Source organism: Streptomyces sp. NBC_00988 (genome assembly GCF_045162645.1).
Taxonomy (GTDB): Bacteria; Actinomycetota; Actinomycetes; order Streptomycetales; family Streptomycetaceae; genus Streptomyces.
Map to the genome: position 1 here is coordinate 6,347,790 of NZ_CP108730.1, position 56,460 is coordinate 6,404,249.

The 56,460-nt window shown below is 69.9% G+C and carries 55 protein-coding genes and 2 tRNA genes (2 of these 57 running past the window's edge); 32 read left to right on the forward strand and 25 right to left on the reverse strand.

What is annotated here, in order from left to right; translation table 11 throughout:
* Positions 1-502, reverse strand: the 5' portion of a protein-coding gene (locus tag OG496_RS29080; protein WP_019055167.1) for a DNA-binding protein. It extends 47 nt beyond the left edge of the window; only the first 502 of its 549 coding nucleotides appear in the window; the start codon lies at positions 500-502; the stop codon falls past the left edge of the window.
* 180 nt (positions 503-682) lie between these two features.
* On the opposite strand from OG496_RS29080, the gene OG496_RS29085 reads away from it, so the two are divergent.
* Positions 683-755, forward strand: a tRNA-Ala gene (locus tag OG496_RS29085).
* A gap of 426 nt (positions 756-1,181) precedes the next feature.
* Here OG496_RS29085 and OG496_RS29090 read toward each other — a convergent pair.
* On the reverse strand, positions 1,182-1,883 hold the full coding sequence (locus OG496_RS29090) for a DUF5324 family protein (RefSeq protein ID WP_405972979.1): 702 nt from the start codon (positions 1,881-1,883) through the stop codon (positions 1,182-1,184).
* 320 nt (positions 1,884-2,203) lie between these two features.
* On the opposite strand from OG496_RS29090, the gene OG496_RS29095 reads away from it, so the two are divergent.
* Both OG496_RS29095 and OG496_RS29100 read left to right on the forward strand, forming a co-directional pair.
* Entirely contained in the window at positions 2,204-2,731 is a 528-nt protein-coding gene (locus OG496_RS29095; protein WP_366494770.1) for a peptidylprolyl isomerase, read from the forward strand.
* 100 nt (positions 2,732-2,831) lie between these two features.
* On the forward strand, positions 2,832-3,743 hold the full coding sequence (locus OG496_RS29100) for a rhomboid family intramembrane serine protease (protein ID WP_405972980.1): 912 nt from the start codon (positions 2,832-2,834) through the stop codon (positions 3,741-3,743).
* A 294-nt stretch (positions 3,744-4,037) separates the two neighbouring features.
* Here OG496_RS29100 and crgA read toward each other — a convergent pair whose 3' ends face one another.
* Complete coding sequence (gene crgA, locus OG496_RS29105) at positions 4,038-4,292, reverse strand: cell division protein CrgA (protein ID WP_033285718.1); 255 nt, start codon at positions 4,290-4,292, stop codon at positions 4,038-4,040.
* 142 nt (positions 4,293-4,434) lie between these two features.
* Here crgA and OG496_RS29110 point away from each other — a divergent pair, with 142 nt between their 5' ends.
* From OG496_RS29110 to OG496_RS29135, 6 genes are read left to right on the forward strand one after another with little or no spacing between them, the layout of a single operon-like run.
* Positions 4,435-5,214, forward strand: coding sequence for a DUF881 domain-containing protein (locus tag OG496_RS29110; protein WP_405972981.1), 780 nt, complete (start codon positions 4,435-4,437; stop codon positions 5,212-5,214).
* A 19-nt stretch (positions 5,215-5,233) separates the two neighbouring features.
* Entirely contained in the window at positions 5,234-5,926 is a 693-nt protein-coding gene (locus OG496_RS29115) for a class E sortase (protein WP_405972982.1), read from the forward strand.
* A gap of 4 nt (positions 5,927-5,930) precedes the next feature.
* Positions 5,931-6,140 (forward strand): hypothetical protein, encoded by a 210-nt coding sequence (locus OG496_RS29120; RefSeq protein ID WP_019055174.1) that lies wholly within the window; start codon positions 5,931-5,933, stop codon positions 6,138-6,140.
* Positions 6,137-6,775, forward strand: a complete 639-nt coding sequence (locus OG496_RS29125) for an aminodeoxychorismate/anthranilate synthase component II (protein ID WP_405972983.1) — start codon at positions 6,137-6,139, stop codon at positions 6,773-6,775. Before OG496_RS29120 ends, OG496_RS29125 begins: the two co-directional genes overlap by 4 nt.
* Positions 6,772-7,872 (forward strand): class E sortase, encoded by a 1,101-nt coding sequence (locus tag OG496_RS29130; protein ID WP_405972984.1) that lies wholly within the window; start codon positions 6,772-6,774, stop codon positions 7,870-7,872. The genes OG496_RS29125 and OG496_RS29130 overlap by 4 nt, the downstream gene beginning before the upstream one ends.
* A 6-nt stretch (positions 7,873-7,878) precedes the next feature.
* Positions 7,879-8,634: a class E sortase gene (locus tag OG496_RS29135; RefSeq protein ID WP_366494764.1), complete on the forward strand. Its 756-nt coding sequence runs from the start codon at positions 7,879-7,881 to the stop codon at positions 8,632-8,634.
* A 103-nt stretch (positions 8,635-8,737) separates the two neighbouring features.
* Here OG496_RS29135 and pknB read toward each other — a convergent pair whose 3' ends face one another.
* From pknB to OG496_RS29165, 6 genes are all read right to left on the reverse strand, one after another.
* Positions 8,738-10,723, reverse strand: a complete 1,986-nt coding sequence (gene pknB, locus OG496_RS29140) for a Stk1 family PASTA domain-containing Ser/Thr kinase (RefSeq protein ID WP_399395190.1) — start codon at positions 10,721-10,723, stop codon at positions 8,738-8,740.
* 170 nt (positions 10,724-10,893) lie between these two features.
* A complete protein-coding gene (locus tag OG496_RS29145; RefSeq protein WP_366494762.1) occupies positions 10,894-12,381 on the reverse strand; it encodes a penicillin-binding protein 2 in 1,488 nt (495 codons plus the stop codon).
* Entirely contained in the window at positions 12,378-13,814 is a 1,437-nt protein-coding gene (locus tag OG496_RS29150) for an FtsW/RodA/SpoVE family cell cycle protein (RefSeq protein WP_366494761.1), read from the reverse strand. The genes OG496_RS29145 and OG496_RS29150 overlap by 4 nt, the downstream gene beginning before the upstream one ends.
* 30 nt (positions 13,815-13,844) lie before the next feature.
* Positions 13,845-15,383: a Stp1/IreP family PP2C-type Ser/Thr phosphatase gene (locus OG496_RS29155; RefSeq protein ID WP_366494921.1), complete on the reverse strand. Its 1,539-nt coding sequence runs from the start codon at positions 15,381-15,383 to the stop codon at positions 13,845-13,847.
* A gap of 90 nt (positions 15,384-15,473) precedes the next feature.
* Positions 15,474-15,995, reverse strand: coding sequence for an FHA domain-containing protein (locus OG496_RS29160; RefSeq protein WP_019055182.1), 522 nt, complete (start codon positions 15,993-15,995; stop codon positions 15,474-15,476).
* 10 nt (positions 15,996-16,005) lie between these two features.
* Entirely contained in the window at positions 16,006-16,854 is an 849-nt protein-coding gene (locus OG496_RS29165; RefSeq protein WP_365301246.1) for a DUF3662 and FHA domain-containing protein, read from the reverse strand.
* Between the two features lie 569 nt (positions 16,855-17,423).
* On the opposite strand from OG496_RS29165, the gene OG496_RS29170 reads away from it, so the two are divergent.
* A tRNA-Leu gene (locus OG496_RS29170) sits at positions 17,424-17,507 on the forward strand.
* A 139-nt stretch (positions 17,508-17,646) separates the two neighbouring features.
* Here OG496_RS29170 and OG496_RS29175 read toward each other — a convergent pair.
* Entirely contained in the window at positions 17,647-18,300 is a 654-nt protein-coding gene (locus OG496_RS29175) for an NAD(P)H-dependent oxidoreductase (RefSeq protein ID WP_366494759.1), read from the reverse strand.
* A gap of 179 nt (positions 18,301-18,479) precedes the next feature.
* On the opposite strand from OG496_RS29175, the gene OG496_RS29180 reads away from it, so the two are divergent.
* The 4 genes from OG496_RS29180 to OG496_RS29195 all read left to right on the forward strand — a co-directional run bounded on the left by OG496_RS29180 (position 18,480) and on the right by OG496_RS29195 (position 22,254).
* A complete protein-coding gene (locus OG496_RS29180) occupies positions 18,480-18,842 on the forward strand; it encodes a helix-turn-helix domain-containing protein (protein ID WP_365301254.1) in 363 nt (120 codons plus the stop codon).
* 269 nt (positions 18,843-19,111) lie between these two features.
* Positions 19,112-20,521: a DUF2252 domain-containing protein gene (locus OG496_RS29185; RefSeq protein ID WP_405972985.1), complete on the forward strand. Its 1,410-nt coding sequence runs from the start codon at positions 19,112-19,114 to the stop codon at positions 20,519-20,521.
* A gap of 357 nt (positions 20,522-20,878) precedes the next feature.
* Positions 20,879-21,910 (forward strand): hypothetical protein, encoded by a 1,032-nt coding sequence (locus tag OG496_RS29190; RefSeq protein ID WP_405972986.1) that lies wholly within the window; start codon positions 20,879-20,881, stop codon positions 21,908-21,910.
* A 14-nt stretch (positions 21,911-21,924) separates the two neighbouring features.
* Positions 21,925-22,254 (forward strand): rhodanese-like domain-containing protein, encoded by a 330-nt coding sequence (locus OG496_RS29195; RefSeq protein WP_019055193.1) that lies wholly within the window; start codon positions 21,925-21,927, stop codon positions 22,252-22,254.
* A gap of 34 nt (positions 22,255-22,288) precedes the next feature.
* Here the strand turns inward: OG496_RS29195 and OG496_RS29200 are convergent, their stop codons facing one another.
* The gene (locus OG496_RS29200; protein WP_405972987.1) at positions 22,289-23,422 is read right to left on the reverse strand and encodes an acyl-CoA dehydrogenase family protein; all 1,134 of its coding nucleotides are present in this window, start codon (positions 23,420-23,422) and stop codon (positions 22,289-22,291) included.
* A 439-nt stretch (positions 23,423-23,861) separates the two neighbouring features.
* On the opposite strand from OG496_RS29200, the gene OG496_RS29205 reads away from it, so the two are divergent.
* From OG496_RS29205 to OG496_RS29215, 3 genes are read left to right on the forward strand one after another with little or no spacing between them, the layout of a single operon-like run.
* The gene (locus OG496_RS29205) at positions 23,862-24,806 is read left to right on the forward strand and encodes a DUF5819 family protein (protein WP_405972988.1); all 945 of its coding nucleotides are present in this window, start codon (positions 23,862-23,864) and stop codon (positions 24,804-24,806) included.
* Complete coding sequence (locus tag OG496_RS29210) at positions 24,803-26,215, forward strand: HTTM domain-containing protein (RefSeq protein ID WP_405972989.1); 1,413 nt, start codon at positions 24,803-24,805, stop codon at positions 26,213-26,215. The genes OG496_RS29205 and OG496_RS29210 overlap by 4 nt, the downstream gene beginning before the upstream one ends.
* 39 nt (positions 26,216-26,254) lie before the next feature.
* Positions 26,255-27,007, forward strand: a complete 753-nt coding sequence (locus OG496_RS29215; RefSeq protein ID WP_405972990.1) for a TrmH family RNA methyltransferase — start codon at positions 26,255-26,257, stop codon at positions 27,005-27,007.
* 94 nt (positions 27,008-27,101) lie between these two features.
* Here the strand turns inward: OG496_RS29215 and paaN are convergent, their stop codons facing one another.
* On the reverse strand, positions 27,102-28,793 hold the full coding sequence (gene paaN, locus OG496_RS29220) for a phenylacetic acid degradation protein PaaN (protein WP_405972991.1): 1,692 nt from the start codon (positions 28,791-28,793) through the stop codon (positions 27,102-27,104).
* A gap of 160 nt (positions 28,794-28,953) precedes the next feature.
* On the opposite strand from paaN, the gene OG496_RS29225 reads away from it, so the two are divergent.
* A complete protein-coding gene (locus tag OG496_RS29225; protein ID WP_405972992.1) occupies positions 28,954-30,468 on the forward strand; it encodes a 3-hydroxyacyl-CoA dehydrogenase in 1,515 nt (504 codons plus the stop codon).
* Positions 30,465-31,055 carry a TetR/AcrR family transcriptional regulator gene (locus OG496_RS29230; RefSeq protein WP_366494749.1) on the forward strand — a complete coding sequence of 197 codons (591 nt, stop codon included), beginning with the start codon at positions 30,465-30,467 and terminating at the stop codon, positions 31,053-31,055. Before OG496_RS29225 ends, OG496_RS29230 begins: the two co-directional genes overlap by 4 nt.
* A gap of 17 nt (positions 31,056-31,072) precedes the next feature.
* Here OG496_RS29230 and OG496_RS29235 read toward each other — a convergent pair whose 3' ends face one another.
* Positions 31,073-31,573: an Lrp/AsnC family transcriptional regulator gene (locus tag OG496_RS29235; protein ID WP_384160329.1), complete on the reverse strand. Its 501-nt coding sequence runs from the start codon at positions 31,571-31,573 to the stop codon at positions 31,073-31,075.
* A 174-nt stretch (positions 31,574-31,747) separates the two neighbouring features.
* On the opposite strand from OG496_RS29235, the gene pdhA (OG496_RS29240) reads away from it, so the two are divergent.
* The 7 genes from pdhA (OG496_RS29240) to OG496_RS29270 all read left to right on the forward strand — a co-directional run bounded on the left by pdhA (OG496_RS29240) (position 31,748) and on the right by OG496_RS29270 (position 40,005).
* Entirely contained in the window at positions 31,748-32,881 is a 1,134-nt protein-coding gene (gene pdhA / locus OG496_RS29240) for a pyruvate dehydrogenase (acetyl-transferring) E1 component subunit alpha (RefSeq protein ID WP_405972993.1), read from the forward strand.
* Entirely contained in the window at positions 32,881-33,885 is a 1,005-nt protein-coding gene (locus tag OG496_RS29245; RefSeq protein ID WP_405972994.1) for an alpha-ketoacid dehydrogenase subunit beta, read from the forward strand. The genes pdhA (OG496_RS29240) and OG496_RS29245 overlap by 1 nt, the downstream gene beginning before the upstream one ends.
* Positions 33,885-35,237 carry a dihydrolipoamide acetyltransferase family protein gene (locus OG496_RS29250; protein ID WP_405972995.1) on the forward strand — a complete coding sequence of 451 codons (1,353 nt, stop codon included), beginning with the start codon at positions 33,885-33,887 and terminating at the stop codon, positions 35,235-35,237. Before OG496_RS29245 ends, OG496_RS29250 begins: the two co-directional genes overlap by 1 nt.
* A gap of 255 nt (positions 35,238-35,492) precedes the next feature.
* The gene (locus OG496_RS29255) at positions 35,493-36,479 is read left to right on the forward strand and encodes an NTP transferase domain-containing protein (protein WP_405976725.1); all 987 of its coding nucleotides are present in this window, start codon (positions 35,493-35,495) and stop codon (positions 36,477-36,479) included.
* Positions 36,476-37,861, forward strand: coding sequence for a molybdopterin molybdotransferase MoeA (locus OG496_RS29260; protein WP_405972996.1), 1,386 nt, complete (start codon positions 36,476-36,478; stop codon positions 37,859-37,861). The genes OG496_RS29255 and OG496_RS29260 overlap by 4 nt, the downstream gene beginning before the upstream one ends.
* Positions 37,858-38,952, forward strand: coding sequence for a potassium channel family protein (locus OG496_RS29265; RefSeq protein WP_405972997.1), 1,095 nt, complete (start codon positions 37,858-37,860; stop codon positions 38,950-38,952). Before OG496_RS29260 ends, OG496_RS29265 begins: the two co-directional genes overlap by 4 nt.
* Before the next feature lie 72 nt (positions 38,953-39,024).
* A complete protein-coding gene (locus OG496_RS29270) occupies positions 39,025-40,005 on the forward strand; it encodes an NAD(P)H-quinone oxidoreductase (protein WP_405972998.1) in 981 nt (326 codons plus the stop codon).
* A gap of 12 nt (positions 40,006-40,017) precedes the next feature.
* Here OG496_RS29270 and OG496_RS29275 read toward each other — a convergent pair whose 3' ends face one another.
* Positions 40,018-40,659: a hypothetical protein gene (locus OG496_RS29275; RefSeq protein ID WP_405972999.1), complete on the reverse strand. Its 642-nt coding sequence runs from the start codon at positions 40,657-40,659 to the stop codon at positions 40,018-40,020.
* A 163-nt stretch (positions 40,660-40,822) separates the two neighbouring features.
* On the opposite strand from OG496_RS29275, the gene OG496_RS29280 reads away from it, so the two are divergent.
* Positions 40,823-41,362 carry a bacterial proteasome activator family protein gene (locus OG496_RS29280; protein WP_366494740.1) on the forward strand — a complete coding sequence of 180 codons (540 nt, stop codon included), beginning with the start codon at positions 40,823-40,825 and terminating at the stop codon, positions 41,360-41,362.
* A gap of 109 nt (positions 41,363-41,471) precedes the next feature.
* Here OG496_RS29280 and OG496_RS29285 read toward each other — a convergent pair whose 3' ends face one another.
* Positions 41,472-43,094 carry a protein kinase domain-containing protein gene (locus OG496_RS29285; RefSeq protein ID WP_405973000.1) on the reverse strand — a complete coding sequence of 541 codons (1,623 nt, stop codon included), beginning with the start codon at positions 43,092-43,094 and terminating at the stop codon, positions 41,472-41,474.
* 321 nt (positions 43,095-43,415) lie between these two features.
* Here OG496_RS29285 and OG496_RS29290 point away from each other — a divergent pair, with 321 nt between their 5' ends.
* Positions 43,416-44,981 (forward strand): protein kinase domain-containing protein, encoded by a 1,566-nt coding sequence (locus OG496_RS29290; RefSeq protein ID WP_405973001.1) that lies wholly within the window; start codon positions 43,416-43,418, stop codon positions 44,979-44,981.
* A gap of 83 nt (positions 44,982-45,064) precedes the next feature.
* Here the strand turns inward: OG496_RS29290 and OG496_RS29295 are convergent, their stop codons facing one another.
* The 3 genes from OG496_RS29295 to OG496_RS29305 all read right to left on the reverse strand — a co-directional run bounded on the left by OG496_RS29295 (position 45,065) and on the right by OG496_RS29305 (position 47,327).
* Positions 45,065-46,069: a phosphotransferase gene (locus OG496_RS29295; protein ID WP_405973002.1), complete on the reverse strand. Its 1,005-nt coding sequence runs from the start codon at positions 46,067-46,069 to the stop codon at positions 45,065-45,067.
* Between the two features lie 113 nt (positions 46,070-46,182).
* The gene (locus OG496_RS29300; protein WP_405973003.1) at positions 46,183-46,584 is read right to left on the reverse strand and encodes a pyridoxamine 5'-phosphate oxidase family protein; all 402 of its coding nucleotides are present in this window, start codon (positions 46,582-46,584) and stop codon (positions 46,183-46,185) included.
* An 80-nt stretch (positions 46,585-46,664) separates the two neighbouring features.
* Positions 46,665-47,327, reverse strand: a complete 663-nt coding sequence (locus tag OG496_RS29305) for a response regulator (protein ID WP_405973004.1) — start codon at positions 47,325-47,327, stop codon at positions 46,665-46,667.
* Between the two features lie 321 nt (positions 47,328-47,648).
* On the opposite strand from OG496_RS29305, the gene pdhA (OG496_RS29310) reads away from it, so the two are divergent.
* The 3 genes from pdhA (OG496_RS29310) to OG496_RS29320 are packed head-to-tail and all read left to right on the forward strand — an operon-like array spanning position 47,649 to position 51,193.
* Positions 47,649-48,806, forward strand: coding sequence for a pyruvate dehydrogenase (acetyl-transferring) E1 component subunit alpha (gene pdhA, locus OG496_RS29310; protein WP_327402741.1), 1,158 nt, complete (start codon positions 47,649-47,651; stop codon positions 48,804-48,806).
* Position 48,807: 1 nt separating this feature from the next.
* Positions 48,808-49,815 (forward strand): alpha-ketoacid dehydrogenase subunit beta, encoded by a 1,008-nt coding sequence (locus tag OG496_RS29315; RefSeq protein WP_405973005.1) that lies wholly within the window; start codon positions 48,808-48,810, stop codon positions 49,813-49,815.
* Between the two features lie 10 nt (positions 49,816-49,825).
* Entirely contained in the window at positions 49,826-51,193 is a 1,368-nt protein-coding gene (locus OG496_RS29320) for a dihydrolipoamide acetyltransferase family protein (RefSeq protein ID WP_405973006.1), read from the forward strand.
* Between the two features lie 50 nt (positions 51,194-51,243).
* Here the strand turns inward: OG496_RS29320 and OG496_RS29325 are convergent, their stop codons facing one another.
* The 7 genes from OG496_RS29325 to OG496_RS29355 all read right to left on the reverse strand — a co-directional run bounded on the left by OG496_RS29325 (position 51,244) and on the right by OG496_RS29355 (position 55,955).
* The gene (locus tag OG496_RS29325) at positions 51,244-51,933 is read right to left on the reverse strand and encodes a contact-dependent growth inhibition system immunity protein (protein WP_405973007.1); all 690 of its coding nucleotides are present in this window, start codon (positions 51,931-51,933) and stop codon (positions 51,244-51,246) included.
* Between the two features lie 54 nt (positions 51,934-51,987).
* Entirely contained in the window at positions 51,988-52,287 is a 300-nt protein-coding gene (locus OG496_RS29330) for an RNase A-like domain-containing protein (protein WP_366494731.1), read from the reverse strand.
* 77 nt (positions 52,288-52,364) lie between these two features.
* Positions 52,365-52,865, reverse strand: a complete 501-nt coding sequence (locus OG496_RS29335) for a hypothetical protein (RefSeq protein WP_366494730.1) — start codon at positions 52,863-52,865, stop codon at positions 52,365-52,367.
* Between the two features lie 7 nt (positions 52,866-52,872).
* Complete coding sequence (locus tag OG496_RS29340) at positions 52,873-54,567, reverse strand: RNase A-like domain-containing protein (protein WP_405973008.1); 1,695 nt, start codon at positions 54,565-54,567, stop codon at positions 52,873-52,875.
* Positions 54,567-54,881: a WXG100 family type VII secretion target gene (locus OG496_RS29345; RefSeq protein WP_405973009.1), complete on the reverse strand. Its 315-nt coding sequence runs from the start codon at positions 54,879-54,881 to the stop codon at positions 54,567-54,569. Before OG496_RS29345 ends, OG496_RS29340 begins: the two co-directional genes overlap by 1 nt.
* Positions 54,882-54,950: 69 nt before the next feature.
* Positions 54,951-55,400, reverse strand: coding sequence for a WXG100 family type VII secretion target (locus OG496_RS29350; RefSeq protein ID WP_405973010.1), 450 nt, complete (start codon positions 55,398-55,400; stop codon positions 54,951-54,953).
* A 57-nt stretch (positions 55,401-55,457) separates the two neighbouring features.
* On the reverse strand, positions 55,458-55,955 hold the full coding sequence (locus OG496_RS29355; protein ID WP_405973011.1) for an ATP-binding protein: 498 nt from the start codon (positions 55,953-55,955) through the stop codon (positions 55,458-55,460).
* Positions 55,956-56,206: 251 nt separating this feature from the next.
* Here OG496_RS29355 and OG496_RS29360 point away from each other — a divergent pair, with 251 nt between their 5' ends.
* Positions 56,207-56,460, forward strand: the 5' end (the start) of a protein-coding gene (locus OG496_RS29360; protein WP_405976726.1) for a DUF5753 domain-containing protein. It continues 610 nt past the right edge of the window; only the first 254 of its 864 coding nucleotides appear in the window; its start codon is at positions 56,207-56,209; the stop codon falls past the right edge of the window.

A 56,460-nucleotide genomic window follows, 5' to 3' on the forward strand; every position in this document is an offset into this window, starting at 1 on the left:
CGGCGCCGTACACCCGGAGGAACTCTGCCAGTTCGGGGTGGGTCGGGGCGAGGGTGTCCGCCGCGTCGATGATGTCGCCCGCGGCGGCCACCGAGCGCAGCAGCGACTGGATCTCGCGGACCACCCGCTTGACCGTGGGCGCTCCCGAACTGCTCGTCGTGGTCGTGGTGTTGCTGAGCACCGAACCCCCCTGGGACTTCTTGATCTCGTCCATGCGCTCGGTCGCCTCGGCCGCGCTCACGCTGCCGTCCGCGACCTGTCCCGCCAGGTCCTGCAGCAACTGCACCCGCTGGACCACCGCGGGATTGCCGATCTTCGCCCGCTGACCGCTCATCAGCTGGGACAACATCGGCGCGGACAGTCCCAACACCCCCGCGAGACGAGCCTGGTTGAGCCCAAGATCGTCGATGAGCTTACGGAAGAGCGCCCCCAAAGGCTCCCCGTACCAATTCCGCTGCAGCTCCCGCGCTCTGGCGGTGGCTTCCTGCTGTGCGGCGTCCATTGCGTCTCCCCATCGCTTCCCCAAAACCGCGGTTCGCTCTAGCGAACCACGCCGAGCATCTTACGGAGAGTGGTCGTTCACCGGGACCCCCAAATTTTTGCGAGATACCCGGGGTGACCCGGTACGCTGGTCTCCGAAGCTCGCCGGTGTGTGGTTCTGCCGGTCGAACGCTTCTCTAGCGGGGCCTTAGCTCAGTTGGTAGAGCGCTGTCTTTGCATGGCAGATGTCAGGGGTTCGACTCCCCTAGGCTCCACATCCCGCACCGGCCGGTCGCCCTCAGTGGCGTCCGGCCGGTGTTTCTTTGTGCCCGGGAGGTGACGTGCGTCACGTAAAGGGTGACTCTTCGTTGCAGTTGTTTGCGCAAATATCGGTGACAGGTGGAGTCTGCGGGGCGCCATATCGGTCGTCGGGGCGATGTGGGGATGATGTGCCCGCTTGTGCGGGAGGTGTGTGAGCTGGTGTGAATACGGACGCGTAATCAGGGGTGTGCGGTCCGTTAAGGGAGTCTGTGCGCCGCTTGTACACCTAGGGCGTTGCAAACGTCATCGCGGCAACTTGCGTAAATCAAGAAGTCAAGGGCGTTCGTCCGGGCCCGGGACTGTTCCACGTGAAACATCGCCGCGGGGCAGGAGACCCTCAAGTCTCCTGCCCCGCGGCGATGTTGACAGTGCGTCGGACGTCAGCGGTGTTCGTCGCTCTCGGCGGCCTCGTCCTCGGCCTGCTTGGCCTCGACCTCGGGGTCGAGCAGGGCTTCGGGGCTGCCGTCCACCGAGGTGAGGTGTCCCGATTCGGGCACCTCGGTCGCGGCGGGCGGCTCGACCAGCCAGTCGGGGTTGGCCTGCTTGTCCCACCACTTCCAGGCGGCGAAAGCGCCGCCCGCCAGGATGCCCAGCACCGCCAGCCCCTTCGCGAGCCGGCCGGCCCTCGCCCGCCGCTCGTGCTTGCGGACCAGCTTCTGGATCTCCTTGGGCGAGACCTGGCCGCGCAGCGCGGCGAACGCGGCCGCACCGCGGGCGGCGGCCTCGTCCTTGACCGGGCCCGCGGCGGCGACCGCCTGCTCGATCCTCGGCCGTGAGTACTCGGCGGCCTGCTGGGCAGCCTTGCGTGTGCGGACGGCGGCCTCCTGGGCGGCCTGGTCGACCTTCGGCGGTACATGAGTGCGGGCCTGCTCCAGGCGCGGCACGACGTGGGCGCCGTACTGGACGCGGGCCTGGTCCGCGGCCAGCGACACCTTGGGCGCGAGTCGTACGCGTGCCTCATGGGCGTAGTACGAGGCCCTGTCCTTGGCCGTGTCGGCGTAGGGCGCCACCACTTCCGCGGCGTGCAGCACGCTGTCCTTCGCCGAGCCGGTCGCGGAGCGCACGCTGTCGATGCGGGTCACGGGGTTCCTCCTCCTCGGTGGCGGTACGGTATTTCGTCTATCCACCCATTTACGGATCATGCCTGCCAACGGGGGGCGGGGCATGTAGAGGGCGGGCATCCGGGTCACGATCACGTGTAATTACGGATGAATCCGGGGGAACGGGAGCTTGTCATCGACAATGTCACGGATCCCCGCCCTGTGCCCCTGTCCCGGACCCACTCGGCCGGTTTTCCGCAAGCGGATCCTGTGGAAATGCCCCGAGAGAAGGCCGTCGGGCGACGGGGCCCAGCGAGCGTGCGAGGATCTGGGAGTCACAGGAAGACAACGGAAGGCAGATCGTGGCCGAGCAGCTCTACGCCACCCTGAAGACCAACCTCGGCGACATCGAAGTCCGGCTGCTGCCGAACCACGCGCCCAAGACGGTCAAGAACTTCGTCGAGCTCGCCACGGGCGAGCGTGAGTGGACCAACCCCACGACCGGTGTGAAGTCCACGGACAAGCTCTACGACGGCACGGTCTTCCACCGGGTGATCAGCGGCTTCATGATTCAGGGCGGGGACCCGCTGGGCAACGGCACGGGTGGCCCCGGCTACCAGTTCGAGGACGAGTTCCACCCGGACCTGCGCTTCGACAAGCCCTACCTGCTGGCCATGGCCAACGCCGGGCCGGGCACCAACGGCTCGCAGTTCTTCGTCACCGTCTCCCCGACGGCCTGGCTGACCCGCAAGCACACCATCTTCGGCGAGGTCACCGACGCGGCGAGCCAGAAGGTCGTGGACGCCATCGCGGCCACCGACACCAACTCGCGCACCGACCGCCCGGTCAAGGACGTCGTCATCGAGTCGGTCGTCGTCGAGACCCGCTAGGGCCGTTGACACCAGTACTTACCGCCGGGAACCAAACGCCCCGCTCGTCCGTAAGGATGGGCGGGGCGGTGCATTGCGTACGAAGGATTGAGGGGACCCCATGGACCAGGCGCCAGGCAGCCCGCAGGGCCCGGAGGAACAGCGGCCCCAGGATGCCCAGAGTCTGCCGGTCTGTTACCGGCACCCGGACCGCGAGACCGGCGTCCGCTGCACCCGCTGCGAGCGCCCGATCTGCCCCGAGTGCATGGTCAGCGCCTCCGTCGGTTTCCAGTGCCCCGAGTGCGTCCGCGGCGGTTCCGGCACGGGTCACGCTCCGGCCGCGGCCCAGCCGCGCACGATCGCCGGCGGCACGGTGGCGGCGGACCCCCGGCTCGCGACCAAGATCCTGATCGGTCTCTGTGTCGCCGCGTATCTGGTGCAGCGGGTGGTGGGCGACCGCTTCACCGAGCACTTCGAACTCCTCGGCCAGGCGTACGTCCCGCTCTTCGGCTCCGTCGAGGGCGTCGCCGAGGGCCAGCCGTACCGGCTGCTGACCGCGATGTTCCTGCACGCCAGCCCGATCCACATCATCTTCAACATGATGAGCCTGTGGTGGATCGGCGGGCCTCTGGAGGCAGCCCTCGGCCGGGCCCGCTATCTCGCCCTGTACTTCGTCTCGGGCCTCGCGGGCAGCGCGCTCACCTATCTGATCGCCGCCCCGAACCAGCCCTCGCTCGGTGCCTCCGGCGCCATCTTCGGGCTCTTCGGCGCGACCGCGGTCCTGATGCGCCGGCTCAGGTACGACATGCGGCCGGTCATCGCCCTGCTGGTGATCAACCTCATCTTCACCTTCGGCTGGGCCAACATCGCCTGGCAGGCCCACATCGGCGGCCTGGTTGCCGGTGTGATCACCGGGTACGCGATGGTGCACGCCCCGCGGGAGCGGCGGGCCCTGATCCAGTACGGCACGTGTGCGGTCGTACTGGTCGTCGTCGTGGTGTTGACGCTGATCAGGACGGCTCAGCTCAGCTGATATCAAACCGTTGTCCACAGTGCGTGGCGGATCTTGTGCATACCGTGGAGAACAGCTGTGCCCCCTGTCGCTGACCCGTGTTTATGCAGGTCAGGCAGGGGGCGAACAGGCTTGCGGTTGCCGGTGTGTCAGTCACACCAGCGTCAACACCCGGTGGGTTATCCACAGATCTTCGTTCTTTTTCCCCAGGCCCGCTGTGGATACTTCTCTGGCCTGTGGATAACTCAGCGGAAAGTCGTGGGCAGAGCTGCGTTCACCGCGTGGTGGCCGCAGCTTCGACCGCTGCTTGTGCCGCTACTTCCACTGCGTGGAGACGCCGAACCCGGCGGCGATGAAGCCGAAGCCCACCACGATGTTCCAGTTGTCCAGGCTGTCGATGGGCATGGAGCCGTCGGTGACGTAGAACACGACGATCCACGCCAGCCCGATGACGAACATGGCCAGCATGACCGGTGCGACCCAGGCACGGCTGTTCAACTTGATGGCGGTCGCCGCTTTCGCCGGCGGCGGCGTGTAGTCGGCCTTCTTGCGGATACGTGACTTCGGCACGAGGGTCTCTCCTGTCGATGCGCTGCGTGGCCGCGCAGGGAACTGGGGCGGGCTCCGGGGCAGCGTACAAGGGGACACTGAGTGCTCCCCCGGGCGTCCGTTAGCGTAGTGCTTCCGCGGCGCCGAAGGAGATAAGGGTACGTTGAGCAATTCTGCCGACTCCCCCGGGACGGGTACCAGTCCCGCCCGTATCCGCCGTTTCCGTCCCGTGCGGATTCTCACGGTGGCCGTCTTCGCCCTCGCGGGGCTCATCTTCTTCACCAGTTTCAACACGGCCAAGGGCACCAACATCCGCACGGACGCCTCCTTGCTGAAGCTGTCCGACCTGATCCAGACCCGCAGCCAGAAGAACGGCCGGCTGAACGACGCCAACGGGGTCCTGCGCGACGAGGTCGACGCCCTCCGTAAGGAGGACGACGGCAGCACGGGTGCCGACGACAAGAAGCTCACGGCACTGGAGCGGACCGCGGGCGCGCAGCAGCTCAAGGGCAAGGCCGTCACCGTCACCCTCAACGACGCCCCGCCCAACGCCACCGCCAAGCTCCCCGGCTACCCCGAGCCGCAGCCCGACTACCTGGTCATCCACCAGCAGGACCTCCAGGCCGTGGTGAATGCCCTGTGGCAGGGCGGCGCCAAGGGCATCAAGGTCATGGACCAGCGGCTGATCGCGACCAGCGCCGTGCGCTGCGTGGGCAACACCCTGATCCTCCAGGGCCGGGTCTACTCACCGCCGTACAAGATCACGGCGGTCGGGGAGCCGGGGAAGCTGCAGGCGGCGCTGACGGCGTCGAAGGCGATCCAGAACTACAAGGTGTACGTCGATGTCTACGGGCTCGGCTGGAAAGTGACCGACGACGGGACGGTGACTCTTCCCGGGTACTCGGGCACAGTGGATCTGCACTACGCGAAGCCAGTGGAGTAAGCGGCCGTAGGAGCTGCCGGTGCGCGTGATCGTCAGGAGCGTCAGTGAACTCTGCATCACCGTAGGCACCCTGATCGTCCTCTTCGTGGTCTATGTGTTGTTCTGGACCGGGGTGAAGGCCGACCGCACGATGAGCGACCAGATCAACCAGCTGCAGAACCAGTGGTCGCAGCAGACCGTGCACCCGAAGGCATCCCCCGCGCCTGCCACCTCGGCCGCTCCGGCGAAACCGGCCGCGTACAAGGACGGCAGGCCTTTCGCGATCATGTACATCCCGCGGCTTGGTTTCACGTGGAACAAGCCGGTCCTTCAGGACACCGCCGTGAACACCCTGAAGAAGGGGCTCGGGCACTACGCCGGCACCGCGCAGCTGGGGCAGGTCGGCAACTTCGCGGTGGCCGGGCACCGGAGAACGTACGGCGACCCCTTCGTGAACTTCCCGGAACTGCGTGCGGGTGACGCGGTGGTGCTGACCGACGGGACCACCTGGTTCACGTATCGGATCGACAAAGGGCCTTACAAAACAGTGCCCACCGACATTGAGGTGATCGATCCTGTGCCACGTAAGTCCGGGTACACGGCCTCGGGCCGCTATCTCACGCTGACCACGTGCGATCCGGAGTGGGGGCACAGCCACCGGCTGATCGTCTGGGCCCATCTCGACTCCACACAGCCTGTGGAGGCCGGGAAGCCGGACGCGCTGCGCCGTTAGTCTGGTGACGTACGGCGTGAGTCTGGTGCCGTGGCGCGACGGAAGGGACGGCATGTACGGCTGGATCTGGCGGCATCTGCCGGGCAACGTGTGGGTCAAGGCGCTCATCTCGCTCGTCCTTGCCCTGGCCGTGGTCTACATCCTGTTCCAGTACGTCTTCCCGTGGGCCGAACCGCTGCTGCCCTTCAACGATGTGACGGTGGACAACCAGTGAGTGCACGGATTCTCGTCGTCGACAACTACGACAGCTTCGTCTTCAACCTGGTCCAGTACCTGTACCAGCTGGGCGCCGAGTGCGAGGTGCTGCGCAACGACGAGGTGTCGACGGCGCACGCCCAGGACGGCTTCGACGGTGTCCTCCTCTCGCCGGGCCCCGGCACCCCCGAGGAGGCCGGCGTCTGCATCGAGATGGTGCGGCACTGCGCCTCGACCGGGGTGCCCGTCTTCGGCGTCTGCCTCGGCATGCAGTCGATGCAGGTGGCCTACGGCGGCGTCGTGGACCGCGCTCCCGAACTGCTGCACGGCAAGACCTCGCTCGTCGAGCACGAGGGCAAGGGCGTCTTCGCCGGACTGCCCTCGCCCTTCACGGCGACCCGCTACCACTCGCTGGCGGCCGAGCCGGGGACGGTACCGGCCGAGCTGGACGTCACCGCCCGGACGCACGACGGCATCATCATGGGCCTGCGCCACCGCGAACTGCCCGTCGAGGGCGTCCAGTTCCACCCGGAGTCGGTGCTCACCGAGCACGGCCACCGGATGCTGGCCAACTGGCTGGTGGAGTGCGGCGACCAGGGTGCCGTGGCGAGGTCGGTGGGGCTCGCCCCGGTGGTGGGCAGGGCCACGGCGTGACCGCGCTGCGCCCCGAGCGCGAGTCCGAGGCCGCGTACGGGGAGCAGCCGTACGCGGAGCCGTCGTACGGGGAACAGGGCGGGTTCGACCAGTGGCACGGCACGCAGGCTCAGGGTGCGCCCGGGGTGCCGTACGGTCCGATCGACGAAGAGACCGTCGCGCTGCGGATAGCGGATCTCTCGCCGGAGCGGACGGGCCACGGCCGGTCCATATCGGCGTCTGACGCCTCATCCGCCTCCTCCGCCACAGGAACCCCCACGGGCGGGCGTGCGGCCCGCAGAAAGGCCGCCAAGGGGCGGCACGGGCGTCATGGGGGCGTAGGGGCGGCGGAGGAGACCACCGAGGCCCCGGAATCCGGTGCCGGCGCGCGTGCTGGTACCGGCCTCTCGCGGGTCGAGGCGCGGCGGCGGCAGCGGGCGAACAAGCCGGGTGCCGCGGTCATCGCGAGCCGGGCCATCGGCGAGGTGTTCATCACCACCGGCGTGCTGATGCTGCTGTTCGTCACCTACCAGTTGTGGTGGACGAACGTACGGGCGCACGCGCAGGCCGGCAGTGAGGCGAGCCAGCTGCAGAACGACTGGGCGAGCGGCAAGCGTGCCCCCGGAGAGTTCTCGCCGGGGCAGGGCTTCGCCATCCTGCACATCCCCAAGCTGGACGTGGTGGCGCCGATCGCCGAGGGCGTCAGCAACAAGAAGGTGCTCGACAAGGGGATGGTCGGGCACTACAGCGAGGGCACCCTCAAGACCGCGATGCCGGACGCGAAGACCGGCAACTTCGCGCTCGCCGCGCACCGCAACACCCATGGCGAACCGTTCCGGTACATCAACCAGCTCAAGCCGGGCGACGAGGTCGTGGTGGAGACCCAGGACACCTACTACGTCTACAAGATGACGAAGACGCTGCCCGTGACGTCGCCGAGCAACACCAGTGTCATCGACCCCATCCCCAAGGGCTCGGGCTTCACCACGCCCGGCCGCTACATCACGCTGACGACCTGTACGCCGGAGTTCACCAGCAAGTACCGGCTGATCGTCTGGGGCAAGATGGTCGAGGAACGGCCGCGCAGCAAGGGCAAGCCGGATGCGCTCATCGAGTAAGGGCAGATGAACGTGGCAGCGACCACCGACGACACCGAAGAGCAGACCGACACGCCCGCGTCCCCACCGGACCGCCCCCGCGGAACCGGCCCGGTTGCGACGGCGGTCAGCCTCTTCGGTGAACTCCTCATCACGGCGGGCCTGATCCTCGGCCTGTTCGTCGTCTACTCCCTGTGGTGGACGAACGTCGTCGCCGACCGCACGGCCGACAAGCAGGGCGACAAGGTCCGGAACAACTGGTCCAAGGACAAGGACACCGGTCCCGGCGCCCTCGACACCAAGGACGGCATCGGCTTCCTCCACGTGCCCGCCATGAAGAACGGCGAGGTGCTGGTCGAGAAGGGCACCGAGACGAGCGTCCTCAACGACGGCGTCGCCGGCTACTACACCGACCCGGTCAAGGCCGCCCTCCCCACCACCGGCAAGAACGGCAACTTCACCCTCGCCGCCCACCGCGACGGCCACGGCGCCAAGTTCCACAACATCGACAAGCTCAAGAAGGGCGACCCGATCGTCTTCGAGACGAAGGACGACTGGTACGTCTACAAGGTCTACGACATCCTTCCCGAGACCTCGAAGTACAACGTCAAGACCCTCGCCCAGATCCCCGCGGAGTCCGGCAAGAAGAAGGCCGGCCACTACATCACGCTGACGACCTGCACGCCGGTGTACACGTCCCGGTACCGGTACGTGGTGTGGGGCGAGCTGGTCCGCGTCGACAAGGTGGACAGCGCGCGGACACCGCCGAAAGAGCTTCGCTGACGGCAGGGCGTAGCGCACGGTCCGTGGCGCACCGCACGTACGAAAGAGCCCCGGCACCCTTCTCAGGGTGCCGGGGCTCCGTCGTGTCGTAACGGTGTGCCGCCTATCCGGAGTTGCCCCCGAAGAAGCCGCCGCCACCGTTGTTGTTGCCGTTGCCGGTGCCCACGCTGGTGAGGGTGATCTGCGTGTTGCCGGGGTCGTCCACCTGGTTGCCCGAGCCCGGGTCCTGCTGGGTCACGATCGCGTTGTCGCCCTGATCGCTGTTGTCGGCGAACTGGATGTTGGTGAAGCCGTTCTGCTGCAGGATCGTCTTGGCGTTCGCCACCGTCTGGCCGACGACGTTCGGGACCTGGGTCTGCGAGACCTTGCCGATCTGGATGTTGACCGACGAGTTCTTGTCGACCTGCGTCCCGGCCGTGGGCGAGGTCGCGACGACCTTGCCGTTCAGGTTCGTGTCGGTGGTCGCCACCTCGGTGCAGTTGCCGACGAGGTTGTTCTGCTGCATCTGCGCCTTGGCGTCGTCACAGCTCTTGCCGCTGACGTCCGGGACCGTGGACTTCTCCTCGGCCTTCGCGACGGTCAGGGTGATCGTGGTGCCCTTCTGGACCTCCGCGCCGAGGGCCGGGTCCTGCTCCAGGACCGTGCCGGGGTCCTCGCCGGACACCTTCTCCTTCTTCTCCACCTTGAACTGGTACTTGTCGCCGGTGAGCGTCGCGGAGGCGTCGTCGAAGCTCTGGCCCACGACACTCGGTACGACGACCTTCGGGGCGCCGGTCGAGACGACCAGGCTGACCGTGGAGTCCTTCTTGACCGAGGTGTTGGGATCCGGGTTCTGCGAGCAGATCTTGCCCTTGGGCTGGTCCGCGCAGGTCTTCGACGTGAACGACAGCTTCAGACCGATGTTGTCCGCCATGGTGTTGGCCGTGGACTGGGTCTGCCCGACGAAGTTCGGCGTATCGACGTTGTCGTTGGCCGAGTTGTTCCCGCTGAACGCCCACTTCCCGATCAGGATCGCGCCCACCAGGACCAGTACCGCCGCCACGACCAGCAGGATCGTCGAGGTGTTCGACTTCTTCTTCTGCTGGCGGCGCCGGTCCGGACGGTCGTCGTAGCCGAAGCCGCCGTCGTCCGGGTTCATGGGGGGCAGCATCGTCGTGGCGCCGGCGTCGGAGCGCAGGGCCGTCGTCGCCTGGTCGTCGCCGTAGCCGCCGTAGCCGACCGAACCCAACGCCGCCGTCGCCGCGACCGGCTGGCCGTCGAGGCAGGCCTCGATGTCCATGCGCATGTCGTCGGCGGACTGGTAGCGGTAGTTGGGGTCCTTGGTGAGCGCCTTCAGGACGATCGCGTCCATCTCCGGCGTGATCTCCGCGTCGAAGACACTCGGCGGCTGCGGCTCCTCGCGCACGTGCTGGTACGCCACCGCCACCGGGGAGTCGCCCACGAAGGGCGGCCGTACCGTCAGCAGCTCGTAGAGGAGGCAGCCCGTCGAGTAGAGGTCCGAGCGGGCGTCGACCTGCTCGCCCTTCGCCTGCTCCGGGGAGAGGTACTGGGCGGTGCCGATCACCGCGGACGTCTGCGTCATCGTCATGCCGGAGTCGCCCATCGCGCGGGCGATGCCGAAGTCCATCACCTTGACCTGGCCGGTGCGCGTCAGCATGACGTTCGCCGGCTTGATGTCGCGGTGGACGATGCCGTTGCGGTGCGAGTACTCCAGGGCCTGGAGGATGCCGATGGTCATCTCCATGGCCCGCTCCGGCAGCAGCTTGCGGCCGCTGTGGAGCAGCTCACGGAGCGTCGAGCCGTCGACGTACTCCATGACGATGTACGGGATCGAGACCCCGTCGACGTAGTCCTCGCCCGTGTCGTAGACCGCGACGATCGCGGGATGGTTGAGCGAGGCGGCCGACTGGGCCTCCCGGCGGAACCGGGCCTGGAAGGAAGGGTCGCGCGCAAGGTCGACGCGCAGCGTCTTCACCGCCACCGTGCGGCCGAGGCGTGTGTCATGGGCGAGGTAGACCTCCGCCATGCCACCACGGCCGAGCACCTGGCCCAGCTCGTACCGGCCGCCGAGGCGACGCGGCTCTTCCATAGTTCCCTACCAGCCCTCTCCGTCGGTCCCGACCCGCACGGATGTGCGGTCGGAGGCTAGCCGTCCGGGCCTACCGTACCCGGCTGGCTTTGTGTGACCTGGCCAAGCCCGTCACCCGATACAGGACCGGTATCGCAACGTGCACCGATGTGAAGGGGACGTGAGCGGAGTCACTTCTTGCTGTCGATGACCGCCTCCATGACACTCTTCGCGATCGGGGCCGCGAGACCGCCGCCGGAGATGTCGTCACGGTTGGCGCTGGAGTCCTCGATGACCACGGCCACGGCCACCGGCGAGCTGCCGTCGGGGAGCTTGGCGTAGGAGAGGAACCAGGCGTACGGGTTCTCGCTGTTGGCGACGCCGTGCTGGGCGGTACCGGTCTTGCCGCCGACGGTGACGCCGCTGATCTTCGCGTTCGTGCCGGTGCCCTTCTCGACGACCGTCTCCATCATCGACTGCAGGATCTGCGCGTTCTTCGAGGAGAGCGGCTGGCTCATCTCCTCCGGCTCGGTCTGCGCGATGGTGTCGAGGTTCGACGACTGGAGCTTGTCGACCATGTACGGCTTCATCAGCTTGCCGTCGTTGGCGACCGCGGAGGCGACCATGGCCATCTGCAGCGGGGTCGCGGCGGTGTTGTACTGGCCGATCGAGGACAGCGCGGTCTGCGACTGGTTCATGTTGTCCGAGAAGACCGAGGCGCTGGAGCGGATCGGCGTGAACTGCTCGGAGTCGAAGCCGAACTTCTTCGCCTCGGCCAGCATCTTGTCGTTGCCGAGGTCGGCGCCGACCTTGCCGAAGACCGTGTTGCAGGAGTACTGCAGCGCGACGCGCAGGGTCGCGTTCTTGCAGGGGATGCTGCCCTCGTTCTTCAGCTCGGTCGTGGTGCCCGGCATGACCCACGGCAGCGGCGAGTTCGTCGCCGTGTCGGCGGACGAGTACAGGTTGTTCTCCAGCGCCGCGGACGCGGTGACCACCTTGAAGGTCGAGCCCGGCGGGTAGGTCTCGCGCAGCGCCCGGTTCAGCATCGGGTCGTTCGGGTCGTACTTCTTCTGGAGCTTCTGCCAGGCCTTGGCGTCCGTGGAGGTGGAGTTGCCCGCGAACGACGAGGGGTCGTACGACGGGTAGGACGCCAGCGCCAGGATCTTGCCGGTGGACGGGTCGAGGGCGACGACCGCGCCCTTGCCGCCCTGCTTCTGCAGACCGTTCCACGCGGCCTTCTGCGCGGCCTGGTTGAGGGTGGTGACGACGTTGCCGCCCGACTTCGCCTTGCCCGTGATCATGTCGAGGGTGTTGCGGAAGAAGAGCCGGTCGTCGGTGCCGGAGAGGATGCCGTCCTCGATGGACTCCAGCTGGTTGGCGCCGAAGGCCTGCGAGGCGTATCCCGTGACCGGCGCCCACATCGCGCCGTTCTTGTAGGTGCGCTTGTACTTCAGGTCGTTCAGGCCGCTGGTGCTGGTCTCCGTGGAGCCGGTGATCGGGTTGCCGTCGACGATGATGTCGCCGCGTGGGGTCGCGTAACGGGCGATCGTGACACGTCGGTTGTTGTCGTCGTCCTTGAGGCTGTCGGCCTTGACGTACTGGAGCCAGTTGTCGCGCAGCAACAGCGTCAGGACCAGGAGGCCGCAGAAGAGCGCGATCCGGCGCAGGGGCTTGTTCATGACGGGCGGACCACCTGGGTCATCTCGGCGTCGGGGCTGGGGGCCGGCGCGGGCGCCGGGCGGCGGGCGGTGTCGCTGATGCGGATCAGGATGCCGATGAGCGCCCAGTTGGCGATGACGGAGGAACCGCCGTACGCCACGAAGGGCATCGTCATACCGGTCAGCGGGATCAGGCCCATCACGCCGCCTGCGACGACGAAGACCTGCAGGGCCATGCCGCCGGAGAGGCCGACGGCGAGGAGCTTGCCGAAGGGGTCGCGGGCGGCGAGGGCGGTGCGGACACCGCGCTCCACGATCAGGCCGTAGAGGAGCAGGATCGCCATGATGCCGGCGAGGCCCAGTTCCTCGCCGAAGGTGGCGAGGATGAAGTCGGAGTTGGCGGCGAACCGGATGAGGTCGGAGTGGCCCTGGCCGAGACCGGTGCCGAGCGTGCCGCCGGAGCCGAAGGCCCACAGGGCCTCCATCGACTGCGCGGAGTGGCCCGAGACGGTCTTGCTGAGCGTGTACTCCTTCATCGGGTTGAGCCAGGCCTGGACGCGCTGCTGGACGTGCGGTTCGAAGGTGGCCACTCCGACGGCGCCGGCCGCCGACATCAGCAGCCCGAAGACGATCCAGCTGGTCCGCTCGGTGGCGACGTACAGCATGATGATGAACATGCCGAAGAACAGCAGCGAGGTTCCGAGGTCGGTCTCGAAGACCAGGATCAGGATCGAGATGAACCAGACGACCAGGATCGGGCCGAGGTCACGGCCGCGCGGCAGGTACAGGCCCATGAAGCGGCGGCTGGCCAGCGCGAGCGCGTCGCGCTTCACCATCAGGTAGCCGGCGAAGAAGATCGCGAGGACGATCTTCGCGAACTCACCGGGCTGGATGGAGAATCCGCCGACCGAGATCCAGATCTTCGCGCCGTAGATGTTGGCCCCGAGGCCCGGTACCAGCGGCAGCAGCAGCAGGACGAGCGCGCCGACCATGGAGATGTACGTGTAGCGCTGCAGGGCGCGGTGGTCCTTGAGGAAGATCAGGACGACGGCGAACAGTCCGATGCCCATCGCGGTGTACAGCAGCTGCCGAGGCGCCGCGTTGCCCGCCTGGTTGATGGACTGCAGCAGCTTCGACTGGTCGAGCCGCCAGATGATGACGAGTCCCATGCCGTTCAGCAGCGTCGCCAGCGGCAGCAGCAACGGGTCCGCGTACGGCGCGAACTTGCGTACGGCCAGGTGCGCGACGCCGGCCAGCAGGCCGAGGCCCAGGCCGTAGCTCAGCAGCCCGGACGGCACCTGGTCGTTGATGGCCAGGCCCACGTTGGCGTAGGCGAACACCGGGATGACGACCGCGAACAGCAGCAGCGCCAGCTCGGTGTTGCGCCGGCTCGGTGCGCCGATGGAGCCGATCGTGGACGTGTGGTGCGACGGCGTGTTGGTAGAACTGCTCATCGTGTGACGGGGCCTCTCACGGCTTGCCTATTACTTGCTGCACTGCGAGACGACCTGCTGCTCTTCCTCCGAAAGGCTGGGACCGGGGCTGGGAGTCGCAGACGGGGTCGGGGACGGGGACGTCGAAGTCGTTGTCGAAGGAGACGGCTTCGGCGTGGCCTTGGACGTGAGCGAGGTGCTGGTGGTTCCCGTGGTGCCACTGGGCTTGGTCGCGGCAGTCTCGCGCTCGGACTCCTTCTTGCACGCGGAGGCCTGCACGGCGAGGTCGTCGATCTTCTTCTGGGCGTCCTGGAGACCGCCCTCGGCGATCGTCGCCTTGACCTGCTTCTGCTGGTAGGGCGGCAGGTACTTGAGTTCGATGTCCGGGTGGTCCTTCTCCACCTTCGACAGCGAGACCCAGGCGAGGTCCTGGCTGATGCCCCGGTACAGCGCGACGTGCTCGCCGTTGGCGCCGACGAAGTACTGCGTCTGCGTCCAGCGCCAGCCGCCGTAGAGGCCGCCGCCGATGACCGCGAGCGCGAGCACGGTGTAGAAGGATCTCTTGAACCACGTGCGGCCCTTGGAGGGCTTCACGAAGTCGTCGTCGGTGTAGTCGCCGAAGCTGCCCTCGGGGACGTAGCCGGTGGTGTCGCCGGAGCCGGGCGGGCCGAACTCGCCGCCCCCGCCGTTCTGTCCGGGCACCTGGCGGCCCAGCCCGGAGGCGCGGCCCGCCGGGGTCTGCATGATGGTGTTGTCGTGCTGGTGGAGCTGGTTCTCGGCGACCGCGCCGACGATGACCGGGGTGTCCGACAGCTGCGCGGCGAGGGTGTCGCCGGTGTCGAGGTCCAGGACGTCGGCGATGATCACCGTGATGTTGTCGGGGCCGCCGCCGCGCAGGGCGAGCTGGATCAGCTCCTGCACGGTCTCCTGGGGGCCCTGGTAGCTGGCCAGGGTGTCTTCCATCGTCTGGTGGGAGACGACTCCTGACAGCCCGTCGGAACAGATCAAGTACCGGTCGCCGGCGCGGACTTCACGGATCGACAGGTCCGGCTCGACGTGGTCGCCGCTGCCGAGCGCGCGCATGAGCAGGGCGCGCTGCGGGTGGGTGGTGGCCTCTTCCTCGGTGATCCGGCCCTCGTCGACCAGCCGCTGCACCCAGGTGTGGTCCTGGGTGATCTGGGTCAGCACGCCGTCGCGCAGCAGGTAGGCGCGCGAGTCGCCGACATGGACGAGGCCGAGCCGCTGCCCGGTCCACAGCAGGGCGGTGAGCGTGGTGCCCATGCCCTCCAGCTGGGGATCCTCCTCGACCATCATCCGCAACTGGTCGTTGGCCCGCTGCACGGCGGTGCCGAGCGAGGTGAGGATGTCGGAGCCCGGCACGTCGTCGTCGAGCGAGACGATGGTCGAGATCACCTCGGAGGAGGCGACCTCACCGGCGGCCTGGCCGCCCATTCCGTCGGCGATCGCGAGGAGACGGGGACCGGCGTAGCCGGAGTCCTCGTTGCCCTCGCGGATCATGCCTTTGTGCGATCCGGCGGCGAAGCGCAGTGACAGACTCATGCGCACCTCGCCCGTCGGCTCCGGGTACATCCGCACGGTGCCCACCCTCCGGTCGGGAGCGCGCCGGGGTCCGCCAGGCGGTCCGCCGCTGCGTGCTCGCTCCGCTCGCTCATTTTCGTACTACTTCCGCAGCTCGATGACGGTCTTGCCGATGCGGATCGGCGCGCCCAGCGGAATCGGTGTGGGGGTCGTCAGCCGGGACCGGTCCAGGTACGTGCCGTTCGTGGATCCGAGGTCCTCGACGATCCACTGGCCGTCGCGGTCCGGGTAGATCCTGGCATGGCGGCTGGACGCGTAGTCGTCGTCCAGCACGATCGTCGAATCGTGCGCCCGGCCCAGGGTGATGGTCTGGCCCTGGAGCGCGACGGTGGTGCCGGTGAGGATTCCCTCACTGACGACCAGTTTGGTGGGGGCGTTACGGCCCCGCCGGCCGCCCCCGCTCGGCTGCTGCTGGCGCTGCTGCGGAGGCGCCGCCTGCCGGGCGGCCTGCTGCTGCGGTCGTCCGGCTTCCCGTCGCGAGCCGCGCTGTGTGACACGCGTTCCGAACAGGTCGCTGCGGATGACCTGCACGGCCACGATCACGAACAGCCACAGTACGGCCAGGAAACCCAGCCGCATGACCGTGAGGGTCAGCTCTGACATTGCCCCCGCTTCACCCTTCGGCTTGCCGGTAAATGATGGTGGTGCTGCCCACGACGATCCGCGAGCCGTCGCGGAGCGTAGCGCGGGTGGTGTGCTGCCCGTCCACCACGATGCCGTTGGTGGACCCGAGATCCTGGATCACTGAGGGCGTTCCGGTCCGGATCTCACAGTGCCGGCGGGATACGCCAGGGTCGTCGATCCGCACGTCGGCCTCGGTGCTGCGGCCCATCACCAGCGTCGCGCGGGAGATCTGATGGCGGGCGCCGTTGATCTCCACCCAGTACCGCATCCGTGCGCCGGCCGCCGGAGCGGCGGGCGCGGGCTGGAGGTACGGCGCCGAGCCGCGGCCGCCGGGCGGCGGTGCGGCCGGCATGGGCGGCGGGGCGCTCGCGGGCGCGGCGGCGGGCGGGTAGCCGTAGCCGCCGGGCCGTCCCGCCGCCGGCGGTGCCGCCGGGGCGGGGGTGCCGGGAGCCTGCTGGTTGGTGGAGGAGGCGAGCGTACGGCTGCGCACCCGGTACAGACCGGTGTCGAGGTCGTCCGCCTTCTCCAGGTGGACCTTGATGGGTCCCATGAAGGTGTAGCGCTGCTGCTTGGCGTAGTCGCGCACCATGCCGGCGAGCTCGTCACCGAGCTGGCCGGAGTAGGGGCTGAGCCGCTCGAAGTCCGGCGTGCTCAGCTCCACGATGAAGTCGTTGGGTACGACGGTCCGGTCGCGGTTCCAGATCGTCGCGTTGTTGTCGCACTCCCGCTGGAGCGCGCCGGCGATCTCGACGGGCTGGACCTCGGACTTGAACACCTTGGCGAAGGTGCCGTTGACCAGACCTTCGAGGCGTTGCTCGAACTTCTTCAGGACTCCCATGGGGCACCTCCTCCGTCGTTGCCGCACTGGCTGTCGTACCGACCGCCGTGCCGGCTGCCGTGGTGATTGTCGGGCCGATTGTCGTGCTGACTGCCTTGGTACTGCTTACTGATCGTATCCACGCGCCGGTAAATCGGCTGGTTCCCCCTTGTCGGCCCGGTCGAACTCCTTCTGCCACTACTCCTGTCAGTACTCCTGCCCAGGATCGTAGAGGGGGCCGCAGACAAGTGTCCCGCACCTGACTGTGGACCTTGCCCGCCTCCTGGGGAGATGGCGGTTACCGGTACGAGGTTGATACGTGAACCGGTCCACGTTGATACGTGGCGGGGGGCGGGGGTGCTCGGTGGGGTGGGGGTGAGGGGTTCGGAGGGGTGGGAGAGGGGTGGGCGGGAGACGCAGGTGGGAACCGGTGACCGCTGATGGGGGCCTCGCGCGGGGCGTCGGGCTCGGGGGAACGGGGGGTCCTGCTCAGGGGAAAGGGATGTGAATCCACCCCGTGCACCGTGCTAATCTTCTGCATGTCGGAAGGCGCCAGCCCCCTAGGGGAAGGGCCCGAGGACACACCCAATGCGCGGGTGGCGGAATAGGCAGACGCGCTGGATTCAGGTTCCAGTGCCCGAAAGGGCGTGGGGGTTCAACTCCCCCCTCGCGCACAGACAGAAGCCCCTCAGGTCTCAGACCTGAGGGGCTTCTTCGTGTGCGGTACCAGCTCCGGTGATGCTTCGGTGATCCCCGCCTCAGGTGAGGACAATCACACGCTGTCCTTACCTGAGGCGGAGGCCGGGCGCGAGGTCAGGCCGCGAGGCGTTCCGCCAGGGTCTTGGCCTTGGTGGCCGCGTCGCCGAGGGCGCGCTCGCGGGACGCCTCGTAGAGCGGGACCAGGTCGGCCATCGCCGGGTTCTGCGGGGCCATGGTCAGCTCCGGGACGATGAACTCGGCGTCCAGGCCGAGGGCGTCGACGAGGACCGCCTTCAGGTAGTTCTGGACGTAGTCGTAGCCCTCGCGCGGGGTGCCCGGCCCGTAGGCGCCGCCGCGGCTGGCGATCACGACGGTCGGGATGCCCTTCACCTTCGAGTCCTCGGTCCCCGCGGTGCGGCCCATCAGGATCACGTTGTCCAGCCAGGCCTTCAGGGTCGAGGGGATCGTGGCGTTGTACATCGGGGCGCCGATCAGCACCGCGTCCGCCTGCTCCAGCTCCTCTATGAGCCGTACGCGCTCGGCGAAGGCCGCTGCCTGCTCGGGCGTGTGCGTGGCCGGGTCGGCGAAGCCGGCGGTGTGGGCGTCGACGGTGATGTGCGGGACGGGGTTCGCGGCGAGGTCGCGGTGGATCACCGTGCCCTCCGGGTGCTGTTCCTCCCAGGACGTGCGGAAGGCGTCGGCGACGGCGCGGGAGGCGGAGGCGCCGGCGGGGAACACGGACGAGTCGATGTGCAGGAGCGTGGCCATGGGGGTCTCCAAGAGGTGCCGAGCGAAGTGCTGAGTGAGGTGTCGAGCGGGTGCCGGGCGCTTGCTGGGCGCAGCAGTCCCGTCGCGTTGCTCAGTAGCTGAGTTTTCGTACTCGACTATGAATAACACAGGTACTTACTTTTTTTCATCCCCGCACGGGAGGGCAGTACCCTGAGGGCATGGCGGTCGAGCAGAGTCACGGCACGGATCAGTGCAAGAAGGTCGACGACGGCATCACCCGTGTCTTCCAGCTGTTCGGAAAGCGCTGGACCGGGCCGATCGTGGCCGTCCTGATGGCGCAGCCCGTCCACTTCGCCGACCTGCGCCGGGCGATCCCGGGCATCAGCGAACGCATGCTCTCCGACCGGCTCACGGAACTCGGCGCCGCCGGGCTGCTCGTTCGCGAGGTCGACGAGGGCCCGCCACTGCGCGTCTCGTACCGGCTGACGGAGTCGGGCAAGGCACTGGGACCGGCACTCCGGGAACTCGGCGCGTGGGCGCAGGTGCATCTGCGCGAGGGGTGGCAGTCGGGCGGGTGCTAGGCCGGGTCGGGGCGGGACAGCGGGACAGGTGCCGGGTTGGGCAGGGGCGACGATCGCTGAGGCCTCGACGGCGCCGGTGAGGTCTCGATCGGCGTCGGTGAGGCCTCGATCGGCACGGGTGAGGTCTCGATCGGCACCGGTTTTCCACAGCCGTGGAGTTGTCCACAGGGTCTGACGTGTTCTCGCCGCCGGTTGTACGGTCGTCGCGAGTTGATGTTCGGACGAGCGCACGTGTGAGCGTGGGTGTGTGTACGGGGGAGGCGGTCGGTATGACCGAGACCGGTATCGGTGTGGGGCGCAGGCTGCCCGGGGTGCGGGGGTTCGCCACGTGGCCCGTGGAGGGGTCGCCCAAGGAAGAGGGGAAGGCGCTGCGGGAGAGCGTCCCGCGCAGCGCGCACGCCGCTCTCGACCTGGACGGTTCCCGCCCCGACGCGGTGACCGCGGTCGAGGAGTCCGGCCGCGGCAGGATCCCCGGGCTCACGCCGATACGGGTGGGCAGGATGGCGGCCACGCCCTTCGCGTTCCTGCGCGGTTCGGCCGGACTCATGGCCTACGACCTCGCCCGCACCCCCATGACCCGGATCGGCGCCCAGATCTGCGGCGACGCCCACGCGGCCAACTTCGGCCTGTACGGAGACGCCCGCGGCGGCCTGGTCATCGACCTCAACGACTTCGACGAGACCGTGCACGGCCCCTGGGAGTGGGACCTCAAGCGGCTCGCCGCCTCACTGGTGCTCGCGGGCCGGGAGGCCGGTGCCGACGAGGACACCTGCCGTACGGCGGCGCACGGCGCGGTGGGTTCCTACCGCCGCACCATGCGGCTGCTGGCCAAGCTCCCGGTGCTGGACGCGTGGAACGCCATCGCCGACGAGGAGTTGGTCTCCCACGCCGACGCCCGCGACCTGCTCGGCACGCTGGAGCGGGTCTCCGAGAAGGCGCGGGGCAACACCAGCGGACGGTTCGCGGCCAGGTCGACCGAGGCCGCCGAGGACGGCGGGCGCCGCTTCGTCGACGCCTCGCCGGTTCTGCGGCGGATCCCGGACGCGGAGGCCGCGGCGGTGGCGGCGTCCCTGGAGGAGTATCTGGACACGCTCTCCGAGGACCGCCTCCCGCTGCTCGCCCGGCACACGGTGCACGACGTCGCCTTCCGCGTCGTCGGCACGGGCAGCGTGGGCACGCGGTCGTACGTCGTGCTGCTCCTGGACCATCGCGGCGAACCGCTTGTCCTCCAGGTGAAGGAGGCCCGCCCCTCGGCGCTGGTGCCGCACCTGCTGACCGCCGGGTTCGACGCGCCGTCCGTCGCGCACGAGGGCCGACGGGTGGTGCTCGGGCAGAAGCGGATGCAGGTCGTCAGCGACATCCTGCTGGGCTGGACGACGGTCGACGGACTCCCGTTCCAGGTACGGCAGTTCCGCAACCGCAAGGGCAGCGTCGACCCCGCCGCCCTCGCCGCCGACCAGATCGACGACTACGGCCGCATGACCGGCGCCCTCCTGGCCCGGGCCCACGCCCACAGCGCCGACCCGCGCCTGGTCGCCGGCTACTGCGGCAAGAAGGACGAACTGGACGAGGCGATAGCCACGTTCGCCGTGGCCTACGCCGACCGGACCGAGGCGGACCACGCGGAGTTGGTGGGGGCGGTACGGGCGGGGCGGATCGCGGCGGAGATGGGGGTGTAGGCGGTTGGGTGCGGGGTGCGGGGTGCGGGGTGCGGGGTGCGGGGTGCCGGAAGCCGGAAGCCGGAAGCCGGAAGCCGGAAGAGGCTAGCGGGCGCGCGGGGAGTGGATGCCCGCCGTGATCGTGGGCGGGGAGCTGATCGGGGCGAGGGACCTCGGGCAGCCCGTCGCCGGGCGGGACCCGCGCCGGCGGTGACATGACCCGTCGTTCACGAGGCACTGCCAGCACAGCCGACGTGCCGACATAAGGCGCTGCCGGCACAGCCGATGCCCCACCGTCGGCGAGGTCACCCGTGGTCCACAAGGCCCCAGCCCAACCGATGCCCCGTAGCCCGTCGGGCCGTGGCCTACGCTGGGCGGGTGACGACCCCGGAAGCTGAGCAGTCCCAGTCCGCACCCGTTGGTGAACCGGTGCCGGAGCAGACGGGTGCCGAGGTGCCGTCCGCCGCCGGAGCCGTGGCGGGTGACGGTTCCGCGAGCGAGGGCACCGAGGGCGGTGCGGCCGATTCCCCTGAGGCCGACTCCCCTGAGGCCGAAGCCCGACCGGCCGACTCCCACCCCGCGGACACTGCCGTGCCCCGGCCCGAGGAGCGGCTGGAGCGGGCCGTGCGCGCCGCCGAGCAGGCGTTGATCGAGTACGAGATCGCGGTGGACACCTTCCGCATCGAGGTCGAGAACTTCTCCCGGCTGCACCACCAGAAGCTCGGTCCGATGTACACCCGCCTCGACGAGCTGGACGCCCAGATCGCCGAGGCCCTGGCCGCACGCACCGGCAACCCCGAGGACATCCGCAAGGCGGACGAGGCGCGGGCCCGGGTGATGCCGATGCCCGCGGTCGAGGAGCTGTTCCACGGCTGGATGGACGGCAGCGGCCTGTTCCCGGAGGCCGAGGCGATGCTCACGGACCAGCCGGTCCGGCCCCCGCAGCGGGTGCGGCCCAGCGAGGAGGCCCGCAAGCTCTACCGCGAGCTGGCCCGCAAGGCCCACCCCGACCTGGCGCAGGACGAGGACGAGCGCAAGCGGCGTGAGGAGTTCATCACCCGGGTCAACGCCGCCTACAGCCGCGGCGACGCGCCCCTGCTGCGTGAGCTGGGCGAGGAGTGGGCGGCGGGACCGGCTCCGGCGGAGCGCGGCCCGAGCCCCAGCGAGGAGCTCTACGCCCGCCTCGAATGGCTCGCCCACCGCAAGGAACTGCTCACCCTCGTCGCCCGCGAGCTGGAGGAGGGGGCCATCGGCTCCATGCTCCGCATCGCCCCGGACGACCCGGACCGTCTCCTCGACGAGATCGCCGAGCAGTTGCTCGCCCAGGTCGCCGAGCGGGAGGCGGAGCTGGCGAACCTGCTCTCCCAGCCGCACGCGTCGGAAGGCCCGTCGGGTAGCGTCGGGGCATGAGTTTCGGAGCTGGTGTGCCCACGGTCGAGGTCGGAGACCTCAAGGACGGCGACTTCCTGCTGGACGTCCGCGAGGACGACGAGTGGCAGGCGGGTCACGCCACGGGGGCGCTGCACATCCCCATCAGTGAATTCGTGGCCCGGTACGGCGAGTTGACCGAGGCGGCGCCGCAGGACGGCCGGGTCCATGTGATCTGCCGCTCCGGCGGGCGTTCGGCCCAGGTCACGACGTACCTGGCCCAGCAGGGCATCGACGCCGTGAACGTCGACGGTGGCATGCAGGTGTGGGCCGCCGCGGGCCGACCCGTCGTCACGGACGAGGGCCAGCCGGGTTTCGTGCTGTAGCTGTAGCCGCAACTACCCTTGGCGCGGGCGGGGTTCAGCCCAGCGGATGGGCCGCCAGGAGATCCCCCAAGGCCTCCTCGTGTGCCGCCGCCGGGCCGAGCGACAGCTCCAGGTGCTTGGCCCAGGCGTGGTACCGGTGCAGGGGATATTCGGTGTCGGCGCCGAACCCTCCGTGCAGATGCTGCGCGGTCTGTACGACCCGTCGTACCCCCTCCGCCGCCCAGATCTTGGCCACGGCCAGGTCCGCGGCGGCGGGCAGTGGGCCCGATGCCCCCGAGGCGATCCGCCACGCGGCCTGCCACAGGGTGGCCTCCATCGCGCGCAGGTCGATGTAGCGGTCGGCGGCCTGTACGGCGACGGCCTGGAAGGTCGCGACGGGGAACCCGAACTGCTCGCGCCTGCTGGTGTATTCGCCGGTCATGCGCAGGACGGCGGTGCCGAGCCCGAGGGCCAGCGCGCAGGTGCCGACGGTCAGCAGGTCCCGCAGCCACTCCCAGGCGCCGTCGGCGTCGATGACGTCGACCCTCGCGATCGGCACGGAATCCAGGCGCAGTTCGCCGAGCCGCTCGCCCGTGGTGGAGATCTGCTCGGCGAGGACGACGCCTTCGCGGTCCGGGGTGACCAGCGCGAGGACGGTCCGGTCGGCGTCCGTGTGCGCCGGTACGACGACCAGGTCCGCGTTGTGCGCCCACGGCACCGCCGTCTGCACCCCGTCCAGCACCCACCGGTCACCGTCCCGCCGTGCCGTCACGGCGAGTTCGGCCGGGTCGTGGCCGGTGCGGCCGTGCGCGGCGACGGTCAGCACGAGGTCGCCGCGGCCGGCCCGGGTGAGCAGGGCGGACCTCAACTCCTCGCCGCCGTAGGCCTGTACGGTCGCCGCGGCCGCGCTGCTCTCCAGGAGCGGCACCCTGGCCAGTACCTTCGCCGACTCCCGCAGCACCAGGCACAGGGCGATCGCGTCCAGGCCCGCGCCGCCGTACGCCTCGTCGAGCAGCAGGCTCAGCAGATCCGCGTCGGCGAGCCTGGCCCACAGCGCGCGGTCGAAGTCGTCGGCCACGGCGCCCGTGGTGTCGGCCGGACTGGGCACACCGTCCGGCGCGACATCGGCGAACACCCCCGCCGCCGCCTCGGCCGCCGCCTGCTGCTCCTCGCTGAAGGTGAAGTCCACGGTCCCTGCCCTCCCGCACGCACACACCGGCCAACAGCCGGACGTCCGACCAGATCTGACGGAGCGTCAAGATAGAACAGGTTCTAGAAGAAGGGAACGGGCGCACCTCCGGGGTATGCACTACGGGGTATGTACTGGCGGTCGAGGGGGCTTTCGGCAGCCGGCCGCGGGGATCGCCGGACGACCGATCGTTCGGTTCGGGGATTCAATGGTGGGATGCGCCGAGGACAGGTGTCAACGGCTGTGGATAACCTGCGGGCAGCCGCTGTGGACAACCTGTGTGGCGGGTGAGGCAGGGGACTGTGCCCGGGGCGTGCCCCTGAGTACCGTTCCGTGCGGCGCCGGGGAGTGATAGGCGTGGAGCGCCGCCGGGCCCCGCGGCCGGGCGGGCACGGTGGACGGTGGCCGATGGACGGACGGGACTCGGAAACGGGGCGGAATGGACGCGAACGACGGAGGCTCGAACGCCCCCGAGGAGGGCGAGCGAACGCCTGCCTCCTCTGAGGACGGCGCCCGCCCGCCCGCCCCCTCCGTGGGGCCACGCCCGCCCGCCTCCTCCGGCGGGCCGCACCCGCCTGCCGCCCCGGAGGCCCCGCACCCGCCCGCCGCCTCGGGGTGGCCGCACGTGCCCGCCCAGCAGCCCCCTCACCCGCCCCCGCCCGAGCCACCGGCGCAGCCGCAGCCGCCGTACGACTCCGAGGACGCCCCCACCGCCGTCCCCGCGTACCCCGACGCCCGGATCGGCGTCGCCGCGCTGTCCCTGCGCTATCAGGTCGGTGCCGCGCTCGCGGTCGCGGTCGTCGCGGTGGCCGCGCTCGTCCATCTCGGGATGGTGTTCCTGCACGTCGCGCCGTCGAACACGGTGACGAAGCAGCACGGCAAGGCGATCGACGAGTGGATCTACCCGGAGTTCGAGCAGAACTGGAAGCTCTTCGCGCCGAACCCGTTGCAGCAGAACATCGAGGTCCAGGTGCGCGCCGATGTCCGTACCGCGGACGGCACGACCCGTACGACCGGCTGGTACGACCTGTCGGCCGAGGACGGCGCGGCCATCGACGGCAATCTGCTGCCGAGCCACACCGAGCAGAACGAACTGCGCCGGGCCTGGGACTTCCTCACCGCCACGCACGACAACTCCAACCGCCCGATCGGCCTGCGCGGCACGCTCGCGGAGACGTATCTGCGGCGCATCGTCGTGCTGCGCCTGGACCGGGACGACGCGGCCGGAAAGGACGGCGCCGTCCAGCGCGTCCAGGTCCGCTCCCGCACCACCAACGTGCCCCCGCCCGAGTGGAGTGACGAGCAGGTGTCGACCACCCCCCAGTACCGCCTGCTGCCCTGGTGGCAGGTCCCGGCGGACGAGGCCGCGGGAGGCGTCCGGTGAACGGTTTCGCCCTGTCGGTGTCCCGAGGCATCGCCCGCGTCACCGAGTCGGCCCTGGGCCCCTACCAGAGCGCCGTGATCCGCATCGGCTTCGCCGGCACCTGGCTGCTGTTCCTGCTCCGCGAACTGCCCCACCGCCAGGAGCTCTACGGCCCCGACGGACCGTGGAGCTGGGACCTGGCCCGCCAACTGATCGCGGACAACGGCGCGTTCACCGCCCTGATGTGGTGGGACGGGCAGTTCTGGTTCGAGGCGGTGTACGCGCTGGCCGTGCTGGCGAGCGTCCTGCTGCTGCTGGGCTGGCGCACCCGCACGATGTCCGTGCTCTTCATGGTCGGCGTGCTCTCGCTGCAGAACCGCAGCGTCTTCATGGGCGACGGCGGCGACAACGTCCTGCACCTGATGTCCCTGTACCTGGTGTTCACCCGCTGCGGCCAGGTCTGGTCCCTCGACGCGCGCCGGGCCGCGCGTACGCGGGAGGCACGCGCGCGTGGGGAGTGGATTCCGGACCGGGTCGGGCCCGTCCTGTGGGTCGTCCTCGGCGCGGCGCTCGTCGCGGTGACCGCGGGGGGCCGGTTCGACAGCGACTGGTTCGTGCCCGCGCTCCTGTGGGGCGTCTGGCTGGCGCAGGCCCTGTGGTGGGTCATCGGGCGGTACGCGAAGTCGTACGAGCCCCGGGTGCTGCTCGACATCGTCGCGAACGTGATCCACAACGGCGCGCTGTTCGTGATCGCGAGCGAGGCCTGTCTGATCTACGCGACGGCCGGCTGGTACAAGATCCAGGGTTCCCGCTGGCAGGACGGCACCGCCGTCTACTACCCGCTCCACCTCGACTACTTCTCCCCCTGGCCCGCCCTCGCCGACCTGCTCGCCGGCAGCGGCACGATGGTCATGCTCGTGACCTACGGGACCGTGATCGTCCAGGTCGCCTTCCCGTTCACGCTCTTCAACCGGCGCGTCAAGAACGTCCTGCTGGCCCTGATGATGGCCGAGCACGCCGCGATCGCCGTACTCCTGGGCCTGCCGTTCTTCTCCCTGGCGATGATCGCGACGGACGCGGTCTTCCTGCCGACGTCGTTCCTGCGGAGGCTGGGCGGGTGGGCGGCACGCGCGCGTGGGCGGGTGTTTTCGGAGCGCGGCCCAGCGTTGCTCCCCGAAGGGGGCACCGTCGCCCCGCCACCGGCCGACGGTCCTACGCCGTCGCGCTCCGAATCGGCCCCCGCGCCGCTCGCCGAAAGCGGTTCTACGGTGGCCTCCGCGTCCGGTTCCTCGACGCGTCCCGAAGGCGGCCGCGAAGGCGCCCCCTCGCCGCGTCGGCGCCCCGAGGAGTCGGCCGTAGCCCCGGAGGACCCTGACGCCCAGGAGAGCCCTGGCCCCGCGCCCCGGACGACCCCGAGCACGCCTACGTAGGGCCAGAGGGCCACGCCGCACCCACGTAGGCTGCACCCCATGACCGCCCCCGCCGCAGCCACCTGGCACCGGCTAGCCGAAACCTCCGTGCTGCTCGACGGCTTCCACGCCCTCAAGCACGCGCTGCGCTTCGGGGCCGAGGTCCCCATGGCGGTCACCACGGACCGGCGGGCGGCCCTCGCCCTGGCCGACGAACTGGCCCCTGACGTACGGGACACCCTGGACGCGCTGCTGACCGAGGTCCCGGAGGACACGTACCGGTCCTTCGTGCCCCGCCCTCACCCCACCGCGGTGGCAGCCCTGGCCGTACGTACCGCGCGTGAGGGCAATCTCCAGAAGCTCGCGCACACGCCCCGCACCGCGCCCGTCGTCGTCCTCGACAACCCGCGCAACCTGGGCAACGCCGGAGCCGTGATCCGGCTCGCCGCCGGTTTCGGGGTGACCGGGGTGGTCACCACCGGGACGCTGGACCCCTGGCATCCGACGGTCGTGCGCGCCGGGGCGGGCCTGCACTACGCGACCGCCGTGGAGCGCCTGACGGTCGACGAACTGCCGCCCGGCCCGCTGTTCGCCCTGGACCCGGAGGGCGACGACATCCGGGCCCTGAAGCTCCCGGACGACGCCGTCCTCGCCTTCGGCTCCGAGCGCAGCGGCCTGTCCGCCGAACTACGCGCCCGTACCGACCACTTGGTGGCCCTCCCGATGCGCCCCCAGGTCTCCAGCTACAACCTGGCGACGAGCGTTGCGATGACCTTGTACCACTGGAGCACGTCCACTGCGGCGCCCCTTTAGGGGCGCGGGGCTGTGTCACTTCGCGGCTCCGCCGCGTGGGCGCGACCAGCCACAACGGACCGTCAGCCGCACAGCAACCGCACCCCCCGAGCTCCTAGGCGTCCCGACGCACCTCAACAACCCGGAACCGATTGGCGACAAACGCCCCATCACACAGCGCCGCATTGGCAGCCGGGTTGCCACCCGACCCGTGGAAGTCGGAGAACGCGGCAGTCTGATTGACGAACACCCCACCCGTCAGATTCAGCGACAACTGCGCCGCCTCCTCCAGACAGACCTCCTCCACGGCCCGCTCGACCCCCTCGTCGGTGGTGTACGCACCGACAGTCATCGCCCCCTTCTCCCGCACCGTGCGCCGCAGCAACTCCACCGCGTCGTCCGCCGAGTCGACCGCGACGGCGAAGGACACCGGCCCGAAGCACTCGCTCATGTAGGCGGCCTCGTCGTCCGGCTTGGCACCGTCCAGCTTCACGATCACCGGGGTGCGGACGACCGCGTCCGGGAACTCCGGGTTGGCGATCTCCCGTGAGGCGAGGGCGACTTCACCCAGCCCGGAAGCTGCCTCCAGGCGGGCCTTCACGTCCGGGTTGACGAGCGCGCCGAGCAGACCGTTCGCGCGGGCGTCGTCACCGAGGAGACCGTCCACGGAGCGCGCGAGGTCGGCGACCACCTCGTCGAAGGACTTGGGGCCCTGGTCGGTGCCGATGCCGTCGCGGGGGATCAGCAGGTTCTGCGGGGTCGTGCACATCTGCCCGCTGTACAGCGACAGGGAGAACGCCAGGTTGGACAGCATCCCCTTGTAGTCGTCGGTCGACTCCACGACGACCGTGTTGACACCGGCCTTCTCCGTGTAGACCTGCGCCTGGCGGGCGTTGGTCTCCAACCAGTCGCCGAAGCCCGTCGAGCCCGTGTAGTCGATGATCCGGATCTCGGGGCGGGTGGCCAGCGCCTTGGCGATGCCCTCACCGGGACGCTCGGCGGCCAGCGCCACCAGGTTCGGGTCGAAGCCCGCCTCGGTGAGCACCTCGCGCGCGATCCGCACGGTCAGCGCGAGGGGCAGCACCGCGCGCGGGTGGGGCTTCACCAGGACCGCGTTGCCGGTGGCGAGGGAGGCGAACAGGCCCGGATAGCCGTTCCACGTCGGGAAGGTGTTGCAGCCGATGACCAGGGCGGTCCCGCGCGGCACCGGCGTGAATTGCTTGTTCATCACCAGGGGATCGCGCTTGCCCTGGGGCTTGGTCCACTCCGCGGTGGCGGGGGTGCGGACCTGCTCCGTGTACGCGTACGCCACCGCCTCCAGGCCGCGGTCCTGGGCGTGCGGGCCGCCCGCCTGGAACGCCATCATGAAGGCCTGGCCGCTGGTGTGCATGACCGCGTGCGCGAACTCGTGCGTCCGGTCGCTGATCCGCTTGAGGATCTCGATGGAGACCGCGGCACGTGTCTCCGCGCCCGCGTCCCGCCACGCCCGCTGCCCGGCGCGCATGGCCGGCAGCAGCACGTCGAGGTCCGCGTGCGGGTACGTCACGCCCAACTCGACGCCGTACGGCGACACTTCGCCGCCCACCCAGTCGTCCGTGCCGGGCTGGCCGAGGTCGAGACGGGTGCCCAGGAGGGCGTCGAAGGCGGCCTTGCCCGCCGCCGCGTCCAGGCTGCCGTGCTCGCCGTAGGCCTTGGGGTGTTCGGGGTGCGGGGACCAGTACGCGCGCGTGCGGATCGCTTCGAGCGCCTGGTCGAGTGTCGGCCGGTGCCGGGCGATCAGCTCGGGCGCGGTCAGTTCGGCGGCCATGCGGGACCAACTCCTCGTTTCAAGAACTCGTCTGCGAGCTCATGACCTGGGCAGCAACGTGGGCGGAAACAGGCAGTCAGAGTTAGAGTAACCGAACGATCGGTCGGGACAAGGGGGTCCGCCGCATCTGTGGAAAACCCTGTGCGGGAGGATCGCGCACATGACAGCACTCGACCTCAGCAGCCCCGTGGCCGTCGTCGGCACCGGCACCATGGGCCAGGGCATCGCCCAGGTCGCGCTGACCGCGGGCCACGTCGTACGGCTGTACGACGCCGTCCCCGGGCGGGCCCGGGACGCGACCGCCGCGATCGGCGCCCGGCTCGACCGGCTCGTCGAGAAGGACCGGCTCGCCGCCGCCGACCGGGACGCCGCACGCGCCCGTCTGCTGCCCGCCGAGGCCCTGACCGACCTCGCGGACTGCACCCTGGTCGTCGAGGCCGTGCTGGAGCAGCTGGACGTCAAACAGCAGCTGATGCGCGACCTGGAGGACATCGTCGGCGAGGACTGTCTGCTCGCCACCAACACCTCGTCCCTGTCGGTGACGGCCATCGGCGCCGCCCTGCGCAACCCCGGCCGCTTCGTCGGCCTGCACTTCTTCAACCCTGCGCCGGTGCTGCCGCTCGTCGAGGTCGTCTCCGGGTTCGCCACCGACGTCACGTCGGCCACGCGCGCGTACGAGATGTCCCGCGCCTGGGGCAAGACCCCGGTGGCCTGCGCCGACACCCCCGGGTTCATCGTCAACCGCATCGCCCGGCCCTTCTACGCCGAGGCCTTCGCGGCCTACGAGGCACAGGCCGCGGACCCGGCCACCATCGACGCCGTCCTGCGCGAGTCCGGCGGCTTCAAGATGGGCGCCTTCGAACTGACCGACCTCATCGGGCAGGACGTCAACGAGGCCGTCACCCACTCCGTGTGGCAGTCCTTCTTCCAGGACGTGCGCTTCACACCCTCGCTCGCGCAGCGCAGGCTGGTCGAGTCCGGCCGCCTCGGCCGCAAGACCGGGCACGGCTGGTACGACCACGGGGACGACGCCGAGCTGCCCGAGCCGCACACCGCGGAACCGGCCCAGGCGCCCGCGTACGTCGTCGTCGAGGGCGACCTGGGCCCCGCGGCCGAGCTGGTCGCGCTGATCCGCGAGGCGGGCATCGTGGTCCGCGAGGAGGAAGAGGACCACGGCACCCGGATGGTGCTGCCCGGCGGCGGTCAGCTGGCGCTCGCCGACGGACAGACCTCCGTGGAGTTCCGCGACGTCGTCTACTTCGACCTCGCCCTCGACTACCGCGGGGCCGGCCGTATCGCCCTGTCCGCCTCCCAGGACACCGCCTCCCAGACCCTCACCGAGGCGACCGGCCTCTTCCAGGCGCTCGGCAAGAACGTCAGCGTCGTGGGCGACGCCCCCGGGATGATCGTCGCCCGCACGGTGGCCCGGATCGTCGACCTGGCGCACGACGCCGTGGCCAAGGGTGTCGCCACCGAGGAGGACGTCGACACCGCGATGCGCCTGGGTGTCAACTACCCTCTGGGTCCGTTCGAATGGAGCCGCAGGCTCGGCCGCAGCTGGGCCTACGACCTCCTGGACGACCTGCACCTGCGTGATCCGTCGGGACGGTACGCGCCGTCCCTGGCGCTCTACCGCCACGCGTACGCCACCGAGAAGCGGGAGGGCACCCCATGACCACCGCCAAGCGCGACACGTACACCCCGGAGACCCTGCTCAACGTCGCCGTCCAGGTCTTCATCGAGCGCGGCTACGACGGCACCTCCATGGAGCACCTCGCCAAGGCGGCCGGTATCTCCAAGTCGTCGATCTACCACCACGTCACCGGCAAGGAGGAGCTGCTGCGCCGCGCGGTCAGCCGCGCCCTGGACGGTCTCTTCGGGATCCTCGACGAGGAGCACGCACGCGTGGGGCGTGCCGTCGAGCGGCTGGAGTACGTCGTGCGGCGGATGGTCGAGGTGCTGACCTCCGAGCTGCCGTACGTGACGCTGCTGCTGCGGGTGCGCGGCAACACCGACACCGAGCGGTGGGCCCTGGAGCGGCGGCGCGACTTCGACCACCGGGTGGCCGACCTGCTGAAGGCCGCGGCGGCCGACGGCGATCTGCGCGGTGACGTGGAGGTACGGCTCGCGACCCGGCTCGTCTTCGGGATGATCAACTCCATCGTGGAGTGGTATCGGCCCGACGCGCGGGGCATGGGCGAGCGCGAAGTGACCGACGCGGTGGCCCAGTTGGTCTTCTCCGGGCTGCGCGCGCAGGGCTGAGCCGCCGGGGCGACGGGTCAGCTCTGGGGCTCCAGGTCCTCCTCCTCGAACACCAGCAGCGTGCGCGAGCTGAGCACCTCGGGGATCGCCTGGAGCCGGGTGAGGACCAGCTCGCGCAGTGCCCGGTTGTCCGGCGTGTGCACCAGCAGCAGGACGTCGAAGTCGCCGCCCACCAGCGCGATGTGCGAGGCCCCCGGGAGCAGTCTCAGCTGCTCGCGGACCGTGCGCCAGGAGTTCTGCACGATCTTCAGGGTGATGTACGCCGACGTGCCCTGACCCGCGCGTTCGTGGTCGACCCGGGCGCCGAAGCCGCGGATGACGCCGTCCTCGATGAGCCGGTTGATCCGCGCGTAGGCGTTGGCGCGGGAGACGTGCACCCGTTCGGCGACCGACCTTATCGACGCGCGGCCGTCCGCCTGGAGCATCTGCAGGATGTCCTGATCAATGGCGTCGAGCGGACGCGGGGGCGGCAAGGTGTTCCCCGCCTCCGGGCCTTCGGCCATTTGTTCAGGTGCCATGTCCCCCCGCCTCCCTACCATGGACGTACTGCGTTCATTTCAGGTTGTGGAGAACCGTTTGTCCACAGCCTGGAGGTGCCTGTAGCCAAAATGTGCCGACGACCGAACAATCGGTAGGGAGGCGCGGCACGTCCGACGCGTCTCTCCGAGCCACTCCCACGAGGAGGTGCCGTCATGACGGTCATGGAGCAGCGGGGCGCGTACCGGCCCACACCGCCGCCCGCCTGGCAGCCGCGCACGGACCCCGCGCCGCTGCTGCCCGACGCCGCGCCGTACCGCGTGCTCGGCACCGAGGCGGCCGCGCAGGCCGACCCCGGGCTGCTGCGCCGGCTCTACGCCGAGCTGGTGCGCGGCCGCCGGTACAACGCGCAGGCCACCGCCCTCACCAAGCAGGGCCGGCTCGCCGTGTACCCCTCCACCACCGGCCAGGAGGCCTGCGAGGTCGCCGCCGCGCTGGTCCTCCAGGAGCAGGACTGGCTCTTCCCCAGCTACCGCGACACGCTCGCCGCCGTCGCCCGCGGCCTCGACCCCGTGCAGGCCCTCACCCTGCTGCGCGGCGACTGGCACACCGGCTACGACCCGCGCGAGCACCGCATCGCCCCCCTGAGCACCCCGCTCGCCACCCAGCTCCCGCACGCCGTCGGCCTCGCCCACGCGGCCCGCCTCAAGGGCGACGACGTGGTCGCGCTCGCCATGGTCGGCGACGGAGGCACCAGCGAGGGCGACTTCCACGAGGCGCTGAACTTCGCCGCCGTCTGGCAGGCCCCGGTCGTCTTCCTCGTCCAGAACAACGGCTTCGCGATCTCCGTCCCCCTCGCCAAGCAGACCGCGGCCCCTTCCCTGGCCCACAAGGCCGTCGGCTACGGCATGCCCGGCCGCCTCGTCGACGGCAACGACGCGGTCGCCGTGCACGAGGTCCTGAGCGACGCCGTACGGCACGCGCGCGAGGGAGGCGGTCCCACGCTCGTCGAGGCCATCACGTACCGCATCGAGGCCCACACCAACGCCGACGACGCGACCCGCTACCGCGGCGACACCGAGGTCGAGGCCTGGCGGGCGCACGACCCGATCGCCCTCCTGGAGCACGAGCTGACCGAGCGCGGCCTCATCGACGAGGACGGCATCAAGGCCGCGCGCGACGCCGCCGAGACCATGGCGGCCGAGCTGCGCGCGCACATGAACCAGGACCCGGTGCTCGACCCCATGGACCTGTTCGCCGACGTGTATGCCGAGCCCACCCCCCAACTGCGCGAGCAGCGCGAACAGTTGGCGGCGGAGCTCGCGGCCGAGCGGGAGGGGACGCACTGATGACCACCGTCGCCCTCAAGCCCGCGACCATGGCGCAGGCCCTCACGCGCGCGTTGCGCGACGCCATGGCCGCCGACCCCACCGTGCACGTCATGGGCGAGGACGTCGGCACCCTCGGCGGCGTCTTCCGGGTCACCGACGGACTCGCCAAGGAGTTCGGTGAGGACCGCTGCACGGACACCCCCCTCGCCGAGGCGGGCATCCTCGGCACGGCCGTCGGCATGGCGATGTACGGCCTGCGCCCGGTCGTGGAGATGCAGTTCGACGCCTTCGCCTACCCCGCGTTCGAGCAACTGATCAGCCACGTCTCCCGCATGCGCAACCGCACCCGCGGCGCCATGCCCCTCCCGATCACCATCCGCGTCCCCTACGGCGGCGGCATCGGCGGCGTCGAGCACCACAGCGACTCCTCCGAGGCCTACTACATGGCGACCCCGGGCCTGCACGTCGTCACCCCCGCGACCGTCGCCGACGCCTACGGCCTGCTGCGCGCCTCCATCGCCTCCGACGACCCGGTCGTCTTCCTGGAACCCAAGCGCCTGTACTGGTCGAAGGACACCTGGAACCCCGACGAGCCGACCCCCGTCGACCCGATCGGCCGCGCGGTCGTACGCCGCCCCGGCCGCAGCGCCACGCTCATCACCTACGGCCCGTCCCTGCCCGTCTGCCTCGAAGCCGCCGAGGCGGCCCGGGCCGAGGGCTGGGACCTCGAAGTCGTCGACCTGCGTTCCCTGGTCCCGTTCGACGACGAGACGGTCTGCGCGTCCGTACGGCGGACCGGCCGCGCCCTCGTCGTGCACGAGTCGGGCGGCTACGGCGGCCCCGGCGGCGAGATCGCGGCCCGCGTCACCGAGCGCTGCTTCCACCACCTGGAGGCGCCGGTCCTGCGCGTCGCCGGGTTCGACATCCCGTACCCGCCGCCGATGCTGGAGCGGCACCATCTGCCCGGCGTCGACCGGATCCTGGACGCCGTGGGCCGGCTCCAGTGGGAGGCGGACAACTGATGGCACAGGTACTGGAGTTCAAGCTCCCCGACCTCGGCGAGGGCCTCACCGAGGCGGAGATCGTGCGCTGGCTGGTCGAGGTCGGCGACGTCGTCGCCATCGACCAGCCGGTCGTCGAGGTCGAGACGGCCAAGGCGATGGTCGAGGTGCCGTGTCCCTACGGCGGTGTCGTCACGGCCCGCTTCGGCGAGGAGGGCACGGAACTTCCCGTCGGCTCCCCGCTGTTGACGGTCGCGGTGGGGGCACCGGCGTCCGATGCCGGTGCAGAGACCGAGACCGAGGGCTCCGGGAACGTGCTGGTGGGCTATGGCACGGGGGCGCCTCCGGCGCGGCGGCGGAGAGTACGGCGGATGGCGGCGGATGTCGTGACCTCGGTGGCGGACGCCCCCGCCGCCGGGACCGGCCGTCGCGACGACGGTCCCGTACCCGTGATCTCGCCCCTCGTACGACGACTCGCCCGCGAGAACGGCCTGGAACTACGGGAGTTGACGGGCTCAGGGCGGGACGGACTGATCCTCCGGGCGGACGTCGAGCAGGCGCTCCGCGCGGCGGCGGCCCAGGAGGCGACCGCCCAGGAAGCGACACTCCTGCCCCCGGCCACGCTCCCCGACCCCAAGGCCACGCTCCCCGGCTCGAAGGCCGCGCCCGCGACCTCCACCGACGGAGTCACCCGCACCCCCCTCCGCGGCATCCGGGGCGCCGTCGCCGACAAGCTCTCCCGCAGCCGCCGGGAAATCCCCGACGCGACCTGCTGGGTGGACGCGGACGCGACCGAGCTGATGCGCGCCCGCGCGGCCATGAACGCCGCTGGTGGCCCCAAGATCTCCGTACTCGCCCTCCTCGCCAGGATCTGCACGGCCGCGCTGGCCCGGTTCCCCGAGCTCAACTCCAGCGTGGACATGGAGGCGAGGGAGATCGTCCGGTTCGACCGGGTGCACCTCGGCTTCGCCGCGCAGACCGAACGCGGGCTGGTCGTGCCCGTCGTACGGGACGCGCACACGCGGGACGCGGAGGCGCTGAGCGGGGAGTTCGCCCGGCTGACCGAGGCGGCCCGGACCGGGAAGCTGACGCCTGGGGACCTCACCGGCGGCACCTTCACGCTCAACAACTACGGGGTGTTCGGCGTCGACGGTTCCACGCCGATCATCAACCACCCCGAGGCGGCCATGCTCGGCGTCGGCCGTATCGTCCCCAAACCCTGGGTGCACGAGGGCGAGTTGGCGGTGCGGCAGGTTGTCCAGCTCTCGCTCACCTTCGACCACCGGGTGTGCGACGGCGGTACGGCGGGCGGTTTCCTGCGGTATGTGGCGGACTGCGTGGAACAGCCGGCGGTGCTGTTGCGCACCCTGTGATCACGGCGGCGCGGGCGAGTTCCCTGTGATCAGGGCGGGACGCATACTCGGGGGGTGACCGCGCACGAGCCCCCCGACGCCCCCGGCGCTGCCCCAGGCTCCGCCCCGGGTGCCGCCGTGGCCGCGCCGGGCGCCGCCGCCGACGCCGTACCCGGTGAGACGACCGGCGCGGTGCCGGAAGCCACGCCTTCGGTGACCCATGCCGTCCTGCCAGGCGCGATGCCGCCCACTCTGCCCGGCGCCGCACACAGCCCGCTGTCCGGCGCGGCGCCGGCCGCCCAGCCCGGTGCCGGCCTCGATGTCCCGCCCGGAGCCGACCCCGCCACACAGCCCGGTGCCGACCCCGACATCCCCCACGACGCCGTCGTGCTCGCCGGTGGTGCCGCCCGGCGGCTCGGTGGTGCCGACAAGCCCGGTCTGCGGGTGGGCGGCCGGGCGCTGCTCGACCGGGTGCTCGCTGCCTGCGCCGATGCCGGGACCACGGTCGTCGTCGCCGACCCGAGACCCACCGCGCGGCCGGTGCGCTGGGCGCGCGAGGATCCGCCCGGTGCGGGTCCGGTCGCCGCGCTCGACGCCGGGCTGCGGCACACCACCGCCGAGGCCGTCGTGGTTCTCTCGGCCGACCTGCCGTTCCTCGAAGTGACCACCGTACGGCGGCTGTTGACCGCTCTGCGGAGCAGTGGAGCCGAAGGGGTGCTGCTCACCGACGCCGACGGGCGTGACCAGCCGCTCGTGGCCGCGTACCGCGCGTCGGCGCTCCGCCGCGAACTGACCGCACTCACCTCAGAGCACGGCGGCCTCACCGGGCTGCCCCTGCGCCGGCTCACCGCCGCGCTCGACCTCACCCGCGTCCCCGACCCCGTCGCGTCCTTCGACTGCGACACCTGGGACGACCTCGCCACCGCCAGGGCACGCATCAGGGAGCATGGGCACGTGTTGGATGAATGGATTTCCGCAGTCAAGGACGAACTGGGCATCGACCTGGACGTCGACACCGGCATCCTGCTCGACCTCGCCCGCGACGCAGCCCACGGGGTGGCCAGGCCCGCCGCACCGCTGACCACCTTCCTGGTCGGCTACGCGGCGGCGCAGGGCAAGGGCGGCCCCGAAGACGTGGCCGAGGCCGCCCGGAAGGCCGCCGCCCTCGCGCTGCGCTGGGCCGACGAGGACACCCCGGAAGCCCCGTCCGACGCCAAGGCCGATGCCCCACAGGCCGCCCCGGGTCCGGACGTCGCCGGATGAGCGCGCGCGGAATTCACGCCGGCGAGCACGCCCGGGACGCCGAGGACCTCGACGTCGAGGAGGTCCTCGCCCTGGTGAACGAAGGCAGCGCCGACTCCGGCGACCCCGCCGTGCCCCCACCCTCGGCCTCTCCCTCGCACGCATCGCAGGGCACCGCCCGCAAGCCCGACACCGACCAGCACAAGGCGACCCCCTGGCCCGAGGCCCGCGCGATCGCCGGCCGCGCCGCACGCACCGGTTCCCGCCGCGCCCCCGTCTCCGTGACCCTCGACTCCGCCCTCGGTCTCGTCCTGGCCGCACCGCTCGTCGCCCTGAGCGACCTGCCCTCGTTCGACACCTCGGCGATGGACGGCTGGGCGGTCGCGGGCCCCGGCCCCTGGGCCGTACGCGAGGACGGTGTGCTCGCCGGGCACGCGCAGTCCGAGCCGCTGAGCGACGGCGAGGCCGTGCGGATCGCGACCGGGGCCCGCGTCCCCGCCGACGCCACCGCTGTCATCCGCAGCGAACACGGCCGCACCGACGGCAAGGGCCGGCTCCACGCGGCCCGGGACGTCGGGCACGGACAGGACATCCGACCGCGCGGCCAGGAGTGCCGCAGCGGCGACCATCTGCTGCCCGGCGGCACCCTGGTGACCCCGGCGGTGCTCGGCCTCGCCGCGGCCGCCGGGTACGACACGCTCACCGTCGTACCCCGCCCCCGGGTCGAAGTCCTCATCCTGGGCGACGAGTTGCTCACCGAGGGGCTGCCCCGGGACGGGCTCATCCGGGACGCGCTCGGGCCGATGCTGCCGTCCTGGCTGCGCGCGCTCGGCGCCGAGGTCACCGCGGTCCGCCGGCTCCGCGACGACGCGAAAACGCTGCACAAAGCCATCACGGGCAGCTCCGCCGACCTCATCGTCACCACCGGCGGCACCGCCTCCGGCCCGGTCGACCACGTCCACCCCACCCTGCGCGGCATGGGTGCCGAGCTCCTGGTGGACGGCGTGAAGGTACGCCCCGGTCACCCCATGCTGCTGGCCCGCATCAGGGACGACCAGCACCTCGTCGGCCTGCCCGGCAACCCCCTTGCGGCGATCTCCGGCCTGCTCACCCTCGCCGAACCGCTGCTGCGGACCCTGTCGGCACACCCCGCCCCGGAGCCGTACGAGCTGCCCCTCCAGGACGCGGTGCACGGGCATCCGTACGACACTCGGCTCATCCCCGCCGTGCTGCGCGGCGACTCCGCCGTGCCGCTGCACTACAACGGCCCGGCCATGCTGCGCGGGATCGCGGCGGCCGACGCGCTCGCGGTCGTACCGCCGGGTGGTACGCGGCAGGGGCAGCAGGCGGAGCTCATCGATCTGCCCTGGGCGGTCGCCGGGATCGGGGTGTGTTTCACGTGAAACAGTCGGGCCATGATGCGATCGCCCGCCAGGCGGACGAACATCTCGTGACCCATCGGGTGGAACTCCCGAAGAAAGTGGTCGAGCACCCCTTCCAGCAGGTCGCGAAACGGCTGTCCATCGCGCTGTTCCTGCTCGTCGCGACCGCGTTGATCGTCTATGCCGATCACGAGGGCTACAACGACAACTCGGACGGCTCGGTCGACCTGCTCGACGCCTTCTACTACGCCACGGTCACCCTCTCGACCACCGGCTACGGCGACATCACCCCGGTCAGTGACGGCGCCCGGCTCACCAACATCCTGGTCGTCACGCCGCTGCGGGTGCTGTTCCTGATCGTCCTCGTCGGCACCACCCTTGAGGTCCTCACCGAACGCACCCGGGAGGAATGGCGTCTCAACCGCTGGAGGTCCACGTTGCGGGAGCACACCGTCGTCATCGGCTTCGGTACGAAGGGACGGTCCGCGATCCAGACCGTGTGCGCGACGGGCCTGAAGAAGGAACAGGTCGTCGTGGTCGACCCCAGCGGCAAGGCGATCGAGGCGGCGAGCAGTCAGGGGTACGTCGGAGTCGTCGGGGACGCCACCCGCAGCGAGGTCCTCAAGCGCGCCGAGGTGCACAAGGCGCGGCAGATCATCATCGCGACCCAGCGGGACGACACGGCCGTGCTGGTGACCCTCACGGCCCGGCAGCTCAACCGGAGCGCGAAGATCGTGGCCGCCGTCCGCGAGGAGGAGAACGCGCCGCTGCTCAAGCAGTCCGGCGCCGACGCCGTCATCACCAGCGCCAGCGCGGCCGGCCGCCTGCTCGGCCTGTCCGTGCTCAGCCCCGCCGCCGGCATGGTCATGGAGGACCTCATCCAGCAGGGCAGCGGACTCGACATGACCGAACGCCCGGTCATAAAGGCCGAGGTCGGCAAGTCGCCGCGCGACACGGAGGACCTGGTGGTGAGTGTCGTACGCGGGCACCGGGTGCTCGGCTACGACGATCCGGCCATCGGGACGCTTCAGCTCACCGACCGGCTCATCACCATCGTGCGGGTCTCGCCGGGTTCGCAGGTCGCGCCGGACACCCGGCCGCTGCCGGAGTGACCCGCCTTCGACCGCTGCCTCAGTGACCCGCCTTCGGTGGTCGGCCGGATGACGAGGAGTAGCGTCGGCCTCATGCATGCGATCACGATTTCCGAACCTGGTGGGCCCGAGGCACTGGTGTGGGGCGAGGTCCCCGATCCGGTCGCCGGTGAGGGCGAGGTACTGGTCGAGGTGGTGGCCAGCGCCGTCAACCGGGCCGACATCATGCAACGCCAGGGCTTCTACAACCCGCCGCCCGGCGCGTCCCTCTACCCCGGCCTCGAATGCTCCGGCCGGATCACCGAGATCGGCCCCGGGGTGTCCGGCTGGTCGGTCGGCGACGAGGTGTGCGCGCTGCTCGCGGGCGGCGGTTACGCCGAGAAGGTCGCCGTTCCGGCCGGGCAGTTGCTGCCCGTGCCCGCCGGCCTCGACCTGAAGCAGGCCGCCGCGCTGCCCGAGGTGGTCTGCACGGTCTGGTCGAACGTCTTCATGGTCGCCCACCTCCGCCCCGCCGAGACGTTCCTCGTGCACGGCGGCTCCAGCGGCATCGGCACCATGGCGATCCAGCTCGCCAAGGCCGTAGGCGCGAAGGTCGCCGTCACCGCCGGTACGAAGGAAAAGCTGGACTACTGCGCCGAGTTGGGCGCCGACATCCTCATCAACTACCGCGAGCAGGACTTCGTCGCCGAGATCCAGCAGGCCACGGGCGGTGCGGGCGCCGACGTCATCCTCGACAACATGGGCGCCAAGTACCTGGACCGCAACGTCCAGGCCCTCGCCGTCAACGGGCGGCTCGCGATCATCGGGATGCAGGGCGGCATCAAGGCCGAGCTGAACATCGCCGCGCTCCTCGGCAAGCGGGCCGCGATCAGCGCGACCTCGCTGCGGGCCCGCCCGCTCGACGAGAAGGCGGCCATCGTCGCCGCCGTACGCGAGCATGTGTGGCCGCTGATCGAGGGCGGTCACGTACGGCCGGTCGTCGACCGGGAGCTGCCGATGAGCGAGGCGGGGACCGCGCACCAGGTGCTGGAGGACAGCGGGCACATCGGCAAGGTGCTGCTCGTCGCGCCGTAGGCCCGGCAGCTCCTAACTACGGCGTACCCGGAGAGCGATGAAGGCCAGGCCCAGGCCGAGCCCGATGAGGATCAGGCCGCTGCCCAGCGGCAGGATCCGCAGCACGGGCTCGGCGGGGTCCTCGGCGTGGGTGACGGTCTGGCGCACGGACTGGAGGGGCGGGGAGGTCGGCACGGGGGCGGCCTCCTGGGAGGACGGGGAGTCGGCGGGCGTAGGGCCGGCGGGGCTGTCCGACTGGCTCCCGTCGTCATCGCCGTCCGCTGTCAGCCCAGCCGTGTCATCGCCGTCGCCCTCGCCCGCACCTCCGCTTTCGTCCTCGTCGGCGGTCGGCTCGGCGGTACGGCCCGGCCGTTCCCGCCCTTCGCCCGCCTGGCTTCCGGCCCTGGAGGGATCGGGAGAGGCATGGGCGGCGTCAGGGCCCGAAGCAGGTCTCAAGGCGGACGCGGACGCGGAGTCGGAAGCAGAGGCCGAGCCGGATGCGGGCGCCGTGACCGCGACCCGACCACTCCCGGCACCACCGGTGCCCGCACCGCTCCCCGCCTCCGCCTCGTACGACAGGACAGCCCCGTACGCCGGAACACCCCCGCACGGATTCACCACCGCACCCGTGCCCAGCACAAGCAGCAGTCCCGTTGTACGCAGCCATGGAGTCACGTCCGTGACCCCCTCCCGAGCCGAGGCGGCAAGATCGACGCAACCAGCGTCACACCGGGTGGGCGCTCCGGCACTCCGGGTTCGGCCATGCGGAAACCGTGGATCACCCTTCGAGGGGGGGGCACCACGGTGGTGAGGTGTACGAGTGCGAGAGAATGGCGGCATGGAGATGCCGAGGAACGAAAGGTCACCGGAGAAGCCTCAGATCCTGGTCGTGGGACAGGACGGGATGGCGCTCGGTGGCACCGGGGACGAGGACTCCCGCGAGATCCCGGTGACGGAGATGGTGGAGCAGCCGGCCAAGGTCATGCGGATCGGCAGCATGATCAAGCAGCTTCTTGAGGAGGTGCGTGCGGCTCCACTCGACGAAGCCAGCCGGGTTCGGCTCAAGGAGATCCACCGCAGCTCCGTGAAGGAGCTGGAGGACGGTCTGGCGCCCGAGCTGGTGGAGGAGCTGGAGCGGCTGTCGCTGCCGTTCACGGACGACGTGACGCCGAGCGACGCGGAACTGCGCATCTCGCAGGCCCAGTTGGTGGGCTGGCTGGAGGGGCTGTTCCACGGGATCCAGACCACGCTGTTCGCCCAGCAGATGGCCGCGCGGGCGCAGCTGGAGCAGATGCGCCGGGCGCTGCCGCCGGGCGTCGGCGACGGCAGCGAGGAAGGGCAGCCGGGCGGCGGCCGCGTGGGCGGCCCGTACCTGTAGTCACCTCCCACCCGCACACGAGCCCGTACCGACACGACAAAGGGGCCCGGCAGCCGATGCTGCCGGGCCCTTCCACATCACCGGGGTCGGGACGGGTCGCTCTCCGACGTCAGGACGGGTTGCCCGTGGACACGCCCAGCTGGATCTGGGGCATGTCCTTGGGGTCCACGTCCGTGCCGGCCGCCGGGAACTGGTCCATGACCGTGCCCTGGCCGTAGGTGTTCTCGTCCTCGGACTTGATCTTCACCTTCCAGCCCGCGGCCTGCAGGCAGGACTTGACCGAGTCGATGTACTTGAACTGGAAGTCCGGGACCTGGATCTTGCTGGGGTCGTTGTACGACTCCTCCGGCTCCTTGCACGCGGTCGTCGCGATCGTCTTCGACGTGTCGCCGTCGCGGTGGCCCTCGACCGCCGTCGCCGAGGTGCTCGCGCTGCTGTCGCTGCCCTTCGCGTCGTCATCGCCGCCGTTGTTCATCGACAGGGCGGCGACCAGCGCGCCGACCGCGACGACGGCAACGACCACCGAGCCGATGATCACCGGCTTGTTGCTCCTGCCGCCGCCTCCCCCGGAGGCCGGCGTCGGGTGCTGCGGGGCCAGGTTGTACGGCGGCGGGGTCGAGATGCCCTGCTGCCCGAACCCGACCGAGGGCTGCGGCTGGTAGCCCGCCTGCTGCGGATAGCCGTAGGCCGGGGCGGGCGCTGGTGTGCCGCCGTAGGGACCCGGCTGGTACGGCGTGTGTACGGGGCCGGTGGGGGCCGGGGCCGCCTGGTCGACCGGCGGGAAGACCGCGGAGCCGACGCCCGCGCCGCTCTGCGCGGGCGCGCCCGGCACGATGCTCGGGGCGGCCGCCTGGAGCGAGGCCGCGACGCGCAGGCACTCGTCGCGCATGGACTCGGCGTTCGGGAAGCGCTCGTTCGGGTTCTTCTTCAGCGCGCGGGCGATCAGCGCGTCCACGGCCGGCGGCAGGGAACGGTTGATCGAGGAGGCCGCGACCGGCTCCTCCTGCACATGCGCGTACGCGATGGCCAGCGGCGAGTCCGCGTCGAACGGCAGCCGCCCGGTGACCAGTTGGAACAGCATGATGCCGACCGAGTACAGGTCGCTGCGCGCGTCCACGCCCCGGCCGAGCGCCTGCTCCGGCGAGAGGTACTGCGGGGTGCCGACGACCATGCCGGTCTGCGTCATCGAGGTGACACCGGACTGCATGGCGCGGGCGATGCCGAAGTCCATGACCTTGACGACGCCGCGCTTGGTCATCATCACGTTGCCCGGCTTGATGTCCCGGTGGACCAGGCCCATCTCGTGGCTGATGTCGAGGGCGGCCAGCACGTCCGCGGTGATCTTCAGCGCCTTGTCGGCGGGCATCGCGCCGAACTGCCGTACGTCCTCGTCGAGTACGGAGCCGAGCGGGCGGCCCTCGACGTACTCCATGACGATGTACGGCATCGTCGTGCCGTCGAGGGCGTCCTCGCCGGTGTCGAAGACCGAGACGATGTTGGTGTGGGTGAGCTTGGCCACGGCCTGGGCCTCGCGGCGGAAGCGCTCGCGGAAGGCCTGTTCCCGGCCGAGTTCGGTGTGGAGTGTCTTGATCGCGACCTGGCGGTCGAGCACCGAGTCGTACGCCAGGTGAACCGAGGCCATGCCGCCCTCACCGAGCAGGTCGCGCAGTTGATAGCGGCCACCTGCGAGCGCGCGCCCCGCATAGCGGCCCTGTGCGCCGTCCTGGCTCATGTCCCGTGTCCCCCATCGGCGCCGGCTCAGTGATCGAAAGTGTCATTCCCGGCCAAGTCTGCCGGAGGGCACTGACACGTCAAGCGCGGTGCCCGATCCGTGACCGTACGCGAAAGAAGAGTCGTGGAAGCGTTACAGGTGCTGTACCGGCGGTACACAGAATTTGCACGACGGCCCGTGATACCGATTTGATGGCCGGTCCGTCTCCGGACGATTCCGGCACTGATCCCGGACCGGAGGCTTGCGCCGAGCCTGTAGCGTGGCCGACGGAGACCGTAACAACACCGCGCGCACCGCGGGCAGAAACGACGGCGAGGACTGATGGCACAGCAGCACGCTCAGGGCCCGTCCGACCCCGAGGCGGCTGGCGGCGGAATGTCGGACGCACCGGAGCTGTGGGGCAACGGCGGACTGGTCGGCGACGGCCGGTACCGGCTCACCCACAGACTGGGCCGGGGCGGTATGGCCGAGGTTTTCGCGGCCGAGGACGTACGGCTCGGGCGCACGGTCGCGGTCAAGCTGCTCCGCTCGGACCTGGCCGAGGACCCGACGTCGAAGGCTCGCTTCACGCGCGAGGCCCAGTCGGTGGCCGGCCTCAACCACCACGCGATCGTCGCCGTGTACGACTCCGGCGAGGACTACGTGGGCGGCATGTCGGTGCCGTACATCGTCATGGAGATCGTCGAGGGCCGCACGATCCGCGACCTCCTCCTCAACGCCGAGGCGCCCGGGCCCGAGCAGGCCCTGATCATCGTCTCCGGCGTCCTGGAGGCGCTCGCCTACTCGCACCAGCACGGCATCGTGCACCGCGACATCAAGCCCGCGAACGTGATCATCACGCACAACGGCGCCGTCAAGGTCATGGACTTCGGCATCGCGCGCGCCCTGCACGGGGCGTCCACGACGATGACGCAGACCGGCATGGTCATGGGCACGCCCCAGTACCTCTCCCCGGAGCAGGCGCTCGGCAAGGCCGTCGACCACCGCTCCGACCTGTACGCGACGGGCTGCCTCCTCTACGAACTCCTCGCGCTGCGGCCCCCGTTCACCGGCGAGACCCCGCTGTCGGTGGTCTACCAGCACGTCCAGGACATCCCGGTCCCGCCGTCCCAGACGTCGAACGGCGTCTGCCCGCCGGAGCTCGACGGCCTCGTCATGCGCTCCCTCGCCAAGGACCCGGACGACCGTTTCCAGACGGCCGAGGAGATGCGCGGGCTCGTCCAGTACGGCCTGCAGATGCTCTACGACCAGGGCGGCCACACCGGCACCTGGAACACCGGCCCGGTGACCGTGGCCAACGGGCAGGGGACCCCGCCCGGGGGCTTCGCCGGTACGACCGTGATGCACCAGGACTCCTCCGGCACCACGCAGATCCCGCAGCCGATCCTGCCCGGCGGCTACGGCAACGGCGACGACGGCGGCTTCGAGGGGCACGGCAACCACGGCAGCGGCCGCGGCAAGCTGTGGATCCTCGCCGTGCTCGCGGTGATCGCCATCGCGGCGGGTGTCGCGCTCGCGCTGAACAACACCGGCAACGGCAGCGGCGGTTCGGGCACCACGCCGTCGCCCAGCACCTCGCAGACCGCGACCGACGACACGGCCACGGAGTCGCCGAGCGACGACACGACCGCCTCGCCGACCGACACGGACACCGACGACAGCGGCACGAGCTCCGGTTCGGACTACACGCCGTCGTACACGCCCTCGTCCACCCCGTCGGCGACGGCCTCGGAGAAGCCTTCGAGCACTCCGTCCGCGACGGCCTCCGAGGAGCCATCGGACACCCCGTCCGCGACGACCTCGGCGGACCCGACGGGCACGGGCGGCACCGGTGACGACGGGGGCGACGACGGCGGCACCGTCGCGGGCGCCCTGGGCGGCGGCTGACCGGGCCCCGCTCCGCGTACCTCTTCACGCGCGCGTGCACCCCGTAACAGGGGTCCACGCGCGCGTGCTGTTTTTCGCTGCTCCTAGGGGGCGCCCTCCGCGAACGCCTCGCATACCGCGTCGTACTCCCGCGTCCACCACACGGCGAGCGCGGACGCCGCCGGGAACTGGGGGTCCGCGCGGGTGTCGCCCCGCTCGTAGTGCCAGCGCAGCATCCAGAAGTCGTTGAGCCGCTCCCACCACACCCGGTGCACGGCGGCGGCCAGTTCGGCGGGTCCGGCGCCCGCCGAACGCCGGTACGCGTGCGCGTACGCCCGCACCTTCGACAGGTCCAGGGCTCCGTCGGGCCGTACGAAGAAGATCGCGGCGGCGCGTACGGCCTCCTCCGCGCGGGGCTGGACGCCGAGGCGGTCCCAGTCGACGATCGCGGCGGGGGCGTCGCCCTTGTAGAGCAGGTTGAACGGGTGGAAGTCCCCGTGCACCCACCCCACGGACGCCCCGCGCGGCGGCCGTCGGTCCGCGTGCCGTTCCAGCAGCTCGCGCCGCTCCAGGAGCCGGTGACGGGCCAGTTCGTCGAAGGCGTCGGCGGGCCGGTGCCGGCGGACGTGCCCGAGGAGGTCGTCGATGAGGGCGAAGGTGTCGGCGGGGTCGGCCCCCGGCGCGCACTCCTCCCGGCGCCCCGGCATGACCCGCTCCAGGCTCGCGTGGACGACCCCCAGCAGCGCGCCGAGGCGCCCGCACTGACCGGTGGTCAACTGGCCGCCGTGGCGGTGCCTGCCGTCGATCCAGGGGTGCAGGGCGTAGGCGTGACCGCCGACGACGGCGACCGTACGGCCGTCGCGGGCGGGCAGCGGGGGAGCCACGGGGACGCCGAGGTCGGCCAGCCGCCGGGTCGCGGTGTGCTGGCGGGCGATCGCCGCCGGGTCCGCGGTCTCGGGGTCGAAGTGGTGCTTGAGGAAGTAGCGGCCCCGGGTCGTGCGGAGCCGGTAGCCGCGGTTCAGCAGGCCCTGCTCGACGGGTTCGCAGGTGACGGCGGACCCGGCGGCGTACTGGCGGAGGAGGGCGCCCAGCGGGGGCGCGTGGAGCACGGGGGGTGGTACACGTAAGGGCGGCACGCGGCCGATGCTAGGGCACGGGACGGGCCCTTGAGCTGCGGTTTGTCACAGAAAGTCACCGCTCGGTCGTCGATGGTCGCTTTCGGTCACAGGGTGGGCCCGAAGCGCCGTTCCAGACCGCCGTCCGCCGAGTGCACGGTGCTCAGACGCGGCTCGATGCGCAGGTACACCATCGCGCCCCGGGTCGGGCCGAAACGTTCGACCTGGTCGGCCGTCGGCTCGTGCGGCTCGCACGTGCCGATCACCTGGACGGACCACAGGTCGTCGTCCGGCCCGGCCGAGTCCAGGTTGTCGGCGCCGTACGCGACGACACGGTCCACGCACGCGTGGTGATGGCCGTGGCTCCGGGGCATCCGCAGCAGCAGCCGCTCGTCCGCCACGATGTGACGCGCGGGAGCCAGGAAGGGCAGCGCCCCCAGGGTGGTGGCCACCCGGCCGTGGTCGGTACGCGCGAGCAGATCGACGGCGAGCTGTTCGTCGGTGGGCATGCACTTACTGTCGGACGAGCAACCCCTCCGGGGGAGGGGTCTTTGGTCCCTAATGACGCCGAATCGGTCCCCCGGGGCGCTCAATGACGCTGCTGCTCGACCTGTCTCCGCGCCACATAGGCCGCCGCCTGCGAGCGCCGCTGCATACCGAGTTTGGAAAGCAGACTCGACACGTAGTTCTTGATGGTCTTCTCCGCGAGGTGCAGCCGCTCGCCGATCGCCCGGTTGGTGAGCCCCTCCCCGATCAGATCCAGGATCCTGCGCTCCTGGTCGGTGAGGGAGTCGAACTTCTCGTCCTGCTGGGGTCCGCCGTTGCGCAGCCGCTCCAGCACGCGGGCGGTCGCCACCGGGTCGAGCAGCGACTTGCCGGCCGCGACGTCCCGTACGGCGGACAGCAGTTCGTTGCCCCGGATGGCCTTCAGGACGTACCCGGAAGCACCCGCCATGATCGCGTCGAAGAGGGCCTCGTCGTCCGCGAAGGAGGTCAGCATCAGGCACTTCACGGACTCGTCCCGCGCGCGGATCTCCCGGCACACCTCGACGCCGCTGCCGTCCGGGAGCCGTACGTCGAGAATCGCCACATCCGGGCGCACGGCCTGGATCCGCACCAGCGCGTCGGCCGCCGTACCGGCCTCGCCGACCACCTCGATGTCGTCCTCCACCGAGAGCATCTCGTGGACACCCCGGCGGACCACTTCGTGGTCATCGAGGAGAAATACGCTGATTTTTCCGTCTCCGGGCACGCGGTAAGTCTCACATACAGGCTCTTCCCGTGCCCGAGGTGAGCGGGATAACGTGCCGTTGTTCCGGCCCCCTGCAAGGCTGTGACCAGGACTTGTTCCCGACTTTCGCGATTTACTTGGAAATCCAAGCAAAATCGCAGGTCAGGAGGGGTTTCACAGAATTGTGGAGCACTGGGTAACGTGCCTGTTGCAGGGCGCTCGCCGGGGCACCTGTCACGCCTGTTCCCGACGAACCGCACCCACCCTGTGCGTCCGTGGGGCGCAGGTGAGCCGCACTGGCACCCGGCGAACCCGGGGAGCCGGACCGACGGAGGAGCACACGTGACCGTGGAGAGCACTGCCCCGCGCAAGCCGCGACGCAGCGCCGGAAGCAAGGCCAAGGGCGCCGACCCGGACCTCGTCCAGCTGCTGACGCCCGAGGGCAAGCGAGTCAAGAACGCCAAGACCGCCCCGTACGACAAGTACGTCGCCGGCATCACCCCCGATGAGCTCCGCGGCCTGTACCGCGACATGGTGCTCACCCGCCGCTTCGACGCCGAGGCCACCGCCCTGCAGCGCCAGGGCGAGCTGGGCCTGTGGGCGTCGCTGCTCGGCCAGGAGGCCGCCCAGATCGGCTCCGGGCGGGCCACCCGGGAGGACGACTACGTCTTCCCGACCTACCGCGAGCACGGCGTCGCCTGGTGCCGCGGGGTCGACCCGACCAACCTGCTGGGCATGTTCCGGGGCGTCAACCACGGCGGCTGGGACCCCACCACGAACAACTTCCACCTGTACACGATCGTCATCGGCTCGCAGACCCTGCACGCCACGGGCTACGCGATGGGCGTGACCATGGACGGCGCGGACAGCGCCGTGATCGCGTACTTCGGGGACGGCGCCTCCAGCCAGGGCGACGTCGCCGAGTCGTTCACCTTCTCCGCGGTCTACAACGCCCCGGTCGTGTTCTTCTGCCAGAACAACCAGTGGGCCATCTCCGAGCCCACCGAGAAGCAGACCCGCGTCCCGCTCTACCAGCGCGCACAGGGCTACGGCTTCCCGGGCGTCCGCGTCGACGGCAACGACGTCCTGGCCTGTCTCGCGGTCACCAAGTGGGCGCTGGAGCGGGCCCGCAACGGCGAGGGCCCGACGCTGGTCGAGGCGTACACGTACCGCATGGGCGCGCACACCACCTCCGACGACCCGACGAAGTACCGGGCCGACGAGGAGCGCGAGTCCTGGGAGGCGAAGGACCCGATCCTGCGCCTGCACAGGTATCTCGAAGCCGCGAACCACGCGGATGAGGGATTTTTCGCGGAACTGGAGACGGAGAGCGAGGCGTTGGGCAGACGAGTGCGCGAAGCGGTCCGTGCCATGCCGGACCCGGACCGGTTCGCCATCTTCGAGCACGTGTACGCGGACGGGCACGCGCTCGTCGACGAGGAGAGGGCCCAGTTCGCCGCCTACCAGGCGTCGTTCGCGGACGAAGAGGGGGGTAAGTGACATGGCGGCACAGACTGCGGCACAGACCACGACGTTCAAGAACCTGGCGTTGGCCAAGGCGATCAACGAATCGCTGCGCGCCGCCCTGGAGTCCGACCCCAAGGTCCTCATCATGGGCGAGGACGTCGGCAAGCTCGGCGGCGTCTTCCGCGTCACGGACGGCCTCCAGAAGGACTTCGGCGAACGCAGGGTGGTAGACACCCCGCTTGCCGAGTCCGGCATCGTAGGCACGGCCATCGGCTTGGCGCTCCGCGGCTACCGCCCGGTGGTGGAGATCCAGTTCGACGGCTTCGTCTTCCCGGCCTACGACCAGATCGTCACCCAGCTCGCCAAGATGCACGCGCGCTCCCTGGGCAAGGTCAAGCTCCCGGTCGTCGTCCGCATCCCCTACGGCGGCGGCATCGGCGCGGTCGAACACCACTCGGAGTCCCCGGAGGCGCTGTTCGCGCACGTGCCGGGTCTGAAGATCGTCAGCCCGTCGAACTCGTCGGACGCCTACTGGATGATGCAGCAGGCCATCCAGAGCGACGACCCGGTGATCTTCTTCGAACCGAAACGCCGCTACTGGGACAAGGGCGACGTCAACACCGAGGCGATCCCCGACCCCCTCCACAAGGCCCGCGTGGTCCGCGAGGGCACGGACCTCACCCTCGCCGCCTACGGCCCGATGGTGAAGCTCTGCCAGGAGGTCGCCGACGCGGCCGCCGAGGAGGGCAGGTCCCTGGAGATCCTGGATCTGCGCTCGGTGTCCCCGCTGGACTTCGACGCGATCCAGACCTCGGTCGAGAAGACCCGCCGCCTGGTCGTGGTCCACGAGGCCCCGGTGTTCTTCGGCTCCGGCGGCGAGATCGCGGCCCGCATCACGGAGCGCTGCTTCTACCACCTGGAGGCCCCGGTGCTGCGCGTGGGCGGCTATCACGCCCCGTACCCGCCGGCCCGCCTGGAGGAGGAGTACCTGCCGAGCCTGGACCGGGTGCTCGACGCCGTCGACCGCGCTCTGGCGTACTGAGGAGAGGGCCGTGACGACGATGACTGAAGCGTCCGTACGCGAGTTCAAGATGCCGGACGTGGGTGAGGGCCTCACCGAGGCCGAGATCCTCAAGTGGTACGTCCAGGTCGGCGACACCGTCACCGACGGCCAGGTCGTCTGCGAGGTGGAGACGGCGAAGGCCGCGGTGGAACTGCCCATCCCGTACGACGGGGTGGTCCGCGAACTCCGCTTCCCGGAGGGGACGACGGTGGACGTGGGCACGTCCATCATCGCGGTGGATGTGTCCGGGGGCGGGGCGGCTCCTGTGGAGACCCCGGCCGCTCCCGTACAGGAGGAGGCGAAGCCTGCGGCTCCGGCCCGCACACCGGTCCTGGTGGGCTACGGCGTCTCCACGTCCGCCACGAAGCGCCGCCCCCGCAAGGGCGCGGAGATCCCGGCCCAGGAGGCGTCGGCGGCGGTCCAGGCGGAGCTGAACGGCCACGCGCCAGGAGCAGTTGTGGAATCCCGCCCCCTCGCCAAGCCGCCGGTGCGGAAGCTGGCGAAGGACCTGGGCGTCGACCTGGCGACGGTGACCCCGTCGGGCCCGGACGGTGTCATCACCCGTGAGGACGTGCACGCGGCGGTGGCGCCGGTGCAGGCACAGGCACCTGAGCGGGTAGCGCCTCCGGCGCCTTCCCTGGCTGTGGCTGACTCGACGCGCGAGACCCGTGTCCCGGTCAAGGGCGTCCGCAAGGCGACGGCGGCGGCGATGGTCGGTTCGGCGTTCACGGCGCCGCATGTCACGGAGTTCGTGACGGTGGACGTGACGCGGACGATGAAGCTGGTCGAGGAGCTCAAGCAGGACAAGGAGCTGCAGGGCCTACGGGTCAACCCGCTCCTGCTGATCGCGAAGGCCCTCCTCGTCGCCGTCAAGCGCAACCCGGACATCAACGCGTCCTGGGACGAGGCCGCCCAGGAGATCGTCCTCAAGCACTACGTCAACCTCGGCATCGCGGCGGCGACCCCACGCGGCCTGATCGTGCCGAACATCAAGGACGCCCACGCGAAGACGCTGCCCCAACTGGCGGAGTCACTGGGCGAGTTGGTGTCCACGGCGAGGGAGGGCAAGACCTCCCCGGCGGCGATGCAGGGCGGCACGGTCACCATCACCAACGTCGGCGTCTTCGGCATCGACACCGGCACACCGATCCTCAACCCGGGCGAGTCCGCGATCCTCGCGGTCGGCACGATCAAACTCCAGCCCTGGGTCCACAAGGGCAAGGTGAAGCCACGTCAGGTGACGACGCTGGCGTTGTCCTTCGATCACCGGTTGGTGGACGGGGAGTTGGGGTCGAAGGTGCTGGCGGATGTGGCGGCGATTCTGGAGCAGCCGAAGCGGTTGATCACCTGGGGGTAGTGGCTGCTGCCTTCATGGGCCGCGCGTCTCTGTAAGTGGGGGCGCGCGGCTCAGCTTTCGTCTGCCGGGGTCCCGTAGTCGGCGCGCGGAGCGGTCAGCCGGTCGGCGGCCAGCGTGAGCCAGCCGCTCGGTGAGTACGGCGTCGGTGGGTCGACCTCCATGCCCAACTCGGCGACGGCGAGGGCGTAGTCGGACTCGTCGATGTCCAGGGCGAGCAGTTCGTGCAGCTCGCCGGTGAGGCGGGCGACGAGCTGCGGGTCCGTCGAGGCCCGGAAGTCGTCGATCGCCGCGTCATGGTCGTCGAACTCGTCCGGCATGTCCTGGGAGAACCAGCCGCCGAGGAACTGGCCGAGTTCCGGGAAGCGGGCGTGCCATTCCCAGTGGGTGGCGGGGGGCGCCGGGGGCGGGACCTCGCCCTCCACGACGCTGTGCTTGATGTGGTCGGCGAGGCAGTACAGCCATTGCTGGATCTCGGCCTCGGGGAGCCCCACGTCCGGGATCGCGTAGAACTCGCCGAGCCGCAGGCGGAGTCGGCCCGGCGGATTGTCGGCGTACTCGCGGAGTTGGCGCTCGGCGATGGCGAGGGCCCACGGTCGGCTGTGCCAGGTGTGGCGCAGGTAGGCGACCAGCGCGTCACTCGGCTTGTCCGGGGTGTCGTCCGCCGGCTGACCGGCGTAGGCACGGATCACCTGGTCCAACTCGCCGTAGCGGCGGTCGTGTTCGAGGGGGCTCAGGGGCACGGGATCAGCCTCTACGGATCAGGTCGCTACGGGTGGGTCGGTTACGGCTACGGGCTACAGGTAGACGGGGAACGTGGCGTGGACGGCGAAGCCGTGCGGTCGGGATTCGTCCCGCTTCAGGATCACGCGGGCCGCGTGGACATCGACGGGGTCTCGCCCGGCCAGCATCATCGCCTGGAGCAGGACTCGTCCGACCGGCTCGGGGCGGGAGGGCCACGTCGCCTCGATGGTCAGGCGGGGGCGGGTGGACTGGGCGAGCCAGCGGTGGATGGCCTGTTCGTTGGCGGTGACGGTCTGTTGGGTGGCCCATTGGGCGGTTTCTCGGTCGGGGTAGGTGGCGGTGCGGGTACGCATTCGTTGCTCACTCTCAGTCTTCACGGCCTGCACATCGCGACGCCAGTCCTCATGGTTTCGGGGGTGGCCAGGAGTGTCTAGTCATCCTCGAAACGCCAGAGGACCAGGACATTCTCGTCAGAAACCCCGATAAGGCAGACGTCGATTGTTGTGTCGGCAAGCGAGTTGACGTGAAACGACGACACCAGAAAATCGGCCTGGTCACCATCTTCCGCGTGCCCGTGATTGGTGAAGAACCGGGCGTTTTTCCCGGCGGTTGCCAAGGTTTCGCGCAAGCATTCGTCCCGCTCCGTGTCCAATGTCCGGAGGGATTCACTGGGACCGTACAGAAGGGATCCGCCAGAAATCAGTCTGGCCAGATCGAGAGCTCCCTCATGTGAAACTTCCAAAAGGCTGTCGCGCAATGTCGTGCGGTCAACAATTCGGAGTGCATGGGTTCCATGAACCATTTCTACGACAGTTTCATTCCATTCCGTTTCCCCGCGGGAATTGATTGCAGCAAAGGATTGACGCTCGTCGAAATATCTTTGCAGACACCCGGGCAGGTCCGGATTATTCCTCGTCACAGATCCTCCCATGGTTGGCTTATGGAAGCGTCGGCATGGATGTGTAGGCTACATAGGGTGGGTGGAGGCCATTCTTGTATTTGAGTACGACCTTCACGGTATGTGTATCCTGCGCGGCACTCGCGTGCGGGTTGCCAGCTGTAATCGTACGCCCGGTCACGGAATTGTACTCGACCGGATCAAGGGTCAAAATAGAGGCATCGGAGCGTGGCCTGGAAAGCCACTTCTCGATCTTCGCCTTATTGTTCACGCCTTCGTTTTGCTGCCCTGAATTTGCAGGTGGCCCGATATATTCCATCGCGTTCTGTGTGTATTTCTGGGCAGCGGGAAGGTTCGAGAAAGTGGAGGCAGCGTCGATCGTCGGCTGATCTCTGAGCCGCTGCGCAAGCTGCTCATCGGTCTTACCCACGTGCTTGTCGATGATGTGACTTCCGTGTATTCCTTCTTGATTCGCCAGGTCGAGCGGGTATGCATGATTGGCTTCGCTGTCCCCTGGCACTGTATACAGAGGATTTCCCTTGAAGCCTGTCAACGCCCGCGCGCCGAACGCCTCGGATCTGGCCGTCTCGGCATTGAAGGTCGGTGTGCTCGTGTATGCCTCGTCCAGTGCCGGCAGTAACGCTTTTATTTCGCCGGCCTGTCGATGAATGCGGTTCTCGTAGGCCGACACGGCGTCGTTCAGGGCGCCCTCGTCGATGTTCAGCACGATCCCGACGGAGACGTCCGCGACCAAGCCCTTTCCTGTTTCCCACAGCCCTTTCAGTAGACTCTTCGCGTCCGTGACGTCTATATCTCTGGGGTCGAGTTGCTTGATACTGTCGACAACGGCTTGGCGGTAAATCCGGTGCAGATCGTCCCGGACGTCCTCGGCGGCCTTTGCGACGTTGTAGATCGCGTCGACCATGGCATCGCACGTGTCGAAGAGAACGGCGAAGACGGGATGGCTGCTTCCCCTCTTCTTCGCGTCGTCGTTGGCCCAGTCGTAACCTTCGCGGTTCTGGCCCCAGGCGGACGTCCCCCACAACGTGCTGCAGAACGTCCGCATCGCGTTGTACCAGTCCTGGTCGGTCTGGTCGGTGATGCTGCCGACGAGGCCCGTCAGCGTTCCGTCCACCATGCCGAGCGTGGTCTGCGGCATGCGCCACGCCTGGGAGATTGAGTACAGGCGCAGATGATTGGGCAACGGGAGGATCGTCGCCGCTTTGCCCCAACGGCACTCGTGCTCCAACAGGGGCCGCATGACAGCCAGGACCACGGCTTCCAGGCCTTCGAGGGCCTCCTGCATCAGGTCCTGGCCCGCATCGATGTCCCCCCACTTGAAATCGGTGACCGGACCGTACGTGGGGACTTTGTCGATGACATGCGGGTTCGGCCGGTGCGTCGGCTGTCCTGTCGGCGAAGGGTGTGTGGCCGCGTCGGCCGCCGCGTAGTTGTTGGCGGTGGACGTGAAGCCGACAGCGGCTCCTCCCACGCTCACCACGGACTTCGCCCAGACCTCCAGGAAACGCTCGGCGACTTTCAGGTAGGCGGTCGTGAAGTCCTTCATCGCCGTACCCCTCCCGCCGCCGTCCGGGTACCGGGCCAGTTCGTCGAGGAACGACTTGATGCCACGGTCAAGAGGGTCCTGCTGACCTGCTATGCCCGTTGAGACGCCGTACAGGACGGTCGGAGTGACATCGATCTTCCCGGTCCCGGGAGGCGTCGGGGTGCTCATCAGGCGGCTCCCCAGCCGCGCAGCACCGCCCGGTGTGCCGCCGAGTAATTCGCGTGACCGGTGGTGACGTAGGCGTGCAGCCACTTCTGCGCGGCCTGCAGATCCTGTGCCGAGCGGTCCCACTCGTCGAGCTTCTGGACGAAGACCTCGCGGGCCTCGCCCTTCCACGACAGGACGACCGGTTCGGCACGATCGTAGAGGTCGTCGAGTTTGGTGTTGAGCTGCTTGAGGATGTCCTCCAGCTCGGCGGTGAGGTCGTGGAGCGTGGCGAAGGAGACGGCTATGTGGTCGTCGGCGGAGGCCCCGGTCGACATGATCCCCCTGGATATCGGTCCGTAACTACGGTTGGGCAATGGGCACTTGACGGCTCGCGGGCGGAAGGATCAGAAGGAGTCGAGGCTGCTGCGGGGTGGCGGTGTCGGCGTATCTCCCGTCGCCTCCGCGTTGGGCGTGGACAGCTTGTCGACCTCGCTGCCGACGTCGACCTGGATCGTCCGCATGTGCTCCAGCACCTCGATGTCGTGCGCGGAGAAGCCGTCCCGGCTCATCCGCACGGCCTGTTCCAGCAGCTTCATCACTTCGCGGATGCGTACGGCGTCCTCGGTAGCCGCGCGGTGGAACTCGCGGTACGCCGTCGCCGCCGGACCGCGCCAGCCGGCCTCGACACGGTCGACGATCGCGTCCATCCGCTCGACCTGCTTGTCGAGGTGATCCTGCATGCCGTCGAGGTCGCCGGCGAGCTTGGTGAGGTCGGTGGACGTGACGTGCAGGTCGGGGCCACCGCCTCCATCTCGGCCCCCACCTCCGCCCGCACCGATTCCAGGCACTGCCATGCCGTATCCCCGTCTCCGTCACGTCGGCATCACATGTCACTTGCGGTTGCAATGATCCTACGGTCGACAGGGATTTCGGAAGCCTTCAATTCGGCGTGGGACGGGCTCCGTTGGATTTTTCGGGATGTCCAACTCCGCCCAGACGGTCTTGCCCACGGTGAGCTTCTCCACGGCCCAACGGGCGGCCAGCGTCCGGACGATGAGGAGGCCGCGGCCGAACTGGTCGTCGGGGGTTGAGGTTTGGGGGTACGGGAGCCGTTCGCCCCTCGGGTCGGTGACCGCGACGCGCAGGGCGTTGCCGGTGAGAGACGTCTCCACGCGGAACAGACGGTCCCGCAGGCAGCCGTGAAGTAAGGCGTTCGTGCACAACTCGCTTGCCAGCAGGGCCGCGTCGCCGGCGGAGTGGGGGTGTCCCCAGGTGGTGGTGAGGTGGGCGACGTGTCTGCGGGCGCGGGGGATGTTGATCGGGTACGGGGTGTAGGTGACGGCGTCGTAGTGGTCGTAGCGGCGGTGGTCGTGGGGGTTGGGGAGTCCGGGAGGACAGGCGTCGGTCACCGGGATGCACCTCCATGGGGGATGGGGGCCAGGTGGGGTGGCTCTGCCGTGCTGTGTGAGGGCAGCGCGGTGCACTTCCGCCAACTGGTGCCGCTGGGTGGGCTATCGAGTACTGACGGTAGCGAAATCTGAAAGGTATGCGCAAGCAGTCTCGGGGACATCTGTCCCTCAATTTGCTTGCGGTGCTGCTTCGGCGAACTGCACACTGGCCCCGACCCGGGAGGTAATCCGACGTGACCGCAGGCCAGTTCATGCGCGGGAATCGCGTATCCACCGTTCTTGCCCGGAAGTTGGGCGGTGAGCTGCTGAGGCTGCGTGACGAGGCGCGGCTCACCCAGCCGCAGGCCGCGGAGGCGTTGTCGGCGACGGCGGCCAAGGTCGCGAAGATGGAGCGCGGATGGGTGCCGTTCCGGGATCCCGACATCCGGATCCTGTGCGATCTGTACGGCGTCACCGGCCCGAAGGCCGTGGAGCGGCTGCTGAGCCTCGCTAGGACGGACCGCGA

Excerpts from the sequence above, each read along its gene's own strand:
- OG496_RS29150 (WP_366494761.1), bottom strand. The coding sequence starts at position 13,814 with ATGAGCAGTTCTACCAACACGCCGTCGCACCACACGTCCACGATCGGC.
- OG496_RS29330 (WP_366494731.1), bottom strand. The coding sequence starts at position 52,287 with ATGCGTACCCGCACCGCCACCTACCCCGACCGAGAAACCGCCCAATGG.
- OG496_RS29280 (WP_366494740.1), top strand. The coding sequence starts at position 40,823 with ATGGAGATGCCGAGGAACGAAAGGTCACCGGAGAAGCCTCAGATCCTG.
- OG496_RS29230 (WP_366494749.1), top strand. The coding sequence starts at position 30,465 with ATGACCACCGCCAAGCGCGACACGTACACCCCGGAGACCCTGCTCAAC.
- OG496_RS29300 (WP_405973003.1), bottom strand. The coding sequence starts at position 46,584 with ATGCCCACCGACGAACAGCTCGCCGTCGATCTGCTCGCGCGTACCGAC.
- OG496_RS29260 (WP_405972996.1), top strand. The coding sequence starts at position 36,476 with ATGAGCGCGCGCGGAATTCACGCCGGCGAGCACGCCCGGGACGCCGAG.
- OG496_RS29340 (WP_405973008.1), bottom strand. The coding sequence starts at position 54,567 with ATGAGCACCCCGACGCCTCCCGGGACCGGGAAGATCGATGTCACTCCG.
- OG496_RS29205 (WP_405972988.1), top strand. The coding sequence starts at position 23,862 with ATGGACGCGAACGACGGAGGCTCGAACGCCCCCGAGGAGGGCGAGCGA.
- OG496_RS29350 (WP_405973010.1), bottom strand. The coding sequence starts at position 55,400 with ATGGCAGTGCCTGGAATCGGTGCGGGCGGAGGTGGGGGCCGAGATGGA.
- OG496_RS29100 (WP_405972980.1), top strand. The coding sequence starts at position 2,832 with ATGGACCAGGCGCCAGGCAGCCCGCAGGGCCCGGAGGAACAGCGGCCC.
- OG496_RS29290 (WP_405973001.1), top strand. The coding sequence starts at position 43,416 with ATGGCACAGCAGCACGCTCAGGGCCCGTCCGACCCCGAGGCGGCTGGC.
- OG496_RS29285 (WP_405973000.1), bottom strand. The coding sequence starts at position 43,094 with ATGAGCCAGGACGGCGCACAGGGCCGCTATGCGGGGCGCGCGCTCGCA.
- OG496_RS29160 (WP_019055182.1), bottom strand. The coding sequence starts at position 15,995 with ATGTCAGAGCTGACCCTCACGGTCATGCGGCTGGGTTTCCTGGCCGTA.
- OG496_RS29315 (WP_405973005.1), top strand. The coding sequence starts at position 48,808 with ATGGCGGCACAGACTGCGGCACAGACCACGACGTTCAAGAACCTGGCG.
- OG496_RS29215 (WP_405972990.1), top strand. The coding sequence starts at position 26,255 with ATGACCGCCCCCGCCGCAGCCACCTGGCACCGGCTAGCCGAAACCTCC.
- OG496_RS29270 (WP_405972998.1), top strand. The coding sequence starts at position 39,025 with ATGCATGCGATCACGATTTCCGAACCTGGTGGGCCCGAGGCACTGGTG.
- OG496_RS29155 (WP_366494921.1), bottom strand. The coding sequence starts at position 15,383 with ATGTACCCGGAGCCGACGGGCGAGGTGCGCATGAGTCTGTCACTGCGC.
- OG496_RS29185 (WP_405972985.1), top strand. The coding sequence starts at position 19,112 with ATGACCGAGACCGGTATCGGTGTGGGGCGCAGGCTGCCCGGGGTGCGG.
- OG496_RS29165 (WP_365301246.1), bottom strand. The coding sequence starts at position 16,854 with ATGGGAGTCCTGAAGAAGTTCGAGCAACGCCTCGAAGGTCTGGTCAAC.
- OG496_RS29335 (WP_366494730.1), bottom strand. The coding sequence starts at position 52,865 with ATGGGAGGATCTGTGACGAGGAATAATCCGGACCTGCCCGGGTGTCTG.
- OG496_RS29245 (WP_405972994.1), top strand. The coding sequence starts at position 32,881 with ATGACCACCGTCGCCCTCAAGCCCGCGACCATGGCGCAGGCCCTCACG.
- pknB (WP_399395190.1), bottom strand. The coding sequence starts at position 10,723 with ATGGAAGAGCCGCGTCGCCTCGGCGGCCGGTACGAGCTGGGCCAGGTG.
- OG496_RS29145 (WP_366494762.1), bottom strand. The coding sequence starts at position 12,381 with ATGAACAAGCCCCTGCGCCGGATCGCGCTCTTCTGCGGCCTCCTGGTC.
- OG496_RS29345 (WP_405973009.1), bottom strand. The coding sequence starts at position 54,881 with ATGTCGACCGGGGCCTCCGCCGACGACCACATAGCCGTCTCCTTCGCC.
- OG496_RS29250 (WP_405972995.1), top strand. The coding sequence starts at position 33,885 with ATGGCACAGGTACTGGAGTTCAAGCTCCCCGACCTCGGCGAGGGCCTC.
- pdhA (WP_405972993.1), top strand. The coding sequence starts at position 31,748 with ATGACGGTCATGGAGCAGCGGGGCGCGTACCGGCCCACACCGCCGCCC.
- OG496_RS29180 (WP_365301254.1), top strand. The coding sequence starts at position 18,480 with ATGGCGGTCGAGCAGAGTCACGGCACGGATCAGTGCAAGAAGGTCGAC.
- OG496_RS29175 (WP_366494759.1), bottom strand. The coding sequence starts at position 18,300 with ATGGCCACGCTCCTGCACATCGACTCGTCCGTGTTCCCCGCCGGCGCC.
- OG496_RS29235 (WP_384160329.1), bottom strand. The coding sequence starts at position 31,573 with ATGGCACCTGAACAAATGGCCGAAGGCCCGGAGGCGGGGAACACCTTG.
- paaN (WP_405972991.1), bottom strand. The coding sequence starts at position 28,793 with ATGGCCGCCGAACTGACCGCGCCCGAGCTGATCGCCCGGCACCGGCCG.
- OG496_RS29135 (WP_366494764.1), top strand. The coding sequence starts at position 7,879 with ATGAACGTGGCAGCGACCACCGACGACACCGAAGAGCAGACCGACACG.
- OG496_RS29225 (WP_405972992.1), top strand. The coding sequence starts at position 28,954 with ATGACAGCACTCGACCTCAGCAGCCCCGTGGCCGTCGTCGGCACCGGC.